Annotated in this window: 53 protein-coding genes (1 of these 53 only partly in view); 33 read left to right on the forward strand and 20 right to left on the reverse strand. The window is 60.1% G+C overall.

The window, feature by feature from the left end:
- Positions 1-153: 153 nt before the first annotated feature.
- Positions 154-1158 (forward strand): nucleoid-associated protein YejK, encoded by a 1005-nt coding sequence (gene yejK, locus FBY01_RS07455; RefSeq protein ID WP_010463075.1) that lies wholly within the window; start codon positions 154-156, stop codon positions 1156-1158.
- A complete protein-coding gene (locus tag FBY01_RS07460; protein ID WP_010463076.1) occupies positions 1158-1508 on the forward strand; it encodes a glutaredoxin family protein in 351 nt (116 codons plus the stop codon). Before yejK ends, FBY01_RS07460 begins: the two co-directional genes overlap by 1 nt.
- A 56-nt stretch (positions 1509-1564) precedes the next feature.
- On the opposite strand, the gene FBY01_RS07465 is transcribed toward FBY01_RS07460, so the two are convergent.
- From FBY01_RS07465 to FBY01_RS07480, 4 genes are all read right to left on the reverse strand, one after another.
- Positions 1565-2503, reverse strand: coding sequence for a glutathione S-transferase family protein (locus FBY01_RS07465; RefSeq protein WP_145306872.1), 939 nt, complete (start codon positions 2501-2503; stop codon positions 1565-1567).
- 88 nt (positions 2504-2591) lie between these two features.
- Positions 2592-2903, reverse strand: a complete 312-nt coding sequence (locus FBY01_RS07470) for a GIY-YIG nuclease family protein (protein WP_145306874.1) — start codon at positions 2901-2903, stop codon at positions 2592-2594.
- 40 nt (positions 2904-2943) lie between these two features.
- On the reverse strand, positions 2944-3414 hold the full coding sequence (locus FBY01_RS07475; RefSeq protein ID WP_010463079.1) for a nuclear transport factor 2 family protein: 471 nt from the start codon (positions 3412-3414) through the stop codon (positions 2944-2946).
- A gap of 102 nt (positions 3415-3516) precedes the next feature.
- The gene (locus FBY01_RS07480; protein WP_077748275.1) at positions 3517-4149 is read right to left on the reverse strand and encodes a response regulator transcription factor; all 633 of its coding nucleotides are present in this window, start codon (positions 4147-4149) and stop codon (positions 3517-3519) included.
- A gap of 355 nt (positions 4150-4504) precedes the next feature.
- Here FBY01_RS07480 and FBY01_RS07485 point away from each other — a divergent pair, with 355 nt between their 5' ends.
- The 7 genes from FBY01_RS07485 (at position 4505) to FBY01_RS07515 (ending at position 11751) form a co-directional block, all read left to right on the forward strand.
- Positions 4505-5134, forward strand: coding sequence for a DUF1120 domain-containing protein (locus tag FBY01_RS07485; RefSeq protein WP_145306876.1), 630 nt, complete (start codon positions 4505-4507; stop codon positions 5132-5134).
- 66 nt (positions 5135-5200) lie between these two features.
- Positions 5201-5824 carry a DUF1120 domain-containing protein gene (locus FBY01_RS07490; protein WP_010463082.1) on the forward strand — a complete coding sequence of 208 codons (624 nt, stop codon included), beginning with the start codon at positions 5201-5203 and terminating at the stop codon, positions 5822-5824.
- A 46-nt stretch (positions 5825-5870) separates the two neighbouring features.
- Positions 5871-6587 (forward strand): fimbria/pilus chaperone family protein, encoded by a 717-nt coding sequence (locus FBY01_RS07495; RefSeq protein ID WP_010463083.1) that lies wholly within the window; start codon positions 5871-5873, stop codon positions 6585-6587.
- Positions 6588-6704: 117 nt separating this feature from the next.
- On the forward strand, positions 6705-9170 hold the full coding sequence (locus FBY01_RS07500; protein ID WP_145306879.1) for a fimbria/pilus outer membrane usher protein: 2466 nt from the start codon (positions 6705-6707) through the stop codon (positions 9168-9170).
- 10 nt (positions 9171-9180) lie between these two features.
- Positions 9181-10323 carry a DUF1120 domain-containing protein gene (locus FBY01_RS07505; protein ID WP_145306881.1) on the forward strand — a complete coding sequence of 381 codons (1143 nt, stop codon included), beginning with the start codon at positions 9181-9183 and terminating at the stop codon, positions 10321-10323.
- An 82-nt stretch (positions 10324-10405) separates the two neighbouring features.
- The gene (locus tag FBY01_RS07510; RefSeq protein WP_145306883.1) at positions 10406-11026 is read left to right on the forward strand and encodes a DUF1120 domain-containing protein; all 621 of its coding nucleotides are present in this window, start codon (positions 10406-10408) and stop codon (positions 11024-11026) included.
- 74 nt (positions 11027-11100) lie between these two features.
- Positions 11101-11751, forward strand: coding sequence for a DUF1120 domain-containing protein (locus FBY01_RS07515; RefSeq protein WP_010463087.1), 651 nt, complete (start codon positions 11101-11103; stop codon positions 11749-11751).
- A gap of 1 nt (position 11752) precedes the next feature.
- On the opposite strand, the gene FBY01_RS07520 is transcribed toward FBY01_RS07515, so the two are convergent.
- The 6 genes from FBY01_RS07520 to FBY01_RS07545 all read right to left on the reverse strand — a co-directional run bounded on the left by FBY01_RS07520 (position 11753) and on the right by FBY01_RS07545 (position 18184).
- Entirely contained in the window at positions 11753-13060 is a 1308-nt protein-coding gene (locus tag FBY01_RS07520) for a CynX/NimT family MFS transporter (protein ID WP_145306884.1), read from the reverse strand.
- Positions 13050-13709: a FadR/GntR family transcriptional regulator gene (locus tag FBY01_RS07525; RefSeq protein ID WP_010463089.1), complete on the reverse strand. Its 660-nt coding sequence runs from the start codon at positions 13707-13709 to the stop codon at positions 13050-13052. The genes FBY01_RS07520 and FBY01_RS07525 overlap by 11 nt, the downstream gene beginning before the upstream one ends.
- Before the next feature lie 313 nt (positions 13710-14022).
- Positions 14023-14787, reverse strand: a complete 765-nt coding sequence (locus FBY01_RS07530) for an amino acid ABC transporter ATP-binding protein (protein ID WP_010463090.1) — start codon at positions 14785-14787, stop codon at positions 14023-14025.
- 10 nt (positions 14788-14797) lie between these two features.
- Positions 14798-15895 carry an amino acid ABC transporter permease gene (locus FBY01_RS07535; RefSeq protein ID WP_083374957.1) on the reverse strand — a complete coding sequence of 366 codons (1098 nt, stop codon included), beginning with the start codon at positions 15893-15895 and terminating at the stop codon, positions 14798-14800.
- 10 nt (positions 15896-15905) lie between these two features.
- Positions 15906-17087 carry an amino acid ABC transporter permease gene (locus tag FBY01_RS07540; protein WP_145306886.1) on the reverse strand — a complete coding sequence of 394 codons (1182 nt, stop codon included), beginning with the start codon at positions 17085-17087 and terminating at the stop codon, positions 15906-15908.
- Between the two features lie 65 nt (positions 17088-17152).
- Positions 17153-18184 carry an amino acid ABC transporter substrate-binding protein gene (locus FBY01_RS07545; RefSeq protein ID WP_010463093.1) on the reverse strand — a complete coding sequence of 344 codons (1032 nt, stop codon included), beginning with the start codon at positions 18182-18184 and terminating at the stop codon, positions 17153-17155.
- Positions 18185-18652: 468 nt separating this feature from the next.
- Here FBY01_RS07545 and FBY01_RS07550 point away from each other — a divergent pair, with 468 nt between their 5' ends.
- The 5 genes from FBY01_RS07550 to FBY01_RS07570 all read left to right on the forward strand — a co-directional run bounded on the left by FBY01_RS07550 (position 18653) and on the right by FBY01_RS07570 (position 23949).
- Positions 18653-19309, forward strand: coding sequence for an alpha/beta hydrolase (locus tag FBY01_RS07550; RefSeq protein WP_010463094.1), 657 nt, complete (start codon positions 18653-18655; stop codon positions 19307-19309).
- Positions 19310-19394: 85 nt separating this feature from the next.
- Complete coding sequence (gene rhlB, locus FBY01_RS07555) at positions 19395-20882, forward strand: ATP-dependent RNA helicase RhlB (protein WP_042932351.1); 1488 nt, start codon at positions 19395-19397, stop codon at positions 20880-20882.
- Positions 20883-21008: 126 nt separating this feature from the next.
- Positions 21009-21956: an ornithine cyclodeaminase family protein gene (locus FBY01_RS07560; RefSeq protein WP_178113225.1), complete on the forward strand. Its 948-nt coding sequence runs from the start codon at positions 21009-21011 to the stop codon at positions 21954-21956.
- A 148-nt stretch (positions 21957-22104) separates the two neighbouring features.
- Positions 22105-23232 carry an FAD-binding oxidoreductase gene (locus FBY01_RS07565; RefSeq protein ID WP_145306890.1) on the forward strand — a complete coding sequence of 376 codons (1128 nt, stop codon included), beginning with the start codon at positions 22105-22107 and terminating at the stop codon, positions 23230-23232.
- Between the two features lie 90 nt (positions 23233-23322).
- Complete coding sequence (locus FBY01_RS07570) at positions 23323-23949, forward strand: transcriptional regulator (RefSeq protein WP_010463098.1); 627 nt, start codon at positions 23323-23325, stop codon at positions 23947-23949.
- 75 nt (positions 23950-24024) lie between these two features.
- On the opposite strand, the gene FBY01_RS07575 is transcribed toward FBY01_RS07570, so the two are convergent.
- From FBY01_RS07575 to FBY01_RS07600, 6 genes are all read right to left on the reverse strand, one after another.
- Positions 24025-24801 (reverse strand): ABC transporter substrate-binding protein, encoded by a 777-nt coding sequence (locus tag FBY01_RS07575; protein WP_145306892.1) that lies wholly within the window; start codon positions 24799-24801, stop codon positions 24025-24027.
- A gap of 307 nt (positions 24802-25108) precedes the next feature.
- A complete protein-coding gene (moaE, locus tag FBY01_RS07580; protein WP_145306894.1) occupies positions 25109-25561 on the reverse strand; it encodes a molybdopterin synthase catalytic subunit MoaE in 453 nt (150 codons plus the stop codon).
- Between the two features lies 1 nt (position 25562).
- Positions 25563-25805 carry a molybdopterin converting factor subunit 1 gene (moaD, locus tag FBY01_RS07585; RefSeq protein ID WP_010463101.1) on the reverse strand — a complete coding sequence of 81 codons (243 nt, stop codon included), beginning with the start codon at positions 25803-25805 and terminating at the stop codon, positions 25563-25565.
- A complete protein-coding gene (gene moaC / locus FBY01_RS07590) occupies positions 25802-26275 on the reverse strand; it encodes a cyclic pyranopterin monophosphate synthase MoaC (protein ID WP_059406245.1) in 474 nt (157 codons plus the stop codon). The genes moaD and moaC overlap by 4 nt, the downstream gene beginning before the upstream one ends.
- A gap of 238 nt (positions 26276-26513) precedes the next feature.
- Positions 26514-27908, reverse strand: coding sequence for a PhoH family protein (locus FBY01_RS07595; protein ID WP_145306896.1), 1395 nt, complete (start codon positions 27906-27908; stop codon positions 26514-26516).
- A 358-nt stretch (positions 27909-28266) separates the two neighbouring features.
- Positions 28267-29391 (reverse strand): polysaccharide deacetylase family protein, encoded by a 1125-nt coding sequence (locus tag FBY01_RS07600; RefSeq protein ID WP_042932353.1) that lies wholly within the window; start codon positions 29389-29391, stop codon positions 28267-28269.
- Between the two features lie 183 nt (positions 29392-29574).
- Between FBY01_RS07600 and yaaA the strand changes: the two genes are divergently transcribed.
- The 16 genes from yaaA (at position 29575) to FBY01_RS07680 (ending at position 49817) form a co-directional block, all read left to right on the forward strand.
- Positions 29575-30354, forward strand: a complete 780-nt coding sequence (yaaA, locus tag FBY01_RS07605) for a peroxide stress protein YaaA (RefSeq protein WP_145306898.1) — start codon at positions 29575-29577, stop codon at positions 30352-30354.
- A gap of 808 nt (positions 30355-31162) precedes the next feature.
- On the forward strand, positions 31163-32479 hold the full coding sequence (locus tag FBY01_RS07610) for a nucleotide sugar dehydrogenase (RefSeq protein WP_010463110.1): 1317 nt from the start codon (positions 31163-31165) through the stop codon (positions 32477-32479).
- A gap of 164 nt (positions 32480-32643) precedes the next feature.
- Positions 32644-34125 carry a mannuronan synthase gene (alg8, locus tag FBY01_RS07615; RefSeq protein ID WP_370654476.1) on the forward strand — a complete coding sequence of 494 codons (1482 nt, stop codon included), beginning with the start codon at positions 32644-32646 and terminating at the stop codon, positions 34123-34125.
- 36 nt (positions 34126-34161) lie between these two features.
- A complete protein-coding gene (locus FBY01_RS07620; RefSeq protein WP_077748266.1) occupies positions 34162-35331 on the forward strand; it encodes an alginate biosynthesis protein Alg44 in 1170 nt (389 codons plus the stop codon).
- Between the two features lie 9 nt (positions 35332-35340).
- Complete coding sequence (algK, locus tag FBY01_RS07625) at positions 35341-36747, forward strand: alginate biosynthesis TPR repeat lipoprotein AlgK (RefSeq protein ID WP_010463115.1); 1407 nt, start codon at positions 35341-35343, stop codon at positions 36745-36747.
- Positions 36744-38231 (forward strand): alginate export family protein, encoded by a 1488-nt coding sequence (locus FBY01_RS07630; protein WP_010463117.1) that lies wholly within the window; start codon positions 36744-36746, stop codon positions 38229-38231. The genes algK and FBY01_RS07630 overlap by 4 nt, the downstream gene beginning before the upstream one ends.
- 26 nt (positions 38232-38257) lie before the next feature.
- Positions 38258-39847: a mannuronan 5-epimerase AlgG gene (gene algG / locus FBY01_RS07635; RefSeq protein WP_102595392.1), complete on the forward strand. Its 1590-nt coding sequence runs from the start codon at positions 38258-38260 to the stop codon at positions 39845-39847.
- 10 nt (positions 39848-39857) lie between these two features.
- On the forward strand, positions 39858-41318 hold the full coding sequence (locus tag FBY01_RS07640; RefSeq protein WP_145306900.1) for an alginate O-acetyltransferase: 1461 nt from the start codon (positions 39858-39860) through the stop codon (positions 41316-41318).
- 11 nt (positions 41319-41329) lie between these two features.
- Positions 41330-42463, forward strand: a complete 1134-nt coding sequence (locus FBY01_RS07645; protein WP_010463124.1) for a mannuronate-specific alginate lyase — start codon at positions 41330-41332, stop codon at positions 42461-42463.
- A gap of 213 nt (positions 42464-42676) precedes the next feature.
- The gene (locus FBY01_RS07650) at positions 42677-44242 is read left to right on the forward strand and encodes an MBOAT family protein (RefSeq protein WP_077748261.1); all 1566 of its coding nucleotides are present in this window, start codon (positions 42677-42679) and stop codon (positions 44240-44242) included.
- 11 nt (positions 44243-44253) lie between these two features.
- Positions 44254-45429 (forward strand): alginate O-acetyltransferase, encoded by a 1176-nt coding sequence (locus tag FBY01_RS07655; RefSeq protein WP_145306902.1) that lies wholly within the window; start codon positions 44254-44256, stop codon positions 45427-45429.
- 14 nt (positions 45430-45443) lie between these two features.
- Positions 45444-46097: an alginate O-acetyltransferase AlgF gene (locus FBY01_RS07660; RefSeq protein ID WP_042932354.1), complete on the forward strand. Its 654-nt coding sequence runs from the start codon at positions 45444-45446 to the stop codon at positions 46095-46097.
- Positions 46098-46311: 214 nt separating this feature from the next.
- Positions 46312-47763, forward strand: a complete 1452-nt coding sequence (locus tag FBY01_RS07665; protein ID WP_010463132.1) for a mannose-1-phosphate guanylyltransferase/mannose-6-phosphate isomerase — start codon at positions 46312-46314, stop codon at positions 47761-47763.
- A 201-nt stretch (positions 47764-47964) separates the two neighbouring features.
- Positions 47965-48429 (forward strand): multidrug transporter, encoded by a 465-nt coding sequence (locus FBY01_RS07670; RefSeq protein ID WP_083374963.1) that lies wholly within the window; start codon positions 47965-47967, stop codon positions 48427-48429.
- Between the two features lie 33 nt (positions 48430-48462).
- Entirely contained in the window at positions 48463-49287 is an 825-nt protein-coding gene (locus FBY01_RS07675; RefSeq protein ID WP_083374964.1) for an SDR family oxidoreductase, read from the forward strand.
- A gap of 122 nt (positions 49288-49409) precedes the next feature.
- On the forward strand, positions 49410-49817 hold the full coding sequence (locus FBY01_RS07680; protein WP_145306905.1) for a DUF4440 domain-containing protein: 408 nt from the start codon (positions 49410-49412) through the stop codon (positions 49815-49817).
- 28 nt (positions 49818-49845) lie between these two features.
- Here the strand turns inward: FBY01_RS07680 and FBY01_RS07685 are convergent, their stop codons facing one another.
- From FBY01_RS07685 to FBY01_RS07705, 4 genes are all read right to left on the reverse strand, one after another.
- Complete coding sequence (locus FBY01_RS07685; RefSeq protein WP_010463139.1) at positions 49846-50694, reverse strand: HlyD family secretion protein; 849 nt, start codon at positions 50692-50694, stop codon at positions 49846-49848.
- A 25-nt stretch (positions 50695-50719) separates the two neighbouring features.
- Positions 50720-50920: a DUF1656 domain-containing protein gene (locus FBY01_RS07690; protein ID WP_007896379.1), complete on the reverse strand. Its 201-nt coding sequence runs from the start codon at positions 50918-50920 to the stop codon at positions 50720-50722.
- Positions 50910-53102, reverse strand: coding sequence for an FUSC family protein (locus tag FBY01_RS07695; RefSeq protein WP_145306907.1), 2193 nt, complete (start codon positions 53100-53102; stop codon positions 50910-50912). Before FBY01_RS07695 ends, FBY01_RS07690 begins: the two co-directional genes overlap by 11 nt.
- Positions 53103-53277: 175 nt before the next feature.
- Complete coding sequence (locus FBY01_RS07705; RefSeq protein ID WP_145306909.1) at positions 53278-54789, reverse strand: efflux transporter outer membrane subunit; 1512 nt, start codon at positions 54787-54789, stop codon at positions 53278-53280.
- Between the two features lie 279 nt (positions 54790-55068).
- Here FBY01_RS07705 and FBY01_RS07710 point away from each other — a divergent pair, with 279 nt between their 5' ends.
- The 3 genes from FBY01_RS07710 to FBY01_RS07730 all read left to right on the forward strand — a co-directional run.
- Positions 55069-56037 (forward strand): LysR family transcriptional regulator, encoded by a 969-nt coding sequence (locus FBY01_RS07710; protein ID WP_145306911.1) that lies wholly within the window; start codon positions 55069-55071, stop codon positions 56035-56037.
- Positions 56038-56361: 324 nt separating this feature from the next.
- Positions 56362-56739, forward strand: coding sequence for a DUF6124 family protein (locus FBY01_RS07715; protein ID WP_145306913.1), 378 nt, complete (start codon positions 56362-56364; stop codon positions 56737-56739).
- A gap of 697 nt (positions 56740-57436) precedes the next feature.
- Positions 57437-57671 carry the 5' end (the start) of a D-glycerate dehydrogenase gene (locus tag FBY01_RS07730; RefSeq protein WP_145306917.1) on the forward strand. The gene runs 740 nt beyond the window's last position, so only the first 235 of its 975 coding nucleotides appear in the window; its start codon is at positions 57437-57439; its stop codon lies beyond the right edge, outside the window.

Here is a 57671-nt window from a genome sequence, read left to right on the forward strand (position 1 = left end):
TCAGCTTTATTGCTCTAAAACGGGAAAAAACTGCATAAGGGTCGTCGCACGGCTGCGAATTACCCTACGAACCGCGCCAAAACCAGTGGTTGCGGTACACTTGGCACTTTTTGGGGGAGCACGCCCTCCTCTCTTCAATCAGCCGAGAAGCCCATGCCGATCCGTCATTGCATCGTCCACCTGATCGACAAAAAACCCGACGGCACACCCGCAGTTCTCCACGCCCGCGACTCGGAACTGGCCGAATCGAGCGCCATCGAGAACATGCTTGCCGACCTCAACGAGAGCTACAACGCCAAACAAGGCAAGGCCTGGGGATTCTTCCATGCCGAGTCCGGGGCGCATCCGTTCAGCGGCTGGCTGAAGGAATACCTCGAGGGCGGCAAGGATTTCACGGCGTTCAGCCGGGTGGCGGTGGAACACCTGCAAAAGCTGATGGAAGAGTCGAACCTCTCCGTGGGCGGCCACGTGCTGTTTGCGCATTACCAGCAGGGCATGACCGATTACCTGGCGATCGCCCTGTTGCACCACAGCGAAGGCGTTGCAGTGACCGATCAGCTGGACGTGACCCCGTCCCGTCACCTGGATCTGGGCCAGTTGCACCTGGCCGCGCGGATCAACGTGTCCGAGTGGCAGAACAACAAGCAGTCCAAGCAGTACATTTCATTCATCAAAGGCAAGAACGGGAAAAAGGTGTCGGAGTATTTCCGCGACTTTATCGGTTGCCAGGAAGGCGTCGACGGCCCCGGCGAAACCCGTACCTTGCTCAAGGCCTTCAGTGATTTCGTTGAAAGCGAAGATTTGCCGGAAGAATCCGCCCGCGAGAAAACCAAGACCCTGGTCGATTACGCCAGCAGCCAGGCCAAGCTCGGCGAACCGATGGGCCTGGAAGAACTCTCCGAGCTGATCGACGAAGAGCGCCCGAAAGCCTTCTACGATCACATCCGCAACAAGGATTACGGCTTGTCTCCGGAGATCCCGGCGGATAAACGCACGTTGAACCAGTTCCGCCGCTTCACCGGCCGCGCCGAGGGCCTGTCCATCAGCTTCGAAGCGCACCTGCTGGGCTCGAAGATCGAATACGACGAAGAGGCCGGCACACTGATTATCAAGGGCCTGCCCACTCAGCTGACCGATCAGCTGAAGCGACGCAACTGATGCTGAACGGCGTGCTGAAGAAATTCCTGCTGATCCTGCTGGTGGTCGTGGTTTACCAGAACTGGGGCAAGATCGAGCGGGTGTTCAGTCCCAGCCAAGTGGTGTCCGAGCAGACCCAGGCCAAGGCCAACGTCGTGCTCTACGCGACCGAATGGTGTGGCTACTGCAAGCTGACCCGACGCTTTCTCGATCAGAAAGGCATTCCGTACAAGGAATTCGATATCGAAAAGGATGCCGAGGCACGCAAGGCATATGAAGCGCTGGGTGGACGCGGGATTCCGCTGATCGATGTGAACGGGACGTTGATTCGCGGGTATGACCCGGATGAAATCCTCGCCGCCCTGAAGTAACTGATCAGGCTCACACACCTGTGGCGAGGGGATTTATCCCCTCGCCACAGGCAGTTTTATACGCGTTTGTCGATTCGGAACCCAAACCGCGGAAAGTGCACATGCACCACTCCGGCCCGCTCGTCTTCACGACGCAGAATCAATTCCTCTCTGCCCGCAAACAACAACTCACCCGCCACCGGATCAACGCCGTAATCCGTTGCCGCGATGACCACCTGCTGGCCAGGCTCAAACCCGTTCGGCTCATCGAACTGCTCGTCCGGTAACGCGGCGGGTGTGGCATTACGCGCAACCTCCAGCGCGGCCTCGGAGGTCATCTCGCTGAACGCGCCATGCCCGAACCCCATCACGCGACCCAACCACGCCGACACCGCCGGATATGCATCAACCAACGGCGAGGTCACGGGCGTGGCCTTGAGGAACCACATCGGATGGGCCAGCGCGAAGTCGGCAATCGATGGCTCGCCGAACAGAAAGTCGCCCTGCTCGCGCTGAAGCTGCTGCTCCAGGCGCGCCATGATTGTCGGCCATTGATGCCGGGCTTGCTCGGCGGACAACTTTGTCGCGCTGCCGCCACTGAAGAGTCCGGCGCGATCAGCCAGAAACGCCTTGATCGCTTCCGGCGGCAGATTGCCGAAACGCACCGCGATCGATTCCGGTTGAAACACCAGGCTCACGGCATGCTGGAATACCACCGAATCGGCCCAGGCGGCGAACGTCGCGGCGATCATTTCCTGGCCTTCCGGAAAGAAGGCCGGCAAGGCTTTCTCCTGCTCCAGTCGACGGGCGATCAGCGATGTGTCGCAGTAAATATCTGCGCCAACCTGCAGCACTGGCGTCTTGCGGTAGCCACCGGTCAGGGCGGTCAGATCGGGTTTTGGCATGACCGGCGCGATCTTTACCGAGCGCCAGGACAACCCCTTGAAACCCAGCAGCAAGCGGGCCTTTTCGGCGAAAGGGGACGTCGGGTAATGATGAAGAATCAACTCGGACATGCTCGGCTCCGCCGCACGGATTAGGAATCCGCAGCTTAGCGCGCAATTCGGGAGCAGCCTACAGGTCTGCCTGATGGGCACTTATCAGTCAGGTTGATAAGCCCGCGGCGGCGCTTGCGACCAGACATTCCTTGGCGCTTTTCCTGAGTTTTTTGATCAAGCGTTCCTGACGCAAGGCTTCGCTTTTGTCGCGGCAGACTTCTGTGTAGACCAAGGCAACGGCAGGGCTGGAGAGGAAGAAGCGTGCGCCCTTGCCACTTTGGTGGGTAACGAAGCGGCGCACAGGATCGTCGCTGATCCCGCAGTACAGCGAACCATTGGCCGCGCGAACGAGGTAGACGAACCAGGGTTTACTCACCGGCGTATCGGCATCGGCGGGGATTTCGCTGAGGGTAGTCACGTCACGATCAAGGCTTGAAAGGAAACAAGCCGCGATCTTATCAGCGACTGGCCTGGAATGCCTTCAGCCCCTTCAACGCCTGAGCGCGAACGGCATTTCTTACCGCCGGAGTCCAGCCCAGCAGCAGGCCTTTGAAACCCAGCGCCTGGCGCGACCAGGCCCACATATCGAAGCTGTCATGGTGCTCGCAGATCTTGCCGTCACGAAACACGAACTGCGCCTGAATATCATTGACCACCGTGTTGCCGGTCTGGCTGAACAGATAGGTCGCGACCCAATGCGCGCCGCCCGTGCGGTCCTCGGCGCGAACGTTGTCGAACGTCAGGGAAAAATCCTTCGCCCGAGTCGTGAGCATGCGCCACATGTCCCCGGCATCGCGTCCGCGCAATTCGCCGAATGCAGGATCGCTGAACAGCACATCATCGGTATAGCAGGCGCTCATGGCCTCGGCATCCAGCCGCTGGAAGGCTTGGTAGAACTGGGTGATCAATGCGCGGTTGGCATCACTCATGGGCAGGCTCCGGACGTTTAAAGGATTGCCTGCACGATAGTCAACAAATGCGCGGAACACTATCGGCATTCGTGGCGGGAATACCCTGGGGTGCGCTGTCGCCTAGTGCACCATGCCGTTGTCCCGGGCGTAAGCGAAGAGATCCACATCCGTGGAAATGCCCAGCCGCTGCATGGCCATGCTTTTTTGTTTACTGATGGTCGACACACTGCGTTTGAAATAGCTCGCGATCTCACTGACGGTCATCCCGCTGGCGAGCATTCTCACCACTTCATGTTCTTTGGCCGACAGCGAAGGGGAATGCGAATGAGCCTCGACGTCTGCCTGAGCCAGCGCGGTACGCAGGGACTCGCTGATGAAACGCCGCCCTTCACCCACTGATTTGATTGCCAGAGGGAGCTCCGTCGCCGAGGCATCCTTGGCCACGATCGCCATCACGCCTTGCGCGAATGCCACCCTGAGCGTCGCAACGTTGGCAAACATGGTGACCAGAATGATCGGCGTCGAAGCGTAGTGACGTCGAACCGTGCTCAGCATCTTCAGTCCGTCGGCCTGTTGGTTGCCCGGCATGGAGAAGTCCGTGATCAACAGATCGCACGGCGTGGTCGAGAGCAGGCTCAACAGGCTGTCCGGGCCATCGGCCTCACCCACGATCACACACGTCCGGCTTAGATCGATGAGCATCCGTAACCCGATGCGGACGACAGGATGGTCGTCAGCAATAATTACGCGCATTGTCGGATTTATCCTGTGTGGTGACTGGAATACGCGAAAAGTAACGCCGTCCTATTCCGACCACAACGACCAATCTCGACTGCTCAACCACCGTCCTCAACGGATCCGGGCCCCTGTCCTTTCTCTGATAAAACAAAAGGAACCGCCCTACGTTTTAAAGCTACGCAACTCACACCAAAAGACTACAGACAACAGGTCGAACGATGACGACCTGTAGCCCGCCCTGACTTTTCATACACTCGCCCCGCCTTTTTCGTATTAGTTGCATTTCGTCCGGCGACCTCGACCGATAGATTGCGCCCTGCCCGCTCCGGGCAAACTCCTCAATCATCTTTCATCAAGGAAGCGTCGACGCATGAACAAATACATAACCCTCCTGACGGCTACTTTGCTGCTGACTGGCGCATCGTCCGTTATTGCCGCCTCCAGCACGGACCTGACCGTGAAGGGTCTGATCACGCCAAATGCATGCACACCAGCACTGGCCGGCGGCGGTATTGCCGATCACGGCAAGTTTTCCGTACAAGACCTCAATCCCGACAAGCACACTTACTTGCCTGAAATAATCATGCAAATGACAGTGAACTGCGATGCGGCTACGCCGTTTGCGATCAGCCCGATTGATAACCGTGCAGGCACAGGCACGTCGGGCAATTACTTTGGTCTGGGGCTGATCAATACCCACGAAAAGCTGGGCCACTTTCGCGTTGCTCCGCGCAATGTGATGGCGGACGCCACCCAAGCTCAAGCCATTCTCTCCACTGATGGCGGCAAGACCTGGCTTAAGGAAGGGTCGACAGCATTCTGGGGGGTCGACAACATCTGGAGTGTCGGTGCTCTGGGCACCGTCATTGCTCCCATCGCGATGAAGGAGTTGAGCCTTGATCTGTATGTGCGTACCGGCATCGCCCCCACCAACGGCCTGACCCTGACCGACGAAGTGACGCTCGACGGCTCCGCAACCCTACAGATCAAGTACCTGTAACCCTCCGTCATCAACGAGCAACGCCCGGCCCATGGCAATGCCCGCTCACTCAAAGGACGAACCATCATGGAAAGATGCTCCCTCGCTCGATTGGCGCCCCTGTTGCTCATCTGTGCCCCCGCAGCCCTGGCCGCCAGCAGCACCGAGCTGAGCGTTACCGGCCTGATTACACCCGGCGCCTGCACGCCCAGCCTGTCCGGCGGCGGCATCGTCGACCACGGCAAAGTGACGGTGAAAGATCTGAGACCTGACCAGCCCACGGCCCTGGAAAACGGCACGCTGTATCTGGAGGTGAATTGTGATGCCGCCACGCGGTTTACCCTGACGACGATCGACAATCGCGAAGGCTCTTCCGTCTTTCACCCTAACAGTCACGGGCTGGGCGTCGTCAACGACGACCAAAACCTGGGCAGTGTTGCGTTCGGCCTGTTCGATACGGTGGCCGATGGCGCGGCGGTGAAAACCATCATGTCCTTGAACGACGGTGCCTCCTGGCGAGTGTCTTCCTACCTGGGACACGCCGGCCGGACCGCGTTCGCGGCGTTGAATGACCTGGGTACACCGATCGCCATCAAGAATTTGCGCGCGCGGCTCACGGCGTTTACCACCATCGTTCGCGCGAACGACCTGACGCTGACCGACGAAATCCCCATCGACGGGCATGTCACCGTGCAGCTGAATTATCGATAGGCCGGTAATCCAGGCTCCTTTTTAAAACCATTCAACGAGACACGTCATGACGATGTTTTCCAGTGTCACCCGTCATCTGTTCCATTCGGGCATCGGCGCATTCGCCCTGCTGCTGACCGCACACGCCCAGGCCGACGGCATGGTGCCGAACACTTCGGTGGTCATCGTCAACGAGGCTGACGGCGAAGCGTCCGTGTCGGTGACCAACACCGATGCCAACCTGGCGTTGATGCACGTCACCCTCGAAGACATTGCCGAAGACAGCGAATCGCTGGTGTTCGTGACGCCCCCCCTGGCGCGCGTCGAAGCGGGCAAAACCCAATTGGTGCGGTTCATTCTGCAAACGGACAAACCGCTGCTCACTCAGCGCTTGAAGCGGGTGATCTTCGAAGGCATCCCCCAAGGCAAAGCGCCTGCCGAGGCAGGTCAGGCCCGAGTCGGCGTGACGGTGCGCCAGAACTTGCCGGTGATCCTGCACCCCAAAGGCCTGGCGCCCAATCGCACGCCGTGGACCGACCTGCAATGGTCGCTGAAAGACGGTCAACTGACCGTGCGCAACGACACGCCTTACGTGGTGCGTCTGGGCCAGGAAGTGCAATTGTTGCCGGCCGCGGGCAACGCGATGCTGCCGAAAACCTACGTGCTGCCCGGTGAGCACATCAGCATAAAGGTGCCCGAAGGCGCCGCCACGCAGGTGCGTTTTCAACCGGCGACGGTCTACGGCTTTGCCGTGCCGCATTACGAGGCGCCCATCCAGTCCTGAACCACCCTGACGGCGTCATCAAGGAACGATGAGCGCCCATGTTTCAAGGCGACGGCCCCTTGGCCGTTGCCACAGGCGTGCCTGTAACCGCACGCCGCAATAACCCAAGTGATCCTGATGAACACAGTATCGAATTACCGTGATGGCGAAGCCGTGCCCGTTATTCGCGACAGCGCTCGCCCTCATCCATGGCAGCGAACCACCTTGGCGGTGCTGCTGAGCAACGCGCTGATGATGCTCGATGCCTACGGTGAGGTGTCGATGCCAGCGTCGTTCGACAAAGACACGTTACGGCAGCGCGGCATCGATCCGGCGCTGGCGACGCTGCTGATGCAGGCGCCGCAGTTCACGGCCGGCCGCCACCCGGTCACGCTCACCGTCAACGGCCAGCGTCATGGCCGGGTCGACGTCACGTTCGATCGCGAAGGGGCGTTGTGCTTCGATCGCACGCTGCTCGATGCGGCGAACCTTACGGTGCCCGCGCTTACGCTGGACGATGGCCCATGCCACGACTTTCTAGGCCGCGCGCCGCAGACCGTCATCGAACCGGACCCCGCTGGCCTGGCCCTGTCGCTGATCGTGCCCACCGATGCGATACGCCCCACTGCCCGGGATTTTTCCGGCTATCAAACCGGTGGTGTCGCCGGCTTGATCAACTACGACGTCACCGGTTTGCACAGCCGTTCCGGCGACAGCACCAGCCGCTACGCCTCAGCCAACACCGAACTCGGCTTCAATGCCGGTGACTGGATCGTGCGCAGCCGCCAGGTGCAGACCTGGCAGGACGACGTGTCCACAACGACTCATATTGCGGCCTACGCCCAGCGGACTTTCGCCAGCCAGGAAGCGGTGTTGCAGGCGGGTCAGATCAACCTCTACAACCCGGTGCTCGCCGGTGCGCAGATCACCGGCGTGCAAGTGCTGAATGAACAAGCCCTGCAGCTCGAAGGGCAAAGCGCGGTCATTGAAGGGATCGCCAACAGTCAGGCCCAGGTCGAGGTCCGGCAAAACGGTTCGCTGATCCATTCCACGGTGGTACCCGCCGGCCCGTTCGTGCTCACCAACGTGCGGCGGCTCAACACGCGTTCCGACGTGGAAGTCACGATCAAGGAGACCGATGGCAGCGAGCGCCGTATTACCGTGCCGGCCGCGATGTTGGGGGTCAGTCTGCCAGCGCCCGGTTATTCGCTGGGCGCCGGTCAGGTGCGCAGTGTCGGCGACGCTCAGGGAGGCGATCCCTGGGTCATCAGCGGCGGCTGGAGCGGTGCGCTCGCCCCGCAACTATTGCTCAGCGCCGGCCTCACCGGCGCCGTCGACTATCGCGCGGCGGGTGCCAGCGTCGGCCTGTTGCCCTCGCCGTTCACTCAGGTGCAAGCCACGCTGACCGGCGCGGACGCCAGCGGCAGACACGCCAGCCAGGGGCTTCAAGCCGACCTGAGCGTCTCGCATCGGTTGAACGAGCAGTGGGCGCTCAGTGCCGGCAGTTCTTACCGAACCCTGGGCTACCGGGAACTGGAGGAGGCGGTGTTCGCCAACACGTCCGACAACAGCCAGTCACGTTACCGCGATCAGCAAAGCGCGGCCCTGTCATGGTCGCATCCATGGCTCGGCGCCTTCAGCAGCGGCTTCAGTCGGTCCAGTTCGTTCGACGGCCAAAGCAGCAGCCGCGCCCTCGCATCCTGGGGCACCAGCATCGCGGGCGTATCCGTCTCGGCGACCGCCGAATGGCAGCTCAGCGGTTCGAACGGCAACGATGACAGCATCTACCTGAACCTCAGCATTCCCCTGGGCGAGAACCGCCGGGCACGCAGCTGGGTGCGCCGTTCCGCCGGCGAATACCGCAGCGGCGTGGGCTTGAGTGAACGGGTCAACGATCAGCTGGGTTACCGGGTTGGCGTCGAACACGACACGCGCGACAAACAGGTGCAATCCACGGCCGGCGTGTCGCTGCTGCCGCGCTACACCCAGCTCGATCTCAATTACACCCGCGCCGATGCCGAGCGCTCCAGCTATCAGGCCAGCGCTCGCGGTGGCGCCGTGCTGCATGGCGGTGGCGTGACGCTGTCGCCGTACCCGGTGAGCGACACCTTTGCGTTGCTGTCGGTCGGTGACATGGGTTCCATCAAAGTGTCGACGCCCAGCGGTCCGGTGTGGACCGACTGGCAAGGTCAGGCGGTGATCCCGCAAGTGACGGCTTATGGCAAAAGCCCGGTGGAAGTCGACACCAAAACCCTGCCGCGCAACGCCGACATTCACAACGGGCTGGCGGTGATTTCGGCCGGGCGCGGCGCCGTCGACAACGTTGAATTCGGCATCACGATGACCCGCCGGGCCTTACTCAAGGCCACCACCGCCAACGGCGCGCCCCTGCCGCGCGGTGCCTCCGTGAACACCGAGGATGGCGAGTTCGTGACCCTGGTGCAGGACGGCGGCCTGGTGTTCTTGCCCAACGCGCTCGACCGCCGTGCGTTGTGGATCAGCGCGCCGGAGCTGGAGCGCTGCGAACTGCGCTTCGAGCTGCCCACCGACGCCGACGCCGACGCGTACTACGAAACCGCCCCCGCCAAGTGCCGAGCCCTCTGAGGATGACTTCATGAACCTGTTGCGCTTTCTGCTATTGACCCTCGCACTCCTGGCACTGAGTGGATTCACGCCAGTGGCCTCGGCGTCCATGGACGACTGCCAGTTCAACCTGAGCCAGCCGGTGCTCGATTACGGGCTGATGAACCGGGCGATACGGCCAGATGCCGCACCGGAGCGCAACCTCGGTGAACGCCAGCTCAGCCTGACCTTGAGCTGTGCGCAGCCCATCGACATGAGCCTGTTCTACCGGGCGATGGCCGCGACCGCCGAACGCTTTCACTTTGCCGAACGCGGCAGCTATCAGATGCGTATTCGCGATGCCGTGCTCGATGGCCAATCGGTCGAGATTGGGTTGATTGCCGGGGTCGGTCAGCCGCCGGCAGAAATGGCGTCGAGCCTGATCTGGCGACCGGAGCACGGGATCGTCCCGGTGCAGGCCGGCGTGGCGGTGCAAGGGCGCAGTTTCTCGGCGCAGCTTCAGCTGACGGCCTGGGTTCAAGAGCAAGGCATGCAGGTGCGTGATGCGGTGACCTGGGAAGCCTTCGGGGTGTTCGACGCCGTCGCCGCCGGACGCACCCGCGAGGCGACCTTGCGCGCCCGCTTCGCTCCGGCGGCCTGCGAGCCGGTGCTGTCCAACGGCGGCGTGGTCGACTTCGGCACCCTGTCGAAAAAAGACCTGCACGCAGACCAGGACACACGCCTGCCGCCCAAGTCGTTGACGCTGAGGGTCGGCTGCGACGCGCCGACGTCCTTCGCCTTGATCATGCACGACAACCGCTCAGGCTCGGCGATGCTCGACAGCGAGATCGACTACGGCCTGGGCAAGGACGGCAGCGGCAACAGGATTGGCCGTTTTTCACTGCGCGTCGACCCGGCCGACGCCAATGCCGACGGCTTCGCCCGCCTTTATCAAACCCACTCCAGCATCGCCGGCACAGCCTGGAACACCGGCAGCGCCAACCCGATCGCTATCGGCAAAAGCCGTTACCTGGCGTTCACCGACAACGACGGCAGCAGTGCCGGCCCGGTGCTGATCCAGAACCTCAGCACCACCGTGACCGTCGACGCCGTTATCGCCCCCACCCAAAGCCTGGATGTGAGCCGAGCCATCGAGCTCGATGGCGCGGGGACGATCGAGATTATTTACCTGTAACACCCAGCCCGATCCTGCTGGATTCGGGGCGCACTTGAGCGGCCCGGGGCAGTCAGGACACAACCCTAGAAGTGAGCAAATAATGATCAAAAAGTACTTTGCAGCACTCTCCACAACCGCACTGATCGGCGTTGCGCCTTATGCAGTGGCGGCTTCGAGCATTGACCTGACTGTCACAGGTCTCATCACGCCGAGAGCTTGCACTCCTTCGTTGTCCGATGGAGGAACGGTCGACGTCGGCCAGGTGCAGGCAAAAGACCTCAACCTGACAAGTGACACGATAGTAGGCAGTCATCCGATACAGCTGACGGTCGCGTGTGACGCGTCAACGCCATTTGCACTTAACGGTATTGATAACAAAGCCGGAACATCATCGTCCAACCTGTATTTCGGATTGGGCCTGACCAGCAATAACGAAAAAATAGGTTATTTCACGCCATCGATCCAAAGCGCGCTTGCGGACGGACAACCTGTGCACTCGATCAGATCAACTGATAACGGTGCGAGTTGGATGCGCATCTATCAGATCCTGAAGGATAACCTCACATCGGTAAGCGCTGTCGGCACTCTCACGCCAATCTCCGTGAAAGACCTCACGATGGAACTGATGATCTACACCTTCATTGCCCGCGCCGATAGCCTCACCTTAACCGACGATGTCACTATCGACGGTTCAGCCACATTTGAAATGAAGTACCTGTAAGCCGTGCATCTTGCCCGAGGTCCTGCTTCGGGCAAGGACTGATTCCGCTCACCACACACAGCGAAACCTGTCCCATGAAAAAGACTCCACACGCGCTGACGATGGCGATCTTCGTCCTGACGTCGCCGCTCACCTTGGCCACCTCATCGACAGACCTGAGGGTCACAGGCCTCATCACCCCACTTGCCTGCACCCCGATGCTGTCCAACAGCGGCCTCGTCGATTACGGAAAAATCTCCCGGCAAGACCTGAACGTCGACAAACGCACTCGACTGCGCGACCAGACACTCGACCTCAACATTCAGTGCAATGCGCTCACGCGTTTTGCTCTGCTGATGCGCGACAACCGCGACGGCTCGGCCATCGTCAACAGCGAGATTTACTACGGCCTGAACCACGACCACAGCCACAATAAAATCGGCTTGTATTCGCTGAACTTCGATCCTGCCAGCACGGTGGTGGACGACCTGACGCAGGTCTATCGAACCGACTCGACCACGGGGGGCAAAGCCTGGAGCCCGTCGAACAGCCAGCCCATCCCGATGGGCTCCCGAAGCTATCTCGGCTTTACCGACAGCGCAGGCAGCAGCGCCGGCCCGATAGCCATCCGCAACCTGACCAGCCGGGTGACGGTCGAAACGGTCATCGCGCCCACCTCCGAACTGGACCTGAGTGCCGAAGTGCAACTCGACGGCTCGGCGACCCTGGACGTTGTTTACCTGTAGTTCAGACCTTTTCGCTGACGACCTGAACGTACAGCGAACGCCCGGCGCCGAGGCCGGTAACGATGGCGCCGAGGCCGATCACGCCAAAGATCCAGCCCAACGCGGTCCAGCCGCCCGTCCAGTCATGCACGATCCCGACCGCGAACGGCCCCATCGACGCCAGGGTGTAACCGAAGCCCTGGGCCATGCTCGACAGGTTGGCCGCCACATGGGCATCGCGCGAGCGCAGCACGATCAGGGTCAACGCGAGACTGAATGCACCGCCCTGCCCCAGGCCGAGCAGGATCGCCCAGCCCCACAGGCCTTCGATCGGTGCATAGAGACAGCCGAACAGGCCGCCGAGGGTCAGCAGCATGACCACCACAATCGCCAGCCGCTGATCCTTGCCGCGCGTCGCCAGCCAGGGCGCCGCCAGAGAACTGGCCAACTGGACGATCACCGAACCCGAGAGCACCAGACCGGCCTGGGTCGGGGTCAGGCCGCGACCGATCAGGATCGAGGGCAACCAGCCAAAGACGATGTACGCCAGGGATGATTGCAGGCCCATATACAACGTGACTTGCCAGGCCAGCGGATCACGCAACAGGCCGCGAACCCGATACGCGACGTTATGTGCGCCGTGTTTCTGCCCCACTTGCGGCAACCAGAAAACCGCCGCGACCAGCGCAGGCACTACCCAGAAGCCGAGGCCCAAGGCCCAGCTGTTATCGAAATGCTCGCTCAGCGGCACGGTCGCCCCTGCCGCCATCGCCGCGCCCAGACACAGGGCCATGGTGTACACGCCGGTCATGGTGCCGGCCTGTTTCGGGAAGTCGCGCTTGACGATGCCCGGTAACAAAACGCCAATCACACCGATGCTCGCGCCGCCCAGCACACTGCCGGCGAACAGGCCGACCTCACCGAAGGAACTGCGCAGGATGATTCCGCCGGCCAGCATCAACAGAATGCCCAACACCACGCGCTCGGCGCCAAAACGTCGCGCCAGCAAGGGCGCTAGCGGAGCAAACAAGCCGAGACAGAGCACCGGCAACGTCGTCAGCAACCCGGCCTGGGCCGCCGACAGGCCGAGGGTCTTCGACACTTCGCTGAGCATCGGCGCCATGCTCGACAACGCCGGACGCAGGTTCAGCGCCACCAGGATCAGCCCCAGCAGCAACAGCCATGGACGACGCAGGACGGGATGACGCTGCTGGACCTCTTCGTCATCGGCCTCGGCGTCGATCAGCAGCTCTTCGAGTTCTGCCGTGCGCTTGGGTTGAGTGATGTTGCTGTTGCGGCTCGACATGGAGTTCTCGGTTTCAAGGTTCATTGATCAACTGCCTAGACAGGGCTTTGGCCCGTTCCGGGTCGCGTTGCTCGACGGCATCAAGCAGTTCGATATGCAGGTCGAACACCTCTTGGCGTCGCGGGGTGATGTTCAGGGTCTGGCGCAAATGCGCGCCGACGATGCTGGAGAAATAGCGATACAGCTCGCTGAGGGTCGGGTTGTGCGCGGCGTCCACCAGACGGCGGTGGAACACCAGATCGCAGGCAATGTAGCTGTCGAGATCGCCGTGATAGTGGCTGCCGCTGACGCCCAGCGCTTCGCGCAAGGCCACCAGATCCTCATCCGTTCGGCGCAGAGCAGCGAGACCGATGGCTTCGACTTCAAGGATGTGCCGGGTCTCGCGGGCCTGTTCATGGGAGCAGCGCGACAAGGCTTTCATGGTGTCCAGTGGATCGATCACCGCCCGCAAATAGCTGCCGTCGCCCTGACGGATTTCGATCAAACCGGAAAACGCCAATACACGCATGGCTTCGCGCACGGTGTTGCGGCTGATGCCCAACTCGGCGGACAGCTCTGGCTCTGTGGGTAAACGCTGGCCGACCTGCCAGGCACCAGCGTTGATGCGTTGGCGCAGTTGATCCAGAGCCTGGTCGACCAGGGATCGCTTAACGAGTGGAGAAATGTCTGACATAGGATTCGCCCTTTCATCCAATCATAGGATGAATTTTCTGACATGTTAGTCAGCTATGCGTAGGACGGCAACCGCCCAAGTTCAAAGGGCAGGAGAGGAAGCGGGATTTTCGATTAGTAAGAATTACCCTTTGCTTGATCGGCATCCAGAATTACTGGGCGACGTGCAAATACTTCAAGAGGGTGCAGACTTGCAACGTCTATTGGTGGACCTCGATCGATCATCCCCCCTCAGCGCTCGCATCCTGACTGCAAACCGCAGACAAAAATAAACCCGGAACACTGTCCGGGTTTATTTCACTGCCAAGTGCCGATCAATGCAGGATCTGGCTCAGGAACATCTTCGTCCGATCGTTCTGCGGGTTGTCGAAGAAGTCGTTCGGCGCAGCCTGCTCGACGATTTCACCCTTGTCCATGAAGATCACACGATTGGCCACGGTACGGGCGAAGCCCATTTCGTGGGTCACGCAGAGCATGGTCATGCCGTCTTCGGCGAGGCCGATCATGGTGTCGAGCACCTCTTTCACCATTTCCGGGTCGAGTGCCGAAGTCGGTTCGTCGAACAGCATGATTTTCGGTTTCATGCACAAAGCACGGGCAATCGCCACACGCTGCTGCTGACCACCGGACAGTTGTCCCGGGAATTTATGCGCCTGTTCCGGAATGCGCACGCGCTCCAGGTAATGCATGGCGATTTCTTCGGCCTGGCGCTTGGGCATCTTGCGCACCCACATCGGTGCCAGCGTGCAGTTCTGCAGGATGGTCAGGTGCGGGAACAGGTTGAAGTGCTGGAACACCATGCCGACTTCACGACGGACCGTTTCGATCTGCTTGAGGTCGTTGGTCAACTCCACGCCATCGACCACGATGCGCCCCTGCTGGTGTTCTTCCAGACGGTTGAGGCAGCGGATGGTGGTCGACTTGCCGGAACCCGACGGGCCGCACAGGACGATTCGCTCGCCCTGCTTGACGTTCAGGTTGATATCTTTCAGCACGTGGAACTGGCCGTACCACTTGTTCACGCCCTGCATCTGAATAATGCCTTCAGGGCTCACAGGCTTTTTGATTGCTTCGCTCATTACAGAACTCCTAACGCTTGTGGCCAGTGTCGAGCTTGCGTTCCAGATGCATGGAATAGCGCGACATACCGAAACAGAAAATCCAGAACACCAGGGCCGCGAACACATAGCCTTCGGTGGCCATGCCCAACCATTTCGGGTCGGCGGCAGCTTGTTTGACGCTGTTGAGCAGGTCGAACAGGCCGATGATGATCACCAGGCTGGTGTCCTTGAACAGCGCAATGAAGGTGTTGACGATGCCAGGAATCACCAACTTCAGGGCTTGCGGCAGAATCACCAGCCCCATGCTGCGCCAGTAACCTAGGCCCATCGCTGCGGCTGCTTCGTACTGACCTTTGGGAATCGCTTGCAGACCGCCACGCACCACTTCGGCAACATAGGCCGACTGGAACAGGATCACGCCGATCAGCGCCCGCAGCAGTTTGTCGAAGTTCATGCCTTCAGGCAGGAACAACGGCAGCATCACCGAGGACATGAACAGCACCGTAATCAACGGCACGCCGCGCCAGAATTCGATGAAGGTCACGCAGACCACTCGAATCGCCGGCATGTTCGAACGACGGCCCAGCGCCAGCACGATCCCCAGCGGCAACGCACCGGCAATACCGACGGTGGCGATCACCAGGGTCAGCATCAGGCCGCCCCATTGGCTGGTCGCCACCTGGGTCAGGCCGAAAACGCCGCCATGCAACAGGCACCAGGCAATGATCGGGTACAGCACCAGGAAGCTCAGGCCGTAAACCGCTTTACGCGGGAAGCGCGAGATGAACAACGGTGCCACGCCGATGACTGCCAGCCACACGGTCAGGTCTACGCGCCAACGCAGTACCGGCGGGTAATAGCCGTACATGAACTGGCCGAAGCGCTGCTGGATGAACACCCAGCAGGCGCCTTCCTTGGTGCAGTCGGCCTGGGACGTGCCGACCCAGTTGGCGTCCAGGATCGCCCAATGCAGGATCGGCGGCACCACCAGGTAAATCAGGTAGAACGCGAACAGGGTCAGCGCGGTGTTCAGCCAGCTGGAGAACATGTTCGCGCGCATCCACGCCATCGGCCCGAAGACTTTGCTCGGTGGTGGCATGTCGGGTTTGAAAGTATGAGTACTCATGCGCTTTTCCTTACCGCTCGATCAGCGCAATGCGCTTGTTGTACCAGTTCATCAGCAGGGAAATGCTGATACTGATCGCCAGGTACACGCTCATAGTGATGGCAATCACCTCGATCGCCTGCCCGGTCTGGTTCAGCACCGTACCGGCAAACAAGGACACCATTTCCGGATAACCGATACCGGCCGCCAGCGAGGAGTTCTTCGCCAGGTTCAGGTATTGGCTGGTCAGCGGTGGAATGATCACGCGCATGGCTTGCGGGATGATCACCTTGCGCAGGGTCGGACCGTTGCGCAGGCCCAACGAGTGCGCCGCTTCGGTCTGGCCGTGGCTGACCGACTTGATACCCGAACGCACGATCTCGGCGATGAACGCCGCGGTGTACACGGTCAGGGCCAGGGTCAGCGCCAGCAGTTCCGGGATCAGCACCCAGCCATCGACGAAGTTGAAACCTTGCAGCTTCGGCATTTCCCAGTGCACTGGCGCGCCGAAGATCAATGCGCACAGCGCCGGGATCACCAGGAACAGCGCCAGGCCGACCCAGAATTTATGGAACGGTACGCCGGTCGCTTCGAAGCGTTTGGTCGCCCAGCGGCTCATCAGCACGATGGCGACAATGGCCACGACGATGCTGACCACAAACGGCCAGAAACCATCCGCCGTCAACGCTGCCGGCATGTTCAGGCCGCGGCTGCTGACGAAGAAGGTGTCGCCGAAGTTATGGCTGTTGCGTGGCCCTGGCATGGTCAGGAACACCGCGAAGTACCAGAACAGGATTTGCAGCAGCGGCGGAATGTTGCGGAAGACTTCCACATAAACAGTCGCCAGCTTGGCAATGATCCAGTTCTTCGACAGGCGTGAAACGCCGACGATGAAACCGAGGAGCGTCGCCAGGATGACCCCGATGAAGGTCACCAGCAGCGTATTGAGCAGGCCGATGACAAACACTCGGGCATAGCTGTCCGACTCGGTGTAGTCGATCAGGGTTTGAGCGATGCCGAAACCGGCACTGCGCTCCAGAAAGCTGAAGCCGGAAGTAATGCCCCGGTGTTGCAAGTTGGTCTGGGTGTTATCGAACAGATACCAGCCCATGGAGACCACCGCCACAATGGTGATGATCTGAAATAGCCACGCACGCACTTTGGGATCGCTGAGGCTGAGCCTCTGCTTTGGTGCGCCGATTGAATTTTGCATGAAGTGCCCCGGATGTAATGGAACAGAACATCACCCGGTGGTTGGCCCACCGGGTGATAGAACCATCAGCGCACTGGTGGTGCGTATTGAATGCCGCCAGCGTTCCACAAGGCGTTCAGCCCGCGGTCGATTTCCAGCGGAGTGCCTTTGCCGAGGTTTTTCTCGAACACTTCGCCATAGTTACCCACTTGCTTGACGATCTGGACGACCCAGTCCTTCTTCACTTTCAAGTCTTTGCCGTATTCACCGTCGGTACCCAGCATACGTGCGACGTCCGGATTCTTGGTGGACTTGGCTTCGGCTTCGACGTTCTTCGAAGTGACACCAGCCTCTTCAGCGTTGAGCATGGCGTAGCCTACCCAGCGAACAATGGCCAGCCACTCGTCGTCGCCGTTACGCACGACCGGGCCCAGCGGTTCCTTGGAAATGGTTTCCGGCAGAACCACGTAGTCCTTCGGCGAAGCCAGCTTGCTGCGCTGAGCGAACAGTTGGGACTTGTCCGAGGTCAGTACGTCGCAACGACCGGATTCCAGCGACTTGGCGCTTTCATCGGAGGTGTCGAAGGTGATCGGGGTGTATTTCAGACCGTTGCCGCGGAAGTAGTCGGAAACGTTCAGCTCAGTGGTGGTACCGGCCTGGATGCAGATGGTCGCACCGTCGAGCTCTTTGGCACTCTTGACGCCCAGCTTGCTATTTACCAGGAAGCCAATGCCGTCGTAGTAGGTGATGAAGCCTGGGAACTTCAGGCCCATGCCCGCGTCACGGGAGCTGGTCATGGTGGTGTTGCGCGACAGAATGTCAATTTCGCCGGACTGCAGCGCGGTGAAGCGCTCTTTGGCGTTCAACTGGCTGAACTTGACCTTGGTCGCATCGCCGAAAACGGCAGCGGCCACAGCGCGGCAGAAGTCAGCATCGATACCGATGATCTTGCCAGTGGAGTCCGGAACCGAGAAACCCGGCAGACCGTCACTGACACCGCACTGTACGAAACCTTTCTTCTGCACTGCATCCAGGGTTGCACCCGCCTGAGCGAACCCGCTGACACCGAGCACTGCAGCTGCAGTCACGATGGCCAGGGTGGATTTCAACATCTTCATTCAAACCTCCAGTTTTGCTCTTGTTGTGTCGGAGCGTGAGTCCAGTCGCACCCTTATGAGGCGTAGTCGACCCGTGTTGGCTTTTTTTGGGGTCAACCGACGTAAAGACCTTAGCTATGAGTCTAGTAAGAGAAAATCCACATCATGGACAACTCACTTCTCACCAATCGGCCGAACGGGCTGTAGCCCTTTCACGTTCGCGAAGCCCGTAGCGGCCACTGGCGAACATCCATCACCGGATTCTTTGCTATCCCGCTGCCAGCAGTACACTGATAGTGTTACCGCAAGGCGCGAGATTGGTTGCACCGCTTTCACATAGCAAAGCCCGTACCAGACCGCTTGCCGATGCGGTTAAGGGACAGGTCAATAGCAAAACTTGTAACCTTGCGACATCTTCTTAACGGATCAACCCGACGCGCACTCACATCACGCACTTAATGAGAGCGCACGCACAAAATTGGAGCAGCCATGACCGAGCCCTTGATTCTTCAACCCGTAAAGCCCGCAGACGCCTGCGTTATATGGCTGCACGGCCTGGGCGCCGACCGCTACGACTTTCTGCCGGTTGCCGAAGCCTTGCAGGAAACCCTGCTGACCACCCGCTTCGTTCTGCCCCAGGCACCGACCCGCGCCGTGACCATCAACGGCGGTTACGAGATGCCAAGCTGGTACGACATATTGGCCATGAGCCCGGCGCGCGCGATCAGTCGTGAGCAGCTGGAAACGTCGGCGCAGCGAGTCTTTGATTTGATTGAAGAGCAGCGCGCCAGCGGAATAGACGCCTCGCGTATCTTTCTGGCAGGTTTTTCCCAGGGTGGCGCCGTGGTCTTGCACACCGCTTTCCTGAAGTGGCAGGGGCCGCTGGGTGGCGTACTTGCCCTCTCGACTTACGCACCGACCTTCAGCGATGAAATGGAGCTTTCGGCCAGCCAGCAACGCATTCCCGTGCTGTCGTTGCATGGCCAGTACGATGACGTCGTTCAAAACTCGATGGGCCGCACCGCCTACGAGTTTTTAAAGCAGCATGGTGTCACCGTGACATGGCAGGAATACCCAATGGGCCACGAAGTGTTACCCGAAGAAATTCGCGACATCGGCGTCTGGCTGGCCGAGCGTTTACGCTAAAAGCTACCCATTGATCCATCCCACTACGCCGCGCCCGATTCTTGCATTACACTGGCCGGCGTATATTCCTTAACCAATTGATGAGATGACCGTGCTCAAAGCACTCAAGAAAATGTTCGGTAAAAGCGAGACTGAGCAGCTCGCGCCAGTTCCCAGCGCTCCGTCTCATATCCCCAGCCACCGCACCGACGGTAATCAGCCTGGCCGGACCGCAACCGTAGCGGCACCGAAACACGAGCCTGTGACCACACCGGCCGCCCCACCTGTCGAGATTGTCGCCGCCGAGCCACCGCGCAGCGAATCGCCGAAACCGGCAAAACCGCGTCGCGAACCGAAACCGAAAGCGCCGGTCATTCCCTGGAAACTCGAAGACTTCGCCGTTGAACCCCAGGAAGGCAAAACCCGTTTCCACGATTTCAAACTCGCCCCGGAATTGATGCACGCCATCCAGGACCTGGGCTTCCCGTACTGCACGCCGATCCAGGCGCAAGTGCTGGGTTTCACCCTCGCGGGCAAAGACGCCATCGGTCGCGCCCAGACCGGCACCGGCAAAACCGCCGCGTTCCTGATTTCGATCATCACGCAACTGCTGGAAACCCCGCCACCCAAGGAACGCTACATGGGTGAACCGCGGGCGCTGATCATCGCGCCAACCCGCGAGCTGGTGGTGCAGATCGCCAAGGACGCCGCCGACCTGACCAAGTACACCGGCCTCAACGTCATGACGTTTGTCGGCGGCATGGACTTCGACAAGCAGCTCAAGCACCTCGAAGCCCGTCACTGCGACATCCTCGTGGCCACCCCGGGCCGCCTGCTCGACTTCAACCAGCGCGGTGACGTGCATCTGGACATGGTCGAAGTCATGGTGCTGGACGAAGCCGACCGCATGCTCGACATGGGTTTCATCCCGCAAGTGCGCCAGATCATTCGCCAGACGCCGCCGAAGAACGAACGTCAGACGCTGCTGTTCTCCGCAACCTTCACCGAAGACGTGATGAATCTCGCCAAGCAATGGACCACCGACCCGTCGATCGTCGAGATCGAATCGCAGAACGTGGCCAGCGAAAACGTCGAGCAACACATCTACGCCGTCGCTGGTGCCGACAAATACAAACTGCTCTACAACCTGGTCAACGACAACGGCTGGGAGCGGGTGATGGTGTTTGCCAACCGCAAGGATGAAGTGCGGCGCATTGAAGAGCGCCTGGTGCGTGACGGCGTCAACGCCGCGCAACTGTCCGGCGACGTGCCGCAGCACAAGCGCATCAAGACCCTGGAAGGTTTCCGCGAAGGCAAGATCCGCGTGCTGGTCGCCACTGATGTGGCCGGTCGCGGCATCCACATCGACGGCATCAGCCACGTGATCAACTTCACCCTGCCGGAAGTCCCGGATGACTACGTGCACCGCATCGGCCGTACCGGTCGTGCTGGCGCAGAGGGTGTGTCCATCAGCTTCGCCGGTGAAGATGACTCCTACCAGCTACCGTCCATCGAGGCATTGCTGGGTCGGAAAATCAGCTGTGAAACACCGCCGACGCATCTACTGCGGGCGGTTGAGCGTAAGCGCCCGTAACTCGGCCCTTGCTGAAAGAGGCGCAGCCGGAAACGGACTGCGCTTTTTTTTCGTCCCGATGTTGCTCGATACAACTAAAAGTCCATAATGGACAAATTAGTTTACTTTCAGCGCCCGGAGCCGACCATGTCCAGTACGCCTTATGTGATCACCCAACCCCAGGCCCGTGAACTGCTGGCGCAGGTCGACGTGCCGCAGATCCTGCGCAAGCTGTTTCGCGACCTGGCGGCCGGGCTAGCGGTGCAACCGGCGCAACAGCTGGTGGAGTTCCCTCAGGGTGCCGGCGACTTCATCAACTATCTGGGCGTGCTGGCTGAAGACGGCGTCTACGGGGTCAAGACTTCGCCGTACATCGTGCGCGAACAAGGTCCGCTGGTGACGGCCTGGACATTGTTGATGTCGATGCAGACCGGCCAACCGTTACTGCTGTGCGATGCCGGCGAACTGACCACCGCACGCACGGCCGCGACCACCGCCGTCGCCGTCGATGCCCTCGCTCCGCTGAAGGTGCAGCGCCTGGCGATTATCGGTAGCGGCAAGGTGGCTCAGGCGCATCTGCATTACGTTAAAGATCTGCGTGACTGGCAAAGCATCAGCCTCTATTCCCCGAGCCTGAGCGATAAGAACCCTGAAACGCTGGCACAGCTAAAACGCCTCGATCCACGCCTGACCATCGCCGACAGTCGCGAAGCGGCGATTGAAGATGCCGACGTGATCATGCTGTGCACCTCGTCCGCCGGCCCGGTGATTGATCCCTCGAACCTGAGCAAACCAGCGCTGATCACCTCCATCAGCACCAACGCCCCGCGCGCCCATGAAGTCCCGCCGCAGAGCCTCAATGACATGCAGGTGTTCTGCGACTATCGTCTGACTACCCCGGGCTCGGCGGGCGAAATGCTGATTGCGGGGGAACAACATGGCTGGGACAAGTGCTTGATTGTCGGCGACCTGCCTGATTTGCTCAGCGAAAAGGTCCCGCGTCCCGACTACGACCGTCATGTGTTCTTTCGTTCGATCGGCCTGGGCCTGGAAGACATCGCACTGGCCAATGCCATCTACCGCCTACAACCCTGACACCACAATCCCCTGTGGGAGCGAGCCTGCTCGCGATAGCGGCTAATCAGTCAACATTGGTATCGACTGACCCAACGCTATCTCGAGCAAGCTCGCTCCCACAGGGGACTTCCACAATTTCGGCATTTGCGCTCGACAGGAGACGTTCATGAGCCAGGCAGATTTCATCATCATCGGCGGCGGGATTGCCGGCGCTTCCACCGGTTTCTGGCTGTCGCAGCATGCTCGGGTGATTGTGCTCGAACGCGAATCCCATCCGGCTTATCACTCCACCGGACGCTCCGCTGCGCTCTACACCGCCGCGTATGGCACACCGCAGGTTCGCGCGCTGACCCAGGCCAGCCGCGAATTCTTCGACGCCCCGCCAGTCGGTTTCTGCGAACACCCGCTGCTGACCCCGCGTGGCGAGATGACCGTGGACTTCACCGGCGACCCGGCCGAGCTGAACAATCAATACCTGAGCGCCAAGGCCACGGTGGCGGAAATGCAACTGCTCAGTGCCGACGAAGCCTGCGCGCGCCTGCCGATCCTGCGCCGTGAAAAAGTCCATGGTGCGATCTACGACCCGACTGCCAGCGACATCGACACCGATGCCCTGCACCAGGGTTACTTGCGCGGTATCCGTCGCAATAAAGGCGAAGTCCACACCGACAGCGAAGTGCTGAGCCTGACCCGCAATGCAGAAGGCATGTGGCAGGTTCAAACCAACAACCAGACTTTCAGCGCACCGATCATCATCAACGCGGCAGGCGCGTGGGCCGACAAAATCGGCGAGCTGGCTGGCGCCAAGTCGTTGGGCCTGCAACCGAAGCGGCGCGCGGCGTTCATCTTCGCCGGCCCCGAGGGGGTGGACATCCACCATTGGCCGATGCTGGTCAGCCTCGACGAATCGTTCTACATGAAACCCGACGCCGGAATGTTCCTCGGCTCGCCAGCCAACGCCGACCCGGTGGAGCCGCACGACGTGCAGCCCGAAGAGCTGGACATCGCGATGGGCATCTACCAGATCGAAGAAGCCACCACCCTGACCATCCGCCGTCCGACCCGCATCTGGGCCGGTCTGCGCAGCTTCGTAACGGACGGAGACCTGATCTGCGGCTTCGATCAACATGTGCCAGGGCTGTTCTGGGTCGCGGCGCAAGGCGGCTACGGCATCCAGACATCACCTGCCATGGGCCAGGCCAGCGCAGCGCTGGTACGCGGTGAAGCCTTGCCCGAACAGCTCAGCCGTTTCGGCCTGGACGCCGAGATGCTCTCCCCTGCCCGCCTGGGTTGATTTTCGTCCTCAGGTGACGTGTCGACCCGATTGCGGCAAACTTCCAGCGCCCTTTTTGCAGGGCGCTGACGCTGCCTGGAGTTCCACCGTATGAACGCACCTGAAAAAGACCCGGCCATGGACAACTACCGGGCGATCGCCGATGCGATCGCTACGTTGTTCTTCCCTCATGCCGAGGTGGTGCTGCACGATCTGCGCACGCAAAAAATCGATTACATCGCCAACAATCTGTCCAAGCGGGAAGTGGGAGATGACGCGGCACTGGAGGACATGCTCAGCGACGATGTCAGCGAACGGAACATCGGGCCCTACGAAAAGCTCAATTGGGATGGCCAGAAGATTCGCAGTCTGAGCAGTGTCTTGCGCGACAGCGATGGCCACCCACTGGCGGTGCTGTGCATCAACCTGAACATCTCGCTGTTCGAAAATGCCAAGGCCGCGCTCGACCTGTTCCTGTCACCAAGCAAACTGATTCCGCAGCCGGACTCTCTGTTCCGTGATGACTGGCAGGAGCGCATCAATACCTTCCTGCACGCCTGGCTGCGCGAACGCCAGCTGAGCCTGAACCTGCTGACGCGCGACCACAAACGTGAACTGGTGCTGGCGTTGCACGCCGAAGGGGCCTTCAAGGGCAAAAGCGCTTCGAACTATGTGGCCAATGTGCTGAACATGGGGCGGGCGACTGTTTACAAGCATTTGAAGGAATTGAAGGGCTGAGCCCTGAGGTGTTTGTTGCCTGATCTGACGCCATCGCAGGAACGCCGCCCGGCAGCGTTCCTGCGATGCGGTTGATCAATCGCCGTAGATGTCAGCCTTGAAGTACTTCTCGGAAATCTTCTGATACTCGCCACTCGCACGAATGCCATCAATGGCAGTATTCAACTGGCTCACCAGCTCGGTGTTGCCCTTGCGCACCGCAATCCCGGCACCCTCGCCCACGTACTTCGGATCCTTCAACTCCGGCCCGACAAAGGCATAGCCCTTGCCACGCGGCATCGCCAGGAAGTCACTCAACGGGATGGTGTCGGCAAAAATGGCGTCGAGGCGACCGGCTGCCAGGTCCATGTAGATTTCTTCGTTGTTGCCGTAGCGCTTGACGTTGATGCCCTTCGGTTCAAACACCTCGGTGGCGTAACGGTCGGTGGTGGTGGCACGCTGCACACCGACGGTCTTGCCCTTGAGGCTGGCGTATTGGTCATCCACGGACGCGCCTTCCTTCATCACCAGACGCGATGAAGTGAAGTAGTACTTGTGGGAGAAATCCACCGACTTCTTGCGGTCTTCGTTGATGGTCATGGACGACAGCGCCATGTCGATTTTCTTCACTTTCAAGGAAGGAATCAGACCGTCGAACTCGCCTTCGACCCACACGCACTTGACCTTCATTTGCGCACACAGGGCATTGCCGATGTCGTAGTCGAAACCGACGATCTCACCCTTTTCGGTCTTGGAGGCGAAGGGCGGATAAGCGGCTTCGATGCCGATGCGCAGGGTTTTTTCGGCGGCGAACAGCGTGCTGCACGCGAACAGGCTCAGCGCCAGACCGGTGATGAGGGGGAATTTCTTCATGTTCGTTCTCTCGCGGGTTGTTGTTGGTTTGGCAAGACAGAAGAAAGAGCTGGAAACGGGGAAACACCTTTTTTGTACTTATAATTCCATACTGGACTTTTATGTATTGATCGTCAATTGGGGAGAATGGAGATGTGCCGGCCGGTGGTCGGGCGAGGGTCATTGGGATTTTTGGTGTTGCTGATGGCCTCTTCGCGGGCAAGCCTCGCTCCTACAGGTTTTGTGTTGTTCACAAAATGTGCGCACGACACAAAACCTGTAGGAGCGAGGCTTGCCCGCGAAGGCATACTGGCAGACACCGCAGGAATCACTGCTTCCAGCGATCCGCCGCCGCATGATCGCTGTCACGCCCTTCCACCCAACGCGGTCCGTCTCGGGTGTTTTCCTTCTTCCAGAACGGCGCACGGGTTTTCAGGTAGTCCATGACAAAGGCGCAGGCGTCGAACGCCGCCTGGCGATGGGCGCTGGCGGCGCCGACGAAGACGATCGGTTCGCCCGGTTCAAGGGCGCCGATCCGGTGCAGCACTTCAAGCTTGAGCAGCGGCCAGCGCTGTTCAGCCTCCAGGGCGATTTTGCCGAGGGCTTTTTCGGTCATGCCCGGATAGTGCTCGAGAAACATCCCGGCCACATCAAGCCCGTCATTGAAGTCGCGCACATAGCCGACAAAACTCACCACCGCCCCGACGCCGACATTGGCGGCGTGCATGGCATTGACTTCCGCACCCGGATCGAAGGCCGTGGACTGCACGCGAATCGCCATGTCAGCCCCCGGTCACGGTCGGAAAGAACGCCACTTCGTCACCGTCAGTCACCGGTTCGTCGAGCTGGCAGAGGTCCTCGTTGCGGGCGCACATCAAGTTCTGCTCGCTCAGCACCTCGGCACCGTCACGCTGAGCCAGCAATGCACGGACGTCGTCGACCGTGGCGAAATCGCCTTCAACCTTGATTGAGTCCACGCCAAGCGCTTCGCGGTAGCGGGCAAAAAACTTCACGGTGACGTTCATGGTTGATCTGCCTGGAAATGGCCGCTCTTGCCACCGAGTTTTTCCAGCAGCCGCACGCTTTCGATGGTCATGCCACGGTCCACGGCCTTGCACATGTCGTAGATCGTCAGCGCGGCGACACTGGCGGCGGTCAGGGCTTCCATCTCGACGCCGGTCTGTCCGGACAACTTGCAGCGCGCGACGATACGCACGGTGTCATCGCCTTCGGCACTCAGCTCGACCTTGACGCCGGTGAGCATCAGCGGATGGCACAGGGGAATCAGATCGCTGGTTTTCTTCGCAGCCTGAATGCCGGCGATGCGCGCCACGGCGAACACATCACCCTTGGGGTGACCGCCGCTGACGATCATCTGCAGGGTTTCGGGGAGCATGCGCACCAGCGCTTGAGCGGTTGCCTCACGGAACGTCACGGCTTTTTCGGTGACGTCGACCATATTGGCGCGACCTTGGGAATCGAGATGAGTCAGCACAGGTTTACTCCTGATCAGGAGCGTCGATTGTAAACCTGTGGGTCAAATTTCCGCACGTTTGATTATTGGATGAATAGCCCTTGCAGGAGCGAGGCTTGCCCGCGAAGGCGGCGTGTCAGACAGATTGATGTTGAATGTGCGGTCGTCTTCGCGGGCAAGCCTCGCTCCTGCAAGGGGATTTGTGTTGGGCATAAAAAAACCGGGCGGCTTTTGGGGCCGCCCGGTTCTGGTGACGTAGTTACAAATGCGTTTCGGCGTATTCGGCCAGAATCGAACGTGGCACCCCTTGCAGGGTGATGTGTACACCGTTGGGGAAATCCTTGAAGCGTTCGGTCAGGTATGTCAATCCGGAGCTGGTCGCGGACAGGTAAGGGGTGTCGATCTGCGCCAGGTTGCCCAGGCACACCACTTTGGACCCGGCGCCGGCACGGGTGATGATGGTTTTCATCTGGTGCGGTGTCAGGTTCTGGCATTCATCAATCAGGATCAGACTCTGCTGGAAGCTGCGGCCTCGAATGTAGTTGAGGGATTTGAACTGCAACGGCACTTTGCTGAGGATGTAATCGACGCTGCCATGGGTGTTTTCGTCATCCATGTGCAAGGCTTCAAGGTTGTCGGTGATGGCGCCCAGCCAAGGCTCCATTTTTTCCGCTTCGGTGCCGGGCAGGAAACCGATTTCCTGGTCCAGGCCCTGCACGCTGCGCGTCGCGATGATCCGGCGGTAGCGCTTGCTGACCATGGTCTGCTCGATCGCCGCCGCCAGGGCCAGGATGGTTTTACCGGAGCCGGCAGCACCCGACAGGTTGACCAGGTGGATGTCCGGGTCAAGCAAGGCGTATAGCGCCAGGCTCTGATAGATGTCACGGGGTTTAAGGCCCCACGCTTCCTGGTGCAGCAGCGGTTCCTGGTGCAGGTCAAGGATCAGCAGCCGGTCTTCCTCTATCTCCTTGATCCAGCCGACAAAGCCCTGTTCGTCAATGATGAACTCATTGATGTGGACGGCCGGCAGGTTGTCGATCAATTGCACCTGATGCCAGGTGCGACCGTGGTCCTGACGGGTTTCGACATTCCTCACCCGGTCCCAGAAGGAGCCGTCCATGTTGTGATAACCGTTGGGTAGCAGCGACACATCATCGACCAGTTGGTCGGTGCTGTAGTCCTCGGCCGCGATCCCGCAAGCCCGGGCCTTGAGGCGCATGTTGATGTCTTTGGTGACCAGCACCACGGGCAGCTTTGGTTCGCGCGCGTGCAGGTCGATCAACTGGTTGATGATGATGTTGTCGTTCAGGTGTTCGGGAAGAATGATGTTCGGTTCGGCACGCTTGCTCATCAGAATTGACAGCAAACCCTTGGGCCCACTCTTGCCGCGCTGGATTGGCACACCGAGCTCGACGTCTTCGGGGCTGGCATCGCCCAAGGTCTTGTCGATCAGGCGAATCGCCTGACGGCATTCTGCGGCCACGCTGTGATGCCCGCTCTTGAGCTTGTCCAGCTCCTCAAGCACGGTCATCGGGATGGCAACGTGGTGTTCTTCGAAATTAAGCAGGGCGTTTGGATCGTGAATCAATACGTTGGTATCGAGTACATAAAGGATTGGCTGGTTGGAGGAAGAACTACGTCCGTGATCATCCATACTCGGTCACCTTTGTGGGAGCCATTCGACGCAATACCGTGACAGTGCTGCGCCTCGAAGTGGCCACCGAATTCACCTGCGAGGATTCAAGTGAACTGCGAACAAGTAGGGTCTTGGAAGACGCCACCTGTGTTGCAGGTTTCGGCGGTCTGTCTTCGTAATACTCCAAAACCCATGACAGAAAAAAGTACTTTGACGTTTTTTTGAAGTTTATTTTTCAGAGTGACCAATAGCACTAGGCGGATGGCCATCACCCCGTTAAAGTCGGAAGTCGGCCTGCATCGAAATCTGCTCGAAAATCACCCCGCCGCGCCCTCCTCCCCAATGATTCCGGGCTTTTTACGGGCTTTTTACGGTTTCAGCGAAACGCGTCCTGACAGTCCTCCCAACCGATCCCGCTTTGCGCCGTTTGCGTGATGAGCCAGGGCATCGCCGTTTTCACCGCATCCTGCTTCACATTGAAGTTGATCACCCCATGTCGCCATAGCAGCATCAGCGTCAACACGCGCTGGGCGCTCGGGTTGCCCTTGAGCTTGCCGGCGCCATCCTGGGCATCAATGTCCCACAGTGCCACCTGCAAACCCTGAGCCTTGAAGAAGCCTTCGGCGTCAGAACGACGCTGGCCATCGGGCGGACGGAACAGCGGCACGTAATTCTCCGGCAGTTTGCTTTTGACCAGCTCGACGCTGCGGCGCACCGAGTCCTGCCAGTCCTGCCAGTGGCTGTGGGAGCGAAACTCCCAGCCTTGCACGCCAATGCACTGCGTTGAATAGGTCGCTTGCAGACTGGCCACCGAGCGCTCGGCCAGACGCGCCTGAATGTCTTTGCCCAGGACGAAGAAGGTGCCGCTCATGTTCGACTTGCGCAGGTACTCGGTGACCCAGCCGGTGTTGTCCGGCGTGATATTGGCGGCGCTGTCGAACGTCAGCAAAAACAGCCGGTCATGCATCTCTTCGCCGTTGCGCTCATAGTCACCAAAACGATCGACTTCGCTGCTGCTCTGCGGAAACAGGGCCGCCTTGCGCAGTTGCTCGTCCAGATACTGGGCGTGGAACAACCGGCTCGGCTCCGACCACTTGATGTAATAGCTGTCGTCGCTGACCTGAAACTTGGCCGCTTGCTGGCGCAGGGTGTCCATGTCCTCGACGAGGAAACAGAAGGAAGCATCCTGATCGCAGCTCTGCTGGGCGAAGTTGTAGTTGGTCAGCAGTCGCTGCCACAGGCGCTGGCGCAGGTTGTTGACGGCCTCCAGATTAATCTTGCGCAGGCCCAGACGCTGGGCCAGGCTCGCTTCATCCAGCGACTCGCTCGCCAGCAGCACCCGCGAAAACATGAGGATTTCGGCGCGTGATGCCACGTCGAACAGCGTCGGGCTGCTGAGCTTTTCCGGCCAGGTGCTGCGATCAAGCGTCGCCACATCGCCCGGCGCCGCCATGGCACCAAAGCTCAATAGCCAGGCCGATAATAGAAAAACGATACGCAATGGGATGTCTCCATAACAAAACCCGCGCGGCACTATAGCTGATCCTGCCCATATTCCCGCAGCCGCACTGCCCCCCGCTCCTGCAGGGTTTGTGCAACACCACCGATCACCTATGGACTTGATAGCTGGAGTCAACCGGTCCAACCCCCTAGAATCGCCCCCACGATTAAAGGAGACGACTTCATGCTGATGGTGATTTCCCCCGCCAAGACCCTCGACTACGAAACACCGCCGGCGACCCAGCGCTTCACCCAGCCGCAATACCTGGACCATTCCCAGGAGTTGATCATGCAACTGCGCGACCTGACGCCCGCGCAGATCAGTGAGCTGATGCACGTCTCCGACAAGATCGGCGGCCTCAACGCCGCGCGTTTCGGCAGCTGGACGCCAGCGTTCACACCGGAAAACGCCAAGCAGGCATTGCTCGCCTTCAAGGGCGACGTTTACACCGGCCTCAACGCACAAACTTTCAGCGAAGCCGATTTCGATTACGCGCAACAGCACTTGCGCATGCTCTCAGGCCTGTACGGCCTGCTGCGTCCTCTGGACCTGATGCAACCGTATCGTCTGGAGATGGGCACCAAACTGGCGAATGCCCGTGGCAAGGACCTGTATGCGTTCTGGGGCACCCGGATCAGCGAATGGCTGAACGAAGCCCTGGCCGATCAGGGCGACGACGTGTTGTTGAACCTGGCCTCCAACGAGTACTTCTCGGCGGTCAAACGCAGTGCCCTTAACGCACGCATTATTAATACCGACTTCAAGGACCTTAAGAACGGCCAATACAAGATCATCAGCTTCTACGCGAAAAAAGCGCGCGGAATGATGAGTCGTTTTGTCATTGAAGAGCGCGTCAACTACCCGGCAGACCTCAAAAACTTTGACGTTCAAGGCTATCGCTACAGCGCCGAACAGTCTAAACCGGACCATCTGGTGTTCCTGCGCGATCACGCGCCAGAGTAAGCACCTGACCGGCGCACGACGGCAAAAAATCGTCGTGCGTCGACGTCTGATCGTCCAACAATTCCCCGCCTTGTTCGCCGACTTATTGGCGCCAGAAATCCATCGACTGATTTTCTAACTTTAGTTTCACTCGACTTTGATGTTTTTTTTCAGTAGTGGCACTGAAATTTTTTATCAGTAGTGGCACAAAACTATCTGACTCAATAATAAGCCTATATATAAAGGGCCAAACGGCAAGTGCTATCAATCTGAGAGCAGTGCCATCTTTCCCAATATTTCAAGAAATTTCAGAATCGGCGATGGGCGGGCAGGAACTATGTCCAAATGCGTAGCTCATACCACCGGTAACGATTTTCTCGATGCATGTACGAGATAACTTACGCAGAGAAGAGCGTCACATAGCGAAGTTGTCACATTAACTTCTGCAGACCGGACCTCTAATTTGGGCAACACATACAGGACAGGAGATACGCTTATCAATATCCCCTTCAAGGCCAAGGCTGCGCCCCTATAAACGTGCTCACCTGAGCACCCAACCGCTTGATTTACGGGCTTATTGCCTGGCATTGAGCGCGCAAGACCTTTGCACACGGTCCTCTGATTAGAAGATCGGCTGCATAACAGGGCATATCAGAATAATAAGGCCTAGTTGCGCACATCTTGAGTGCACTTATTTAGACACTCGGAACTTTGTATGCCTGCACGCGGCACTGCGGCGCCCGTAAGGCCGCACTTGCGAGTGCACTATAACGATGAACACCATTAACTCCGGCCATGTAATGGCTTGATAAACACAGAGGTAATTGCGATGCGCATCAGCATATTTGGTTTGGGTTACGTCGGCGCAGTATGTGCCGGTTGCCTGTCTGCACGGGGCCATGACGTCGTTGGCGTCGATGTTGCCAAAGACAAAATCGATATGATCAACGCCGGCCGTTCGCCGATCGTTGAACCGGGTCTGGGCGAACTGCTGAAGAAGGGTATCGAGACGGGCAAATTGCGCGGCACGACCAACTTCGCCGAAGCGATTCGCGACACCGACCTGTCGATGATCTGCGTCGGTACGCCGAGCAAGAAGAACGGCGACCTGGAACTGAACTACATCGAAGCGGTGTGCCGCGAGATCGGTTTTGTCCTGCGTGACAAGACCACCCGCCACACCATCGTGGTTCGCAGCACCGTGCTGCCGGGCACTGTCGCAAACGTTGTCATCCCGATCCTCGAAGACTGCTCCGGCAAGAAAGCCGGTGTCGACTTCGGCGTTGCAGTGAACCCTGAGTTCCTGCGTGAAAGCACCGCGATCGCCGATTACGACCTGCCGCCAATGACCGTCATCGGCGAGTTCGACAAGGCCTCGGGCGACGTTCTGCAATCGCTGTACGAAGAGCTCGACGCACCGATCATCCGCAAGGACATCGCTGTCGCCGAGATGATCAAGTACACCTGCAACGTGTGGCACGCCACCAAGGTGACCTTCGCCAACGAGATCGGCAACATCGCCAAGGCTGTCGGCGTCGATGGCCGTGAAGTGATGGAGGTGGTCTGCCAGGACAAGACGCTGAACCTGTCCCAGTACTACATGCGTCCTGGCTTCGCGTTCGGCGGCTCTTGCCTGCCGAAGGACGTTCGCGCCCTGACCTACCGCGCCGGCTCGCTGGACGTGGAAGCGCCGCTGCTGAACTCGCTGATGCGCAGTAACGAGTCCCAGGTGCAGAACGCCTTCGACATCGTTTCCAGCCACGACAAACGCAAAGTCGCCCTGCTGGGCCTGAGCTTCAAGGCCGGCACCGATGACCTGCGCGAAAGCCCGCTGGTAGATCTGGCGGAAATGCTGATCGGCAAGGGCTACGACCTGAGCATCTACGACAGCAACGTCGAATACGCCCGTGTCCACGGCGCGAACAAGGATTACATCGAGTCGAAGATCCCTCACGTCTCGTCCTTGCTCAACGCTGACTTTGACGACGTGATCGCCAACTCCGACGTGATCATCCTCGGCAACCGTGACGAGAAATTCCGCGCCCTGGCGCAGAACGCTCCACACGGCAAGCAAGTCGTCGACCTGGTTGGCTTCATGTCCAAAGCCACCAGCGTCAGCGGTCGTACCGAAGGCATCTGCTGGTAACAAGCCGTTCCCTGTAGGAGCCAGGCTTGCCGGCGAACCAGGCAACGCGGTGTGTCAGGCACACCGCCTTCGCGGGCAAGCCTCGCTCCTACGGTTTTTTATGCCTGCCTTAACCCCATCGGGCCACCCCACAGGCTCGCCCGAGATAGAGACGGATGCAGATTATGCACAGGCTAAAGCACGGCCTACTTCAGGCCGCCGGTTGGCTGTTTTACCTAAGTTTATTGATGGGCATCGCCATGGCGTTGCCTGCGTCCACATTCGATTCCGATTCGAAGGATTTTATCTTCCTCATCGGTTTCATCGGCATCTGGCGCTACTCGATGGGCGCCACGCACTTTGTGCGCGGGATGCTGTTTCTGTACGTGGTCTACCCGCACCTGCGGCGCAAAGTGCGCAAGCTGGGTGACGCGGCAAACCCGTCCCATGTTTTCTTGATGGTCACCAGCTTCCGTATCGACGCGCTGACCACCGCCCAGGTCTACGCCTCCGTCATTCGCGAAGCGATCGACTGCGGCCTGCCGACCACCATGGTCTGCTCCATCGTCGAAATGTCCGATGAGAAGCTGGTGAAAAGCCTTTGGACAAAGATGAATCCGCCGGATCGGGTCAAGCTCGACTTCGTGCGCATTCCCGGCACCGGCAAGCGTGATGGCCTGGCCTACGGTTTCCGCGCCATCTCCCGCCACCTGCCGGACGACCGCGCAGTGGTTGCAGTGATCGATGGCGACACCGTGCTCGCCGAGGGCACCGTGCTCAAGACCGTGCCGTGGTTCCAGCTGTTCGGCAATGTCGGCGGCCTGACCACCAACGAGTTCTGCGAAGTGCGCGGCGGCTACATCATGAGCGAATGGCACAAACTGCGATTCGCCCAGCGCCACATCAACATGTGCTCGATGGCCTTGTCCAAGCGCGTACTGACCATGACCGGCCGGATGTCGGTGTTTCGCGCGACCGTGGTCACCAACCCGGACTTCATCGCCGACGTGGAAAGCGACTCGCTGCAACACTGGCGCCTGGGCCGCTTCAAGTTCCTGACCGGTGACGACAAGTCGAGCTGGTTCAGCCTGATGCGCCTGGGCTACGACACGTTCTACGTGCCGGACGCCGCGATCCACACCGTGGAGCATCCGCCGGAAAAAAGCTTCATCAAGGCCAGTCGCAAACTGATGTTCCGCTGGTACGGCAACAACCTGCGCCAGAACGCCCGCGCCCTGGGCCTGGGGGTTAAACGCCTCGGCCTGTTCACCTCGGTGGTGCTGTTCGATCAGCGCGTGTCGATGTGGACCTCGTTGCTGGGCTTGACGGTCGCGCTGATCGCCAGCTTCAAGTACGGCACCGCGTTCATCCTGGTGTACCTGCTGTGGATCGGCATTACCCGCCTGATCCTGACCGTGCTGCTGTCGTTGTCCGGCCACCGGATCGGCCCGGCCTACCCGGCGATTCTCTATTACAACCAGATCGTCGGCGCGCTGGTGAAGATCTACGTGTTCTTCCGCCTCGACCAACAGTCCTGGACTCGCCAGCCCACTTCCCTGACCCGTGACCTCGCCAGCTTTCAACGTTGGTTCAACACCTGGTCGTCTCGGACCATGACCTTCTCCGCCGGCAGCATCTTTGTTGCCGTGCTGCTGATGATGGTCTGACCGCCCCCTTATTGAATTAACCAGGAAAACGCCCCTATGAATACCGCCGTCAACGCCAACGTAGTGCATGAGTCAGAAGCCCAGCGCCAACACGCCCGAGTGAAAATCCCGGCCAAGCTGCGTTTCTTCGGTCCCGACCGGACCCCGGTAGAAGCTCGAGTGATCGACCTCTCCGCTGGCGGCCTGGCCTTCAACGCCGGTCAGCTGCCGCTGAAAACCGGCGATGTGTACAAGGCGCGCCTGCAATTCGTCATCGATAACCTCGGTCTGGCCATGGACGTGGAATTGCTGATCCGCTCCGTCGACCGCCAGACCGGCCGCATCGGTTGTCAGTTCCAGAACCTGGAGCCCCAGGATATCTCCACCCTGCGTCACCTGATCACCTCGCACCTGGCCGGCGACATCGTCAGCATGGGTGAAGTGCTGGCGACCCTGCAGCGCGACAACTTCACCAAGGCGCGCAAGATGAAGGACGGCGGCCACGGCATGACCGCGTTCGGTCGTCTGCGCGCCGTGACCTTCAGCCTGGCGATTTTCATCGTCGGCCTCGCGGCGTTCGGTTTCATCTTCAAGTCGGTGTACGGCATGTACTTCGTCAGCCACGCCCAGGCGGGCCTGGTCAGCGTGGCAGGCATGAACATCACCATGCCCCGCGACGGCACCGTACAGAGCCTGATCAAGGCTGACGGCGTTGCTGCCAAAGGCGCGCCGCTCGCAACGTTCAGCACCAGCATGCTCGACGTACTCAAGGGCCATCTGGACGACAACCAACTGCAACCGGCCAAGGTTGAAGAACTGTTCGGCAAGCAAATGACCGGCACCCTGACCTCGCCGTGCGATTGCACCGTGGCCCAGCAACTGGTCGCCGACGGTCAGTACGCCAGCAAAGGCGACGTGATCTTCCAACTGGTGCCGCGCAACAGCGAAGCCAATGTTGAAGCGCGCTTCTCCTATCGCCAGTTCGGCGATGTGCTGCCAGGTAACACGGTCAGCTTCCAGATCGCCGGTGAAGACAAAACCCGCAGCGGCAAGATCGTCAGCAGCACCAGCCTGAAAAGCGCCGACCTTTCCTCGGACATCCGCGTGCTGATCCAGCCTGACGAGCCACTCGACAGCAAGTTCGCCGGTCGCCCGGTTGAAGTGAACAGCACCCGTGGTCCGAACCTGAACTGGCTGATCGACAAAGCCATGGCCGCCGGTATTTAAGCAGAGGACATGCCCGTGACTAGCCCACTCAGAATCCTGCCGGTCCCGCTGACCCTGGCCATGGCAATTGCTCTGGCCGGTTGTGCCGGCCTTCCAGACCAACGTCTGGCTAACGAAGCCCTCAAGCGCGGTGACACCGCGCTGGCGGCGCAGAATTACCAGCAACTGGCAGACCTGGGCTACAGCGAAGCACAGGTTGGCCTGGCCGATATCCAGGTCGATAGCCGTGACCCGGCGCAGATCAAACAGGCCGAGGCGACTTATCGCGCCGCAGCCAGCGTCTCGCCGCGGGCCCAGGCTCGCCTGGGTCGTCTGCTGGTGGCCAAACCCGGCTCCACCGAAGCCGAACAGCACGAAGCCGAAGGCCTGTTGAAAAAAGCCTCGGCCGCTGGTGAAGGCAACACCCTGATCCCGCTGGCGATGCTGTACCTGCAATACCCGCACAGTTTCCCCAACGTCAACGCCCAGCAGCAGATCAGCCAATGGCGCGCCGAGGGCAAACCGGAAGCGGGCCTGGCTCAAGTGCTGCTCTATCGCACCCAGGGCACTTACGACCAGCACCTGGACGAAGTGGAAACCATCTGCAAAGCGGCGTTGAACACCACCGACATCTGCTACGTCGAACTGGCCACGGTCTATCAGAAACAGGCCAAGCCTGAGCAACAGGCCGAGCTGATCAAGCAGATGCAAGCCGCTCACGCTCGCGGCACGGTCACCGCTCAACGCGTGGACAGTGTGGCTCGCGTATTGGGCGATGCGAGCCTGGGCAAGACAGACGAGAAAACCGCTCAGTCGCTGCTCGAAGGCATCGCTCCGGGCTACCCCGCTTCCTGGGTCAGCCTCGCACAATTGCTCTACGACTTCCCGGAACTGGGCGACGTCGACACGATGATGAAGTATCTGGACAACGGCCGCGCCGCCGACCAGCCGCGCGCCGAACTGTTGCTGGGCAAGCTCTATTACGAAGGCAAAATGGTGCCGGCCGACGCGAAGGCTGCCGAAGAACACTTCAAGAAAGCCGTCGACCGAGAAGTGGCCGCCGATTACTACCTCGGCCAGATCTACCGTCGCGGTTACCTGGGCCAGGTCTATTCGCAGAAAGCGCTGGACCACCTGCTCAAGGCTGCACGCAACGGCCAGAACAGCGCCGACTTCGCCATTGCCCAACTGTTTTCCCAAGGCAAGGGCACCAAGCCCGACCCGCTTAACGCTTACGTCTTCAGCCAATTGGCCAAGACGCAGAACACCCCGCAAGCCACCGAGCTTGCGCAAACACTCGAAGCCCAACTGCCGCCTGCCCAGCTCGCCGAGGCCAAACGCCTGTTGAAACAAGAACAGGACGTTCGAGGTGCCTTGAGCCAGAACACGCTGGAACTGCATGCCCTGCAAGAAGAAGACGGCGAGGAATCCCTATGAAGCTGAATCCATTCGTGAAGGCCGGTATTGGCCTGTCGTTCGCCCTGTTGTGGTCGTGCCCGACCCTGGCGGCCCTGACTGAAAGCAAAAACTACGGCCTTGACGTAAAAATCACCGGCCAGTCCCAAGACGACACCGATCTGGGCACCGCAAGCGGCGGCGACGTCAACGGCGTCGGCCTCGACCTGCGTCCATGGATCTACGGCGAGAGCGGCGCGTGGAGCGGCTACGCCATGGGTCAGGCCGTGACGTCCACCGACATCATCGAGACCGACACACTGCAGCAGTCCGACAGCGACGGCACCCAGACCACCGACAACGGTGACCGCAAGAGCAAGAAAAATTACCTGGCGATGCGCGAGTTCTGGGTCGGCTACAGCGGCCTGACGCCGTACCCTGGCGAGATCCTCAAGCTCGGTCGCCAGCGCCTGCGCAACGACGACGGCCAATGGCGCGACACCAACATCGAAGCCCTGAACTGGACCTTCGACACCACCCTGTTGCGTGCCAACGCCGGTGTGGCCGAACGCTTCAGCGAATACCGCACCGACCTCACCGAGCTGGCCCCGAAAGACAAGGATCGCCTGCACGCTTACGCCGATGCGGCGTATCAGTGGACGCCGGGCAACTGGGTCGGCATTCGTGGTCATCACACCCACGATGACGGCAAGCTTGACTATCCGCAACCTGGTGTTCCGGCCGATTCTCTGGACAAGAAAGAGAACGGCGACATCAGCTGGATCGGCCTGACCGCCGACAGCGATGCCTACAACTGGCGCAACACCAACACCGTCAATTACTGGGGCAGCGTCACTGGCATGAGCGGCGACCGCGACACGGTCAATCCGCTGAACGCCGACGGCACTCCGCCGGCACAAGCCAAGACCAGCGGCAACGTCGATGGCTGGGCCACTGACCTGGGCGTGCGTCTGCGCCTCGATCCGCAATGGCAAGTCGGTGCAGCCTATGCCCGCGCCAGCGCCGATTACGAACAGAACGGCCTGGAAAGCAATCGCTCGAACTACACCGGTACCCGTTCGCGGGTTCACCGTTTCGGCGAAGCCTTCCGTGGCGAAATGAACAACATGCAGACCGCTACGCTGTTCGGTTCGTGGATGCTCAACGACGAATACGACGCCAGCGTGATCTACCACAAATTCTGGCGTGTCGACGGCAACAAGCCGGTCGGCAGCAACGGCATCAACGCCGTGCAGAACGACACCGACGACGTGACCGGCGCTGTGCTCTCCAGCACGTCCCTGCCGCTGGAAGATGGCAACAAAGACCTCGGCCAGGAAATGGACGTGGTCGTCACCAAGTACTTCAAGCAAGGCCTGCTGCCGGCCTCCCTGAGTCAGTCGATCGATGAGCCTTCGGCCCTCGTGCGCTTGCGTGGCGGTGTGTTCAAGCCGGGCGATGCGTATGGCAAAGGCGTCGATTCGTACATGCACCGCGCGTTTATCGACGTGATCTGGCGCTTCTGATGCGAACCGCGAAGGGAGTTCCTGACATGAACAGTCCGAAGAGAGGCTCGTTGACCTTGCTGGCCGGCGCGATGCTGCTGGCCAGCTCGGCGGCCTTCGCCACTGCGGAGCCGGTAGCGCCCGCGCAGAAAGGGCAGCCGGCGACCATTGCCAAGGGGCTGCAACAGGCCAAGACCTACACCGTCAACAGCGCGCCGACCGAGCCGCTGGAACTGGCTGCGCCGAAACTGCCGGACACCTCCGGCTACACCGCCGAAGCCATCGCCGCGAAAGTCGTGCGCACCAAGGCCGGCAAAATCAGCGTGCGCCGGATGATGCAGGAGAACGCCCTGAAGGACTTCATCGGCGGCGATAACAAGATGGCCGAGTGGGTGGTGCGTCAGCACGGCATCCCACAGGCGATCTTCGTCGACGACGGCTACATGAACCTCAAGGATCTGGCCAAGAAACTACCCAAACAGTACTTCAGCGAAACCTCGCCGGGTGTGTTCCTGGCGAAGTTGCCGATCGTGGTAGGTGAGAAAGGCATCCTGGAAATCGACAAGCAGACCCAGGAACTGCGCCTGTCCCAAGAGTCCGGTTCGTTCCTGGTCAACGACGGCCAGCTGTTTGTGCGTGATACCAAAATCACAGGCTGGAGCGAGAAGGCAAACGGCCCGGCGGCCTTCAAGTCGCCGAAGGAATTCCGTCCGTTCCTGCTGTCCTGGGGCGGCACCCAGACCTACATCGCCAACAGCAAGATCGCCAGTTTCGGCTACGCCAACAGTAAGTCTTACGGCGTGAGTATTTCCCAGTACACGCCGAACATGGCCAAGGTGCTCAAGCGTCCTGAACCGACCGGCTGGATCGTCGGCTCCGAGTTCTCGGACATGTGGTACGGCTTCTACTGCTACGAGACCCGCGACTTCGTGGTCAAGGGCAACACTTACAAAGACAACATCGTCTACGGCATTGACCCGCATGACCGTTCCCACGGACTGATCATCGCGGACAACACCGTATTCGGGACCAAGAAAAAGCACGGGATCATTATTTCCCGTGAGGTCAACGACAGTTTCATCTTCAACAACCGCAGCTACGACAACAAGTTGTCGGGCATGGTGATTGACCGTAACAGCGTGAACAACGTCATCGCCTACAACGAGATCTACAAGAACCACACCGACGGCATCACCCTCTACGAGAGTGCTGACAACCTGCTGTGGGGCAACAAGGTGATCAGCAATCGCCGCCACGGCATCCGTATTCGTAACAGCGTGAATATCCGCCTCTACGAAAACCTCGCCATGGCCAACGGCCTGACGGGCGTCTACGGCCACATCAAAGACCTGAGCGACACCGACCGGGACATCAAGCTCGACCCGTTCGACGCCCAGGTGTCGCTGATCATCGTCGGTGGCGAACTGGCCGGTAACGGCAGCGGACCGCTGTCCATCGACTCGCCGCTGAGCGTCGAGTTGTATCGCGTGTCCATGCTCGCCCCGACCAAATCCAGCGGCATCAGCTTCAACGGGATTCTTGGCGAGCGCCAGGATGAAATTCTCGACTTGCTGGTGCGCCAGCAGAAAGCCGTGCTGATCGACCCTGTCGAACGCCAGACCGAAATGCAGGACTGAGGATAATTTTATGCACCCACACTTGATCAAATTACTCAGCCTGTCGGCCCTGACCGCCGGCATTCTCGCGGCCAGCGCCGGCGTCCGTGCCGATGAAGCTGCCAGTAAAGTAAGTCCGCCGAGCTTCAGCGCCGAACCGTGCTGCAACCTGTGCCCCGAAGCCCATGACGCGAAGAACTACACCACGCGTTATCAGCAGAACTTCACCACGCTGGTGCAGGCTCAGGGCGACTGGCTGTTCCGTACCCAGGAAGACTTGCGCACCGAATTCGACACCACCCCCGCCGGCTACAAACGCATGAAAGAGCTGCACGATGCGTTCAAGAGCAAAGGCGTGGAACTGGTCATCGTTTACCAGCCCACCCGTGGTCTGGTGAACCGCAACAAACTGAATCCGGAAGAAAAAGCCAAATACGATTTCGACAAGGCGCTGAAGAACTACAAGACCATGCTCGGCCGTTTCGCCGCCATGGGCTACGTGGTTCCGGACCTGTCGCCGCTGACCAACGAATCGCTGCCCGACACCCTGCCGGCCCACGACTTCTACTTCCGCGGCGACCAACACTGGACGCCGTATGGCGCCCAGCGCACGGCGAAAATCGTCGCCGAGAAAATCAAGCAACTGCCTGAGTTCGCTGACATTCCCAAGCGCGAATTCGAGAGCCATAAGTCGGGTCGCATGGGCAAGACCGGAACATTACACAACATGGCCGGTCAACTCTGTGGCACCAGCTACGCGATCCAGTACATGGATCAGTTCACCACCGAGCCCAAGGGCGAAGCGGCCGACGGCGACCTGTTCAGTGACTCCGGCAATCCCGAGATCACCCTCGTCGGCACCAGCCACAGTGGCAAGAACTACAACTTCGCCGGTTTCCTCCAAGAGGCCATCGGCGCCGACATCCTCAACGTGGCGTTCCCCGGCGGTGGCCTGGAAGGTTCGATGCTGCAGTACCTGGGCAGCGAAGAGTTCCAGACCAAGCCGCCGAAGATTCTGATCTGGGAATTCTCGCCGCTCTATCGCCTCGACCAGGAAACCATCTACCGCCAGATGATGGCGCTGCTGGACAACGGTTGCGAAGGAAAGGATGCACAGATGACCGGCAGCACCACGTTGAAACCGGGCAAGAACGAATTAATGGTCAACAGCAAGAACCTGAACCTGCAAAACGGCAGTCACCAGGTCGACATCCAGTTCGCCGATGCGTCGGTGAAAATCCTGCAAGCCACCCTCTGGTACATGAACGGTCGCCACGAGGACATCAAAATCGAAAAACCGGAAACTTCCGACACCGACGGGCGCTTTGCCTTCGAGTTGCGCACGGACGAAGACTGGGCCACGCAGAATCTGCTGGCCGTCGAGATCCAGGGCCCTGAAGCAGGTGCCACGCCACAGAAAGTCGAAGCGAAAATCTGCAAACGCAATGTATTCCCTGGCGCTGGGCAGCGCACCGCTCAAGCCGGGCAATGAGGCAACCTCTTATGACATGCATGCAAACCCGAACTTTGAAAAAGTTACTCGCGCCCTCCCTGCTGACGTTGGCGATGTTCGCCGGCGCCACCCAGGCCGCCGCGCCACTGCGCCCGCCACAGGGTTACTTCGCGCCGATTGAAAAAGTCAAAACCGGCGACAAGAGCGAAGGCTGTGATGCGATGCCGACGCCGTACACCGGCTCACTGCAATTTCGCAGCAAGTATGAAGGCTCCGACAAGGCCCGTTCGACCCTGAACGAGGCCTCGGAAAAAGCCTTCCGCGACACCACCGCCGACATCACCAAGATGGAGCGCGGCACCAGCAAGCGCGTGATGCAGTACATGCGTGACGGTCGTCCGGAACAACTGGAATGCACCCTGAATTGGTTGACCGCCTGGGCCAAGTCCGATGCGTTGATGTCCAAGGATTTCAACCACACCGGCAAGTCCATGCGCAAATGGGCATTGGGCAGCATGGCGTCGGCTTACATTCGCCTGAAGTTCTCCGATTCGCAACCGCTGGCCAACCATCAGCAAGAGTCGCAGTTGATCGAAGCCTGGTTCAGCAAAATGGCGGATCAGGTGGTCAGCGATTGGGACAACCTGCCGCTGGAAAAAACCAACAACCACTCGTACTGGTCCGCCTGGTCGGTGATGGCAACGTCCATCGCCACCAACCGTCGCGACCTGTTCGACTGGGCAGTGAAGGAATACAAAGTCGGCGCCAATCAGATTGACGCCCAGGGTTTCCTGCCCAACGAACTCAAGCGCCAGCAACGCGCCCTCGCCTACCACAACTACGCCCTGCCGCCGCTGGCGATGATCGCCAGTTTCGCTCAGGTCAACGGTGTGGACTTGCGTCAGGAAAACAACGGCGCGCTGAAACGCCTGGGTGACCGGGTGTTGTCGGGGGTTAAAGACCCGGACGAGTTCGAGAAAAAGAACGGCAAGGAACAGGACATGACCGACCTCAAGGTCGACTCGAAATTCGCCTGGCTCGAACCGTTCTGCACGCTCTACACCTGCTCGCCGGATGTGCTCGAGAAAAAACACGAGATGCAGCCGTTCAAGACCTTCCGCCTCGGGGGTGACCTGACCAAGGTCTACGACCCTGCCAACGAGAAAGGCAAAAAAGGTTCGTAGCCAAAGCACAAAACCTTGTAGGAGTGAGCCTGCTCGCGATTGCGGCCTGACATTCAACATTCATGTCGACTGACACGCCCTCATCGCGAGCAGGCTCACTCCTACAGAGGGTCAGTGTCAGGTTTGAGATTTGAGTAATGCCCTCTGGATTTTGATGGGGGGTTTGGGGGGGCCGTTGGCCCTTGACTGTTGGTTAAACATGGAGAGACCGGGATGGTATTTTCATCCAACGTGTTCCTGTTTTTGTTCCTGCCGATCTTTCTCGGCATGTACTACTTGAGCGGAATACGCTATCGCAACCTGCTGCTGCTGCTCGCCAGCTACGTGTTCTATGCCTGGTGGCGTGTGGACTTCCTTGCGCTGTTCGCGGCCGTCACGTTGTGGAACTACTGGATCGGCCTCAAAGTCGGTGCCGCAGGCGTTCGGACCAAACCGGCACAACGCTGGTTGCTGCTGGGCGTGGCCGTCGACCTGTGCATTCTCGGCTACTTCAAGTACGCCAACTTCGGCGTCGACAGCATCAACGCGATGATGACGTCGGTCGGTCTGTCGCCGTTCATCCTGACCCACGTGCTGTTGCCGATCGGGATCTCGTTCTACATCTTCGAGTCCATCAGCTACATCATCGACGTCTATCGGGGAGACACCCCGGCGACCCGCAACCTGATCGACTTTGCCGCATTCGTGGCGATCTTCCCGCACTTGATCGCCGGCCCGGTGTTGCGTTTTCGCGACCTCGCCGACCAGTTCAACAACCGCACCCACACCCTCGACAAGTTCTCCGAAGGTGCCACGCGGTTCATGCAGGGTTTCATCAAGAAGGTCTTTATCGCCGACACCCTCGCGGTGGTGGCCGACCATTGCTTTGCCTTGCAGAACCCGACCACGGGCGACGCCTGGCTGGGCGCCCTCGCCTACACCGCGCAGTTGTATTTCGACTTCTCCGGCTACAGCGACATGGCCATCGGCCTGGGCTTGATGATGGGTTTCCGCTTCATGGAAAACTTCAAGCAGCCGTACATCAGCCAGTCGATCACCGAGTTCTGGCGTCGCTGGCACATCAGCCTGTCGACCTGGTTGCGTGACTATCTGTACATCACCCTCGGCGGTAACCGTAAAGGCACGCTGATGACCTATCGCAACCTGTTCCTGACCATGCTGCTCGGTGGTCTGTGGCACGGCGCGAACATCACCTACATCATCTGGGGTGCGTGGCACGGCATGTGGCTGGCGATCGAAAAGGCCCTGGGCCTGAACACCTCGCCACGCAGCATCAACCCGATCCGCTGGGCCCTGACTTTCCTGCTCGTGGTCATGGGCTGGGTGATCTTCCGTTCGGAAAACCTGCACGTCGCCGGTCGCATGTACGGCGCGATGTTCAGCTTCGGCGAATGGTCGTTGTCGGAACTCAACGCGGCCAGCCTCACCGGCCTGCAAGTGGCGACCCTGGTGGTGGCTTACATGACCCTGGCGTTCTTCGGCATCCGCGATTTCTACAGCAACCTGCCGCCTGAGAAGACCAAGCCTGTGGTCAACGTCGAGGCCGACGGCCCGGCCGCTGCCACGCCTGGAATGATCAAAGCCGTACCGGGCGACAACCCGACCAGCATCCACGAGCCTGGCTACACCGTTGGCGTTGAAGCCACCGTGCAACCGGCCTACTGGACCGCGGACTGGTCCCGCTACGTGATGCGCACGCTGGTACTGGTGCTGTTCATCGCCTCGATTTTCAAACTCTCGGCGCAAAGCTTCTCGCCGTTCCTTTACTTCCAGTTCTGAGGGATCTGACCATGACCCGCTCATTACGTATCTTCTACATCGCCCTGTTCATGGTGACCCTGCTGGTGCTGGGCCTGTGGTCGACGCGCAGCTTCTTCGGCTTCAGCACCAACGCCGATGCGACGGTACTCAATGGCCGCTGGGCCAAGGCTGTGGAAACGCACTACGACGACGAGTTCCCGATCAAGCGCCTGGGCACCAACCTTTGGGCCGCGCTGGATTTCAAACTGTTCAACGAAGGTCGTCCGGGCGTTGTGCTCGGCCGCGATCAATGGTTGTACAGCGATGAAGAATTCAACCCGATCGTCAACGAAGAGTTGAACCTGCAAGGCAACTACGCGCTCGTAGAAGGCGTACGCCAGGAACTCAAGGCCAAAGGCGTGAAACTGGTGATGGCGATTGTGCCGGCCAAGACTCGCCTGTACCCGGAACACCTGGGCGCAGTGAAACCTTCGAGCATTCACGCCAACCTCTATGAAGACTTCCACGCTCGCGTGGCAGCCAACAAGATCATCGCGCCCGACCTGTTCGGCCCGATGCTCAAAGCCAAGCTGGACGGTCAGCAAGTGTTCCTGCGCACCGACACCCACTGGACCCCGGAAGGCGCGCAAATCGCCGCCGAGACCCTGGCCAAAACCATTGCCGAGAAAACCCCGCTCAGTGGCGAGCCGCAACGCTTCGTCACCGAACCTGCGGAGAAGGTCACGCACAAGGGCGACCTGCGGTTGTTCCTGCCGCTGGACCCGCTGTTCGAAAACCTGATGCCGAAGACCGAGCCGTTGCAAAAGCGCAACACCGTGGTCGCGCAAGACCAGCCTGCCGGTGATGACGCGCTGTTCGCCAACACCGAAGTGCCGGTGGCCCTGATCGGCACCAGCTACAGCGCCAACCCTAACTGGAACTTCGTCGGGGCGCTGAAACAAGCGCTGAACAGCGACGTGGTCAATTACGCCGAAGACGGCCACGGCCCGATTCTGCCGATGCTCAGCTACCTGAAAAGTGATGCTTTCAAGAACAGCCCGCCACAGGTGCTGATCTGGGAGTTCCCTGAACGTTATCTGCCTGTGAACAACGAAATAGGCGACGCCGACCCGCAGTGGGTCGCAGAGCTCAAAGAAGCCGGCGCCCGCCAACAAAACGTAGCCGCAAACACTAAATCCGAGACGCCCGACCGGGCGCAAAACTGAAAGAGAGGTACACCATGACTTTCACTACTACTCCTCGCCGTCTCGCCAAGACCTTCGCACTTGTTGCTGGCATGAGCGTGTTGTCGATGTCCGCCTTTGCTGGTGACGCTGCACTCTACGGCCCGACTGCACCGAAAGGTTCGAGCTTCGTCCGTGTCTACAACGCCGGTAACGCTGAAGTCAGCGCCACCGTCGGCAGCACCAACCTGGCCGAAGTCGCGCCGCTGTCCAGCACCGACTTCAGCTTCATGCCGGGCGGCGACTACAGCGCTAAGGTCGGCAGCCAGACCCTGCCGGTGAAACTGGCCGGTGATCACTATTACACCCTGGTCAACAACGCCAGCGGCGCGCCGCAACTGATCGAAGAGCCGCCGTTCAAGAACAAGCAGAAATCCCTGGTTCGCGTGCAGAACCTCAGCGACAAGGCCCTGACCCTGAAAACCGCTGACGGCAAGACCGAAGTGGTTCCATCCGTAGCGGCCAAGGGCCGTGGCGAACGTGAAATCAACCCGGTCAAAGTCAGCCTGGCCCTGTACGACGGCGCGACCAAAGTCGGCGACGTGAAACCGGTTGCCCTGGAACGCGGTGAAGCCGCCGTGCTGTACGTCACCGGTAAAGGCAGCAGCCTGTCGCCAGTCTGGGTAAAACGCCCGGTTTCGACGCGCTAAACATTTTGCCTGACTGACGCTGTTCCCTTGTGGGATCGAGCCTGCTCGCGATAGCGGTCTGACATTCAACATTGATGTCGACTGATACGCCGCCTTCGCGAGCAGGCTCGCTCCCACATTGAACCGCAGTGCCATTCGGGACACGGAATAAGAACAAGAGTGAAACGACAGAACGCAGTAGCTCTGACCCATACGATTTTCAAGGAGTAACAACATGATTCCGGTGATCTTGTCAGGTGGTAGCGGCTCACGTCTTTGGCCGCTTTCGCGTAAGCAATTCCCTAAACAGTTCCTCGCCCTGACCGGCGAACACACGCTGTTCCAGCAAACCCTGGAACGCCTGGTGTTTGAAGGCATGGACACCCCGATCGTGGTCTGCAACAAAGACCACCGCTTCATCGTCAACGAGCAGCTGAGCAACCGTAAACTGGAAACCCAGCGCATCCTGATGGAACCGTTCGGCCGCAACACGGCGCCGGCCGTGGCCCTGACCGCGATGATGCTGGTCAATGAAGGTCGCGACGAGTTGATGCTGGTGCTGCCGGCCGACCACGTGCTGGATGACCAGAAAGCCTTGCAACGTGCGCTGGCCCTGGCCACCGTCGCTGCCGAAAACGGCGAAATGGTGCTGTTCGGCGTTCCGGCCACCAAACCGGAAACCGGCTACGGCTATATCAAATCGACCGCTGACTCCCTGCTGCCCGAAGGCGTCAGCCGCGTCTCGCACTTCGTCGAAAAACCGGACGTCAAGCGCGCCACCGAGTTCGTCCAGTCCGGCGGTTACTTCTGGAACAGCGGCATGTTCCTGTTCCGTGCCAGCCGCTTCCTGGAAGAGCTGAAAAAACACGATCCAGACATCTACGATACCTGCCTGCTGACGCTTGAACGCAGCGAACAGGATGCCGACACCGTCACCATCGACGAAGCGACTTTCGCCTGCTGCCCGGACAATTCCATCGATTACTCGGTCATGGAAAAAACCCAGCGCGCCTGCGTCGTACCGCTGACCGCCGGCTGGAGCGATGTCGGTTGCTGGTCGTCGCTGTGGGAAGTGAACGAAAAAGACGCCAACGGTAACGTCACCAAAGGCGACGTGGTCATTCAGGACAGCAAGAACTGCATGATCCACGGCAACGGCAAACTGGTGTCGGTGATCGGCCTGGAAAACATCGTGGTCGTCGAAACCAAGGACGCCATGATGATCGCCCACAAGGACAAGGTCCAAGGCGTGAAACAGATGGTCAACACCCTCAACGAGCAGGGCCGCAGCGAGACCCAGAACCACTGCGAAGTCTATCGTCCGTGGGGCTCCTACGACTCGGTGGACATGGGCGGCCGTTTCCAGGTCAAGCACATCTCGGTCAAGCCGGGCGCGTGCCTGTCCCTGCAAATGCACCATCACCGCGCCGAACACTGGATCGTGGTCAGCGGCACGGCCGAAGTGACCTGCGACGAAAACGTGTTCCTGCTCTGCGAGAACCAGTCGACCTACATCCCGATCGCCTCGGTTCACCGCCTGCGCAACCCGGGCAAGATTCCACTCGAGATCATCGAAGTGCAATCGGGCAGCTACCTGGGTGAAGACGATATCGAGCGGTTCGAAGATATCTACGGTCGCTCCACCCCGATCGAACGCGGCGTGTCGGTGAAAACCATCGCGCAGTAAGCGTTCAGTAAAACAAAAGCCCCCGTCCAGTCCGCTGCGTTTTCCCTATCCGCAGCGGGTTGGTCGGGGGCTTTTTTGTTCGTTCCCACGCTCTGCGTGGGAGTTCAGCCCAGGATGCTCCGCATCCTATTGGAACGCGCAATGTCCATTCCCTCAGCCCTTCGGTAGGATGGTGGCCATGAGTTCAAGGAGCGTTCAAACATGTTCATCGGCGTTTTGCTGGTTATTACCTGGCTGATCCTGTTGCTGCGCTACCCGGCCAAGGCCTTGCCCGTCTCGGTGGCGGCCGCCATCGGCCTGGGTCTGGTGGCCACGTGGGTGATCTGGATGGACAACCGCGAGGTCAAGCAACTGGCGCGCCTGGAGTTGCGCATCACCTACGCGCCGGAACACTGCCCGGCAGACCGGCCGTTGAAACTGACCATGAACAACGGCAACGACGTGCCGCTGACCGAGTTGCGCTGGCGTGTCGCCGCGTATGCGCCGGGCGATACGGTCAATCTGGCCGACAATCAATACACCGCCCCGCGCTATCGCGGCCCCGGCGAACTGCAAGCCGGCGCCAACTGGGAAGACTGCTTGCCCCTGCCGCCGCTGCGCCCTGGCTATCGCCCGCAAACCCTGGAGTTTCGCGCCGAGCGTTTGCAGGGTAGTTTCTCCGACTGATCCCCCTACTTCTTTTTGCACAAGGACCGCGCCATGCCCGTTGCGTTGATTACCGGTTGTTCCAGCGGCATCGGCCGCGCCCTCGCCGATGTGTTCAAAGGGGCCGGATACGAAGTCTGGGCCAGCGCCCGCAAGGCTGAAGATGTGGCCGCGTTAACCGCCGCCGGATTCACGGCCGTACAGCTGGACGTCAACGACGGCGCGGCGCTGGAACAGTTGAGCGAGCGGATCAACCAGCAACATGGCGGCCTCGATGTGCTGATCAACAACGCCGGCTATGGCGCCATGGGGCCGCTGCTCGACGGCGGTGTGCCGGCGATGCAGCGCCAATTCGAAACCAATGTGTTCGCGATTGTTGGCGTGACCCGCGCGCTGTTCCCGGTGTTGCGTCGGGCCAAAGGGATCGTGGTAAACATCGGCAGCGTTTCCGGGGTGTTGGTCACACCGTTTGCTGGCGCGTATTGCGCCTCGAAAGCCGCTGTCCATGCCTTGAGCGATGCATTGCGCATGGAGCTGGCGCCGTTCGGTGTGCGCGTGATGGAAGTACAGCCGGGCGCAATCGAGTCCAGCTTCGCCAAGAATGCCGGGCATGAGGCGGAGCAGTTGATCACCGAGCAATCGCCGTGGTTTCCCTTGCGCGAAGGTATTCGTGCGCGGGCCAAGGCCTCTCAGGATAAACCGACCCCGGCCAAGGAGTTTGCCGGTGGTTTGCTCAAGGCTGTGCAGCAGAGCAAACCTCCGCGCCTGATTCGTCTGGGCAATGGCAGCCGGGCGTTGCCGTTGTTGGCGGGGTTGCTGCCTAAAGGGTTGCTGGAGGCGGGGTTGATGAAGCGGTTCGGGCTTAGGGGGCAACTGTAGGACCGCGTTATCGTTCTTCGCGGGCAAGCCTCGCGCCTACAGGCTCGCGTCGTTCGCAATATTTGCCCAGGCTTGCCCGCGAAGACGTCAGACCAGACGCTGCAAAAACTCAGGAAACAACCATGACCGACTACACCGACTACACCGACTACTTCGACGAAGTCATCCAGGCCCACGTCGCCATCGAACAATGGCTGGCCGAAGAACGAGACGACTCGGCACTTGAACAACTGCTGAGCCGGTTTTCACCACAGTTTTCCATGATCTCGCCCCTCGGCCGGGTGCTGGACTTCGAAGCGTTGAGCGAGTTGTTCTTGCTGGCCGGCGGGAAGAAGCTTGGCTTCAGGATCGAGCTCAGCGAGTTGCGGGGTATTGCACTGTACGACGGTGGCGCGGTGGTGGGTTATCGAGAGCAGCAGACCGATGCGACGGGCCTGCACTCGGATCGCCGCTCGACAGTAGTGTTTGAGAAACAGGCCGGTGGCAAGGTGGTTTGGCGACATTTGCATGAGACGTTTTGCAAGGGCTGAGCCTTTGTCTTATGCCTGACGGACCGAGTCAGTTAACCACGACCGTGCACGTAATCCCCGCCGCCAAAAGAACACCTTCCGGCACTTCATCAATGTGAATCCGCACCGGCACTCGCTGCGCCAGGCGCACCCAGTTGAATGTCGGGTTCACATCCGCAATCAGCTCGCGGCTCTCCGGGTTGTCCCGGTCGTAGATGCCACGGGAGATGCTTTCCACATGCCCCTTCAACACCTCGCCGCTCATCAACTGCATGTCGGCCTTGTCGCCCACCCGCACATGCGGCAGTTTGGTTTCTTCGAAGAAGCCATACACCCAGAATGAGTTCATATCGACCACAGCCATTTTCGCTTCGCCGATGCGCGCGTAGTCACCGCGATGCACGTTGAGGTTGGTGACATAGCCGTCCACCGCAGCACGGACCTCGGTGCGTTTGAGGTTCAGTTCAGCCGCTTCCAGTTGTGCCTGGGCATGCTGGTAATCGGCCAGGGCCGAGTCGGCGATGTTGCTGGCGTCGTCACGGTTTTCCTTCGAGATCACCAAGGCGTCCATGTCGGCGCGGCGATGGGCGTTGACCTTGCGCATCTCCCACGTCGACTTGCGCGAGGCCACCAGGGCCTGCGCCTGTTTGACCGCGATGCGGTAGTGCTCGGGGTCGATGCGCATCAGCAGATCGCCCTTCTTCACTTGCTGGTTGTCGCGCACCGGCACGTCCACCACTTCCCCGGTGACGTCGGCGGCAACGTTGATAATGTCGGCGCGCACCCGGCCGTCGCGGGTCCACGGCGTGTCCATGTAATGCACCCAGAGGGTCCGGCCGATCCATATCGCGAGGGCCAGTACCAGCAACGTGGCGAGCAGGCTGAAAAGCTTTTTCATCAGGGCCTTCTTCAGAAATAGAGAGTCAACGGTAGACCGTCAGCGCCAGAGCGCCGAACAGACAGGTAAACAGGCTCAGGCGCAGCAGCGCCGGGTGCCAGAAGAAGCGGTACAGATCGAACCCGGACAGGAACCGGTCCAGCGCCCAGGCCAGCGCCGCGGCGATGAAAAACATCAGCGTCATGGTGGGCATATACACACCGTGGAAGGCGATTTCACGAGGCATGTTCAAGTCCTTGGGGCCGGGTCCCGGCGTAGGCGGCGAGCGGCGATTGCGGGTCCAGCAGCGAGGTGCGGATGAAGTGCAAATAGCTCTTCACCCGCCGCAACGCAGAGGTGTCGAAGTGCGGCGCGAACGGTTCGTCGGTGGCTTGCACGCGGCTGATGGCATGGTCGACCGCGATCAGGCCGCGTTCCAGATTGCTCGGGCTCGGTTGCAGAAATAGCCGCACCAGCGAGCGCCCCATCACGCGGATCGCCTGGCGCCACGGCTGGGATTCGGCGTAGGCCGGATGCACCGGCAGAATCGCCTGTTCCTTGCGCAACTCGATGATCGCGTGGCCGACTTCCAGCACCACGAACATCCAGCGCAGCAAATCCCGTTGCACCTGCGGCTGACCCACCGCGAGGCCGTAAGCCTGATGCAGCAAGTCCCGGGTCCGGCTTTCGAAACTCGAAGCCAGGCCCTTGAGCTTGCCGCTGATCGCATACACCACTTGCCCACGCAAATCCTGCTCGAGCCGGCGCCACAACCAGCGGCTGTTCGGCGGCAGAATGATCGCCCCGGCCGCCGCGCACACCAACATGCCGAGCACCATGGCGATGTAGTCGTTGATGAACGCGTAAGGGTTGTAGACGGTGAGGTTGTCCGGCACCGAACCGGTGCTGAAGAAGATCAGCAACCCGAGGCCGACACCGGCATATTGCGGCCGCGACGTGAGGAACGAACCCAGCACGATCACCGGCGCGAGCATCACGCACAGCAAGGGAAAACCGTCGATCCACGGGAAGATGAAAAACATCTCGACGAAGCCGATCAGTGCCCCGAGGAATGTGCCGCTGGCCATCTGGAACGCCATGCGTTTCGGGTTCGGTGTCGCCGCAGACAGACCGACGGTGGCCGCAGCGATCAGCGTCATGGTCGCCCCGCTCGGCCACGCCGTTGCCACCCAATAACTGCCCAGCACCACCAGAATGAACGCCGCCCGTATCCCCGACGCCGCCGAGGCCATCCAGTTGGTTTGCGGGGTGAACGGTTCGTCCCATTGCTCGCGCGCATGGCTGTGATCGGCCAGTGAAGCGTGGGTCTGTGCATAACTGTGCAACTCGTCGACGAAGCGATAGAGCAGTTCGTAGGCGGTATGAAAATCGAGCTGCTCGGCGTCGCTCGGACCACTTTCCTGAAAGGTCGCCCGCAGGCTGCGAACCCGCGCCGGCAAGTTTTCCTTGTAAGTCGCCAAGGCGCTGGCCAGGCGTGCGGCATCGGGGCTGGTCAAGGCACGACCGCTGAAGCCATCGAGCAATTCCGCCAGGTCCTGCAACCCCGGTTTGATCGCCGCCACCACGTGGTCAGCGCCGCTGCTGCGCAAGCGTTCGAGCAATTGGTGCAAGGCGTTGAAGCGCGTAGTGATGCCCATGAATTCGCTGTTCAAGCGACTCAGTCGTCCGTTGCGTCGACGCATGTGTGGGTCTTCGAACACGGTGACGCTGCGCAGCCCTTCCAGGCCGACAGCCTCGGCAATAAAGCGCACGTTACTGGCTTCGAAAGCCTCGGGTTTGCTGCGACCGCGCAAGCCATCGGTGACGAACAAGGCGAACACACCAAAGCGCTGATACAAGGCGTTGCGCATCGCCGCGCTGGCGGTTTGCGGCAGGATCGCGGCGCTGACCACGGTGGCGCAAAGAATCCCCAGCGAGATCTCCAACACCCGCCAGACCGCGGCCATGAACGCGCCGTCCGGGTGGGCCAACGCGGGCAAACCGACCATCGCGGCGGTGTACCCGGCGAGCACGAAACCGTAGGCGCGAAAATTGCGATAACGCGCCGCGCCGGCCGAGCAGAGACCGACCCAGATCGCCAGTGAGCCGAGGAACAGTTCGGTGTTCTGGGCAAACAAGGCAATCAACGCGACCATCACCGCTGACCCGGCCAGCGTGCCGAGAAAGCGGTAAAAACTCTTGGCGAACACCTGGCCGCTTTGCGGTTGCATGACAATGAACACGGTGATCATCGCCGTGCGCGGTTGCGGCAACTCCAGACGCATCGCCAGCCACAGGGTGAGGAACGCGGCGAACAGCACTTTGAAAATGTAGACCCAGGTCACGCCGTCGCTGCGTGCCCAGTCGAAGAAACCCCGGCGCCATTCAAGGGAATACAGCCAGCGCAGAGGTGCGGGCGAGGGAGTCATGAGTATCCTGGAAGCACGTGAGGCAAAAGAGATTCTGTGGCGAGCGAGCTTGCTCGCGCCGGGCTGCGTAGCGGCCCCAATATTCGGGCAGCCACCTCACATGTTGTGAGTGCTGCGCACTCAAGCGGGAGCAAGCTCCCTCGCCACAAATGCGGATGTACCTGGAACATCGTGTTCAATTCGAGAGGCTATTTAAAAGGGCCGGGGTTTTCGGTGCCTGGGTCTGGCTGTCCTTCGGCACATCATTTCCTGCACCCAGCCCGCCACCCAGCGCTGTCACCAATTCGGCGTGGGCACTCAGGCGTGCGGCCTGAACCTGCTGCTGGACCTGCTGCTGCTTGAACAACAAGGTTTGGGCATTGAGCACGTTGAGGTAGTCGGTGAGCCCGCGCTGCCAGGCGACCATCGCGATGTCATAAGTCTTCTGCGCAGCGGCCACCGACTCGGCGGCGAAGGTTTGCTGCTTGTCCATGGACTCGCGGCGGATCAACTGGTCGGAGATGTTTTTCAGCGCGTTGACCAGCGTCTGGTTGTACTTGGCCACGGCGATGTCATACCCGGCCGAGGCTTCGCCCAGCTCCGAACGCAAGCGCCCGCCGTCGAAGATCGGCAACGAGATCGCCGGGCCGACGCTGTAGTTGAGTTTCTTGCCGGTCAAAAACTCCATCGCCCCACCGCCAGTGGCCATGTAGCCGAGGCTGCCGACCAGATCGACGTTGGGGTAGAAACCGGCGTGGGCGACATCGATGCCCCGCGCCTGGGCCGCCACTTGCCAGCGGCTGGCGACCACGTCCGGACGTTGACCGAACAATTGCGCGGGCAATGACGACGGCAGTTTCAGTGGCGCGGCCAATGACAGCGTGGGCCGTTGCAACTGCGCGCCCTCGCCTGGACCTTTCCCCGCCAGAGCGGCCAGTTGGTTACGGCTCAGGGCGATTTCCTCGTCCAGCGCGTCGATCTGGCGATGGGTTTCCGGCAGCGGCGTTTCAGCCTGACTGACATCGAAATGGGTGCCGATGCCGCCGTTCAGGCGTTTTTGCGCCAGATCGAGAATTTGCTGCTGCTGTTTCAGGGTCGCCTCGACAATGTCCCGCTGCGCGTAGTGCAACGACAGTTCGATGTAGGCGCGCACGATATTGTTCTGCAATTCGAGCTGCGCCAGACGCGCTTCGGCGGCCGTCATGTGCGCCATGTCCACGGCGCGCTCGGTGGCGTTGCTTTCGCGGCCCCAAAGGTCGAGGGCGTAGCTGAAACCCAGTGCAGCGTTGTTGTCCCAGGTGGTCGTGTTGGCCAACTCGCCCGGCCCGTAAAACTGATCGGTCGGCCAGTTGTGGCGCTTGAGGGTGGATTCGCCATTAATCTGCAACGACTCGGCAGACTCGGCGATGCCGGCCATGGACCTGGCCTGTCGCACCCGCGCGGCGGCCATGGCCATGGTCGGGCTGCCTTGTACGGCGAGGTCGATCCAGCGGTTCAATTGCGGGTCGCCATAGGCCTGCCACCATTGCGCGGTGGGCCAGTGAGCGTCCTGCGCGGCGCTCTGGATGGCGTCGTCGGTGGCCAGTGAATTGGCCTCCAGTGCCTTGCCCTGCGGGGCAATTCCTCCGGTGCCGATGCAGCCGCCGAGGGTCAGGGATAAAGCCAGAACACTGAGCGTCTGAAGCGCTCTGTTGATGCGACGCGGCACTGCTGCGATTTCCTGAGAGAAGGGGCGTACGAAGTCCTGTAGGAGCGAGGCTTGCCCGCGAAGGCGGCGTATCAGTCGACATCGTTGGTGACTGTCACGCCGCCTTCGCGGGCGAGCCTCGCTCCTACAATGACCGGCGCAATTCTAGGGGGCGGCCTGTACGGCGATAAGCTGGGAATCCTGTGAATCTTTGTTACCGTTAACGCGATAATCCCTTGGTCGGGGTCTCAGACTCTGAAACCTTGTGTCACAATTTGCCATCGCACCCGAGAGCACCCCATGGACACTTTGCAAAACATGCGCGCCTTCAGTTACGTGGCCGAGGCCGGCAGCTTCACCGCCGCCGCCGTGCAACTGGACACCACCACGGCCAACGTCTCGCGCGCGGTCTCCAACCTGGAAGCCCACCTGCAAACCCGCCTGCTCAACCGCACCACCCGTCGCATCGCCCTGACCGAGGCCGGCAAACGCTATCTATTGCGCTGCGAGCAGATCCTGGCCTACGTCGAAGAGGCTGAAGCCGAGGCCAGCGACGCCCACGCGCGCCCGGCCGGGCAGCTCAAAGTGCACACCATGACCGGCATCGGTCAGCACTTCGTGATCGACGCCATCGCCCGTTATCGCAAGACCCACCCCGACGTGACCTTCGACCTGACCATGGCCAACCGAGTGCCGGACCTGCTCGACGAGGGCTACGACGTGTCCATCGTGCTCGCCAGCGAACTGCCGGACTCAGGGTTCGTCTCCCAGCGCCTGGGCATCACCTACAGCATCGTCTGCGCCTCGCCGGCGTATGTGAAAGCCAACGGCTGCGCGCACAAGCCCAGCGACTTGCTTAACCACGCGTGCCTGCGCCTGGTGAGCCCGGTGATCCCGCTGGAGAAATGGACTTTCGACGGCCCGGAAGGCCAGGAAATGGTCACCATCAACAGCTCGCCGTTCCTGGTGAACTCGGCTGACGCGATGAAAACCGCAATCATCAGCGGCATGGGCGTCGGCGTGTTGCCGGTGTACGCGGCGATTGAAGGCCTGCGCAACGGCACACTGGTGCGGGTGATGCCGAACTACCGCTCGCAAGAACTGAACCTGTATGCGATCTACCCGTCGCGCCAGTACCTGGACGCGAAGATCAAGACCTGGGTCGAGTACTTGCGCGGGTCGTTGCCGGAGATATTGGCGGCGCATCAGGCGGAATTGGTGGCGTATGAATTGAGTGGGAGTCTGGGTGCGGCTCGGGTGGCGAACTGATTTCACGGTCCTACAGACGCAGTGATTTTGGGGAATGTTTCCGACGGGTTCTGTCGGTTGTTGGGTCAGACGGGAAATGGGTAGGCTTTGTGGGTCGCTGCAAAATCAGCGGCCAGGCTTGGAAACCTGATTCCCATCACAGCACATGGCATACTGCGGCGCTTTTTTCTGCCCGCAATTCCTTGTTATGGCGGCTGTGCGCGGGAGACCTTCGGGTCTGCCGGTTTTGATGGGATATCGGTTTTCCAAACCGCGCATGGCTGCCACCCCTTCGCTTGGAAACGAAAATGGCAGCTCGATTAATCCCATTTCGAGTAACTTTTTATGATCAAAGAAACACCGAACCCTCCGAAAACCGACGACGTTTCCCCTTACGAATCCCTCGATTCCAAAAAACTCAACGACGCCGCCGAACGCGCGTTGGATCACTACCTCAACCCCGCCGCCCTCAAATCCCCAGCCATCCGCAAACCCAGCACCATGTTTGTGATCGCACCGGACATCAAAGACGAAGACCTGCTGGCCCACACCTGCGAGTCATTGGCCCAGGCCAGCGTGATGGCGAGCGACTTCGCGGACCATCTGGAAGGCCCGTACCGGCACAAGGCGATGGCCATTCAACAGATCGTCATGCTGGCCGAACTGGCCGCAAACCGGATGCTCGATAACGTCGCCGTACCCAACCCTGCGCCACATAGCTGATCCTCCGGTGTGAACTGTTTCCCTGTGGGAGCGAGCCTGCTCGCGAAAGCGGTGAGTCAGACGACTTCAATGTCGAATGTTAAACAGCCTTCGCGAGCAGGCTCGCTCCCACAATGGATTGGTGGGTACCTGCAAAAGAGATTGGTCGGCTGTCAGGCCGCCTTCGCGGGCAAGCCTCGCTCCTACAAGAATTCAGCGTACAGCTTTTGATTCTCACCACTCATCAGGCCGAGCGTTAGCTCGCCTGCAGCTCTTGATCTTGATCCACCCGCCCCGTCGGGAGGCTGAGTGGAGGTGTTCATCCGGGGAGTGGCGCGCAGCGCCGTTCGACGCAGTCGAACACGCTGCATGTAGGTCGTCGCGAAGCAGACCGGAGGGCAGTGTCCCCGGATGGATACCGGAGCGAAGGAACGCCGAGCCCAGGCGAGGGGCCGGACGTTTGGGGCGAGCCTTTTTTTGCTTACTTTTTTTTGGCGTTTGAAAAAAAAGTGAGTCGCCGTAAGGGCGAAACCGCCAGCCGCCGTAACCGCAGGAATGGATATGTACCCGGTCAACCACAACATGGTCGGCCCGAAGGCCGCCATCGCTGACAGGCCAGCGCCCACAGAAACTCCCGGGCAATCCGCGGACTCGCGCAACAACGGGGAAGAATGTTAGCGTGCTTGGCATTCACCAAGCCCCGACGAGCCCTCCTCCCATGAAAAAGACCGTCCTCGCCTTCAGCCGCGTCACCCCGGAAATGGTCGAGCGCCTCCAGCAAGACTTCGACGTCATCGTCCCCAACCCGAAAAACGGCGACATCAACGCCCAGTTCAACGAAGCGCTGCCCCACGCCCACGGCCTGATCGGTGTCGGCCGCAAACTTGGCCGCGCACAACTGGAAAACGCCGCCAAACTCGAAGTCGTCTCCAGCGTCTCCGTCGGCTACGACA

Source organism: Pseudomonas sp. SJZ077 (genome assembly GCF_007993905.1).
Lineage (GTDB): Bacteria > Pseudomonadota > Gammaproteobacteria > Pseudomonadales > Pseudomonadaceae > Aquipseudomonas > Aquipseudomonas mandelii.

What these genes read in the sequence shown, in the direction of transcription:
- yejK (WP_010463075.1), top strand. Translation starts at nt 154, where the DNA reads ATGCCGATCCGTCATTGCATCGTCCACCTGATCGACAAAAAACCCGAC.
- FBY01_RS07460 (WP_010463076.1), top strand. Translation starts at nt 1,158, where the DNA reads ATGCTGAACGGCGTGCTGAAGAAATTCCTGCTGATCCTGCTGGTGGTC.
- FBY01_RS07465 (WP_145306872.1), bottom strand. Translation starts at nt 2,503, where the DNA reads ATGTCCGAGTTGATTCTTCATCATTACCCGACGTCCCCTTTCGCCGAA.
- FBY01_RS07475 (WP_010463079.1), bottom strand. Translation starts at nt 3,414, where the DNA reads ATGAGTGATGCCAACCGCGCATTGATCACCCAGTTCTACCAAGCCTTC.
- FBY01_RS07480 (WP_077748275.1), bottom strand. Translation starts at nt 4,149, where the DNA reads ATGCGCGTAATTATTGCTGACGACCATCCTGTCGTCCGCATCGGGTTA.
- FBY01_RS07485 (WP_145306876.1), top strand. Translation starts at nt 4,505, where the DNA reads ATGAACAAATACATAACCCTCCTGACGGCTACTTTGCTGCTGACTGGC.
- FBY01_RS07490 (WP_010463082.1), top strand. Translation starts at nt 5,201, where the DNA reads ATGGAAAGATGCTCCCTCGCTCGATTGGCGCCCCTGTTGCTCATCTGT.
- FBY01_RS07495 (WP_010463083.1), top strand. Translation starts at nt 5,871, where the DNA reads ATGACGATGTTTTCCAGTGTCACCCGTCATCTGTTCCATTCGGGCATC.
- FBY01_RS07500 (WP_145306879.1), top strand. Translation starts at nt 6,705, where the DNA reads ATGAACACAGTATCGAATTACCGTGATGGCGAAGCCGTGCCCGTTATT.
- FBY01_RS07505 (WP_145306881.1), top strand. Translation starts at nt 9,181, where the DNA reads ATGAACCTGTTGCGCTTTCTGCTATTGACCCTCGCACTCCTGGCACTG.
- FBY01_RS07510 (WP_145306883.1), top strand. Translation starts at nt 10,406, where the DNA reads ATGATCAAAAAGTACTTTGCAGCACTCTCCACAACCGCACTGATCGGC.
- FBY01_RS07515 (WP_010463087.1), top strand. Translation starts at nt 11,101, where the DNA reads ATGAAAAAGACTCCACACGCGCTGACGATGGCGATCTTCGTCCTGACG.
- FBY01_RS07520 (WP_145306884.1), bottom strand. Translation starts at nt 13,060, where the DNA reads ATGAACCTTGAAACCGAGAACTCCATGTCGAGCCGCAACAGCAACATC.
- FBY01_RS07525 (WP_010463089.1), bottom strand. Translation starts at nt 13,709, where the DNA reads ATGTCAGACATTTCTCCACTCGTTAAGCGATCCCTGGTCGACCAGGCT.
- FBY01_RS07530 (WP_010463090.1), bottom strand. Translation starts at nt 14,787, where the DNA reads ATGAGCGAAGCAATCAAAAAGCCTGTGAGCCCTGAAGGCATTATTCAG.
- FBY01_RS07535 (WP_083374957.1), bottom strand. Translation starts at nt 15,895, where the DNA reads ATGAGTACTCATACTTTCAAACCCGACATGCCACCACCGAGCAAAGTC.
- FBY01_RS07540 (WP_145306886.1), bottom strand. Translation starts at nt 17,087, where the DNA reads ATGCAAAATTCAATCGGCGCACCAAAGCAGAGGCTCAGCCTCAGCGAT.
- FBY01_RS07545 (WP_010463093.1), bottom strand. Translation starts at nt 18,184, where the DNA reads ATGAAGATGTTGAAATCCACCCTGGCCATCGTGACTGCAGCTGCAGTG.
- FBY01_RS07550 (WP_010463094.1), top strand. Translation starts at nt 18,653, where the DNA reads ATGACCGAGCCCTTGATTCTTCAACCCGTAAAGCCCGCAGACGCCTGC.
- rhlB (WP_042932351.1), top strand. Translation starts at nt 19,395, where the DNA reads ATGACCGTGCTCAAAGCACTCAAGAAAATGTTCGGTAAAAGCGAGACT.
- FBY01_RS07560 (WP_178113225.1), top strand. Translation starts at nt 21,009, where the DNA reads ATGTCCAGTACGCCTTATGTGATCACCCAACCCCAGGCCCGTGAACTG.
- FBY01_RS07565 (WP_145306890.1), top strand. Translation starts at nt 22,105, where the DNA reads ATGAGCCAGGCAGATTTCATCATCATCGGCGGCGGGATTGCCGGCGCT.
- FBY01_RS07570 (WP_010463098.1), top strand. Translation starts at nt 23,323, where the DNA reads ATGAACGCACCTGAAAAAGACCCGGCCATGGACAACTACCGGGCGATC.
- FBY01_RS07575 (WP_145306892.1), bottom strand. Translation starts at nt 24,801, where the DNA reads ATGAAGAAATTCCCCCTCATCACCGGTCTGGCGCTGAGCCTGTTCGCG.
- moaE (WP_145306894.1), bottom strand. Translation starts at nt 25,561, where the DNA reads ATGGCGATTCGCGTGCAGTCCACGGCCTTCGATCCGGGTGCGGAAGTC.
- moaD (WP_010463101.1), bottom strand. Translation starts at nt 25,805, where the DNA reads ATGAACGTCACCGTGAAGTTTTTTGCCCGCTACCGCGAAGCGCTTGGC.
- FBY01_RS07595 (WP_145306896.1), bottom strand. Translation starts at nt 27,908, where the DNA reads ATGGATGATCACGGACGTAGTTCTTCCTCCAACCAGCCAATCCTTTAT.
- yaaA (WP_145306898.1), top strand. Translation starts at nt 29,575, where the DNA reads ATGCTGATGGTGATTTCCCCCGCCAAGACCCTCGACTACGAAACACCG.
- FBY01_RS07610 (WP_010463110.1), top strand. Translation starts at nt 31,163, where the DNA reads ATGCGCATCAGCATATTTGGTTTGGGTTACGTCGGCGCAGTATGTGCC.
- alg8 (WP_370654476.1), top strand. Translation starts at nt 32,644, where the DNA reads ATGCACAGGCTAAAGCACGGCCTACTTCAGGCCGCCGGTTGGCTGTTT.
- FBY01_RS07620 (WP_077748266.1), top strand. Translation starts at nt 34,162, where the DNA reads ATGAATACCGCCGTCAACGCCAACGTAGTGCATGAGTCAGAAGCCCAG.
- algK (WP_010463115.1), top strand. Translation starts at nt 35,341, where the DNA reads ATGCCCGTGACTAGCCCACTCAGAATCCTGCCGGTCCCGCTGACCCTG.
- FBY01_RS07630 (WP_010463117.1), top strand. Translation starts at nt 36,744, where the DNA reads ATGAAGCTGAATCCATTCGTGAAGGCCGGTATTGGCCTGTCGTTCGCC.
- algG (WP_102595392.1), top strand. Translation starts at nt 38,258, where the DNA reads ATGAACAGTCCGAAGAGAGGCTCGTTGACCTTGCTGGCCGGCGCGATG.
- FBY01_RS07640 (WP_145306900.1), top strand. Translation starts at nt 39,858, where the DNA reads ATGCACCCACACTTGATCAAATTACTCAGCCTGTCGGCCCTGACCGCC.
- FBY01_RS07645 (WP_010463124.1), top strand. Translation starts at nt 41,330, where the DNA reads ATGACATGCATGCAAACCCGAACTTTGAAAAAGTTACTCGCGCCCTCC.
- FBY01_RS07650 (WP_077748261.1), top strand. Translation starts at nt 42,677, where the DNA reads ATGGTATTTTCATCCAACGTGTTCCTGTTTTTGTTCCTGCCGATCTTT.
- FBY01_RS07655 (WP_145306902.1), top strand. Translation starts at nt 44,254, where the DNA reads ATGACCCGCTCATTACGTATCTTCTACATCGCCCTGTTCATGGTGACC.
- FBY01_RS07660 (WP_042932354.1), top strand. Translation starts at nt 45,444, where the DNA reads ATGACTTTCACTACTACTCCTCGCCGTCTCGCCAAGACCTTCGCACTT.
- FBY01_RS07665 (WP_010463132.1), top strand. Translation starts at nt 46,312, where the DNA reads ATGATTCCGGTGATCTTGTCAGGTGGTAGCGGCTCACGTCTTTGGCCG.
- FBY01_RS07670 (WP_083374963.1), top strand. Translation starts at nt 47,965, where the DNA reads ATGTTCATCGGCGTTTTGCTGGTTATTACCTGGCTGATCCTGTTGCTG.
- FBY01_RS07675 (WP_083374964.1), top strand. Translation starts at nt 48,463, where the DNA reads ATGCCCGTTGCGTTGATTACCGGTTGTTCCAGCGGCATCGGCCGCGCC.
- FBY01_RS07680 (WP_145306905.1), top strand. Translation starts at nt 49,410, where the DNA reads ATGACCGACTACACCGACTACACCGACTACTTCGACGAAGTCATCCAG.
- FBY01_RS07685 (WP_010463139.1), bottom strand. Translation starts at nt 50,694, where the DNA reads ATGAAAAAGCTTTTCAGCCTGCTCGCCACGTTGCTGGTACTGGCCCTC.
- FBY01_RS07690 (WP_007896379.1), bottom strand. Translation starts at nt 50,920, where the DNA reads ATGCCTCGTGAAATCGCCTTCCACGGTGTGTATATGCCCACCATGACG.
- FBY01_RS07695 (WP_145306907.1), bottom strand. Translation starts at nt 53,102, where the DNA reads ATGACTCCCTCGCCCGCACCTCTGCGCTGGCTGTATTCCCTTGAATGG.
- FBY01_RS07710 (WP_145306911.1), top strand. Translation starts at nt 55,069, where the DNA reads ATGGACACTTTGCAAAACATGCGCGCCTTCAGTTACGTGGCCGAGGCC.
- FBY01_RS07715 (WP_145306913.1), top strand. Translation starts at nt 56,362, where the DNA reads ATGATCAAAGAAACACCGAACCCTCCGAAAACCGACGACGTTTCCCCT.